This is a genomic window from Collinsella sp. CLA-AP-H1, assembly GCF_040092945.1.
Lineage (GTDB): Bacteria > Actinomycetota > Coriobacteriia > Coriobacteriales > Coriobacteriaceae > Collinsella.
The window spans coordinates 1-55250 of record NZ_JBBNKO010000005.1; the positions used below are offsets into that span (position 1 = coordinate 1).

The 55250-nt window shown below is 62.2% G+C and carries 59 protein-coding genes and 1 tRNA gene (1 of these 60 running past the window's edge); 21 read left to right on the forward strand and 39 right to left on the reverse strand.

All coding sequences use genetic code 11. The features are described 5' to 3' along the window. The 23 genes from AAAV44_RS03900 to AAAV44_RS04010 form a co-directional block, all read right to left on the reverse strand. Positions 1–794 (reverse strand): hypothetical protein (locus AAAV44_RS03900; protein ID WP_349114660.1); only part of this gene is annotated, 794 nt, incomplete at its 3' end. Positions 795–897: 103 nt separating this feature from the next. Next, complete coding sequence (locus AAAV44_RS03905) at positions 898–1032, reverse strand: hypothetical protein (RefSeq protein ID WP_264297873.1); 135 nt, start codon at positions 1030–1032, stop codon at positions 898–900. Beyond that, positions 1029–1250 (reverse strand): hypothetical protein, encoded by a 222-nt coding sequence (locus AAAV44_RS03910; protein ID WP_349114661.1) that lies wholly within the window; start codon positions 1248–1250, stop codon positions 1029–1031. Before AAAV44_RS03910 ends, AAAV44_RS03905 begins: the two co-directional genes overlap by 4 nt. Then, positions 1247–1432: a hypothetical protein gene (locus AAAV44_RS03915; RefSeq protein ID WP_349114662.1), complete on the reverse strand. Its 186-nt coding sequence runs from the start codon at positions 1430–1432 to the stop codon at positions 1247–1249. Before AAAV44_RS03915 ends, AAAV44_RS03910 begins: the two co-directional genes overlap by 4 nt. 2 nt (positions 1433–1434) lie before the next feature. After that, positions 1435–1950: a hypothetical protein gene (locus AAAV44_RS03920; RefSeq protein ID WP_349114664.1), complete on the reverse strand. Its 516-nt coding sequence runs from the start codon at positions 1948–1950 to the stop codon at positions 1435–1437. A gap of 2 nt (positions 1951–1952) precedes the next feature. Continuing rightward, positions 1953–2144, reverse strand: a complete 192-nt coding sequence (locus tag AAAV44_RS03925; protein WP_117637866.1) for a hypothetical protein — start codon at positions 2142–2144, stop codon at positions 1953–1955. Continuing rightward, positions 2141–2350 (reverse strand): hypothetical protein, encoded by a 210-nt coding sequence (locus AAAV44_RS03930; protein ID WP_152067355.1) that lies wholly within the window; start codon positions 2348–2350, stop codon positions 2141–2143. Before AAAV44_RS03930 ends, AAAV44_RS03925 begins: the two co-directional genes overlap by 4 nt. 256 nt (positions 2351–2606) lie before the next feature. Continuing rightward, positions 2607–3002, reverse strand: coding sequence for a hypothetical protein (locus AAAV44_RS03935; RefSeq protein WP_118349165.1), 396 nt, complete (start codon positions 3000–3002; stop codon positions 2607–2609). Next, positions 2989–3717: an ATP-binding protein gene (locus AAAV44_RS03940; RefSeq protein ID WP_117637863.1), complete on the reverse strand. Its 729-nt coding sequence runs from the start codon at positions 3715–3717 to the stop codon at positions 2989–2991. The genes AAAV44_RS03935 and AAAV44_RS03940 overlap by 14 nt, the downstream gene beginning before the upstream one ends. Beyond that, on the reverse strand, positions 3701–4402 hold the full coding sequence (locus tag AAAV44_RS03945) for a conserved phage C-terminal domain-containing protein (protein WP_349114666.1): 702 nt from the start codon (positions 4400–4402) through the stop codon (positions 3701–3703). The genes AAAV44_RS03940 and AAAV44_RS03945 overlap by 17 nt, the downstream gene beginning before the upstream one ends. 19 nt (positions 4403–4421) lie before the next feature. Then, positions 4422–5012, reverse strand: coding sequence for a single-stranded DNA-binding protein (locus AAAV44_RS03950; protein ID WP_349114667.1), 591 nt, complete (start codon positions 5010–5012; stop codon positions 4422–4424). Further along, positions 5009–5362, reverse strand: coding sequence for a hypothetical protein (locus AAAV44_RS03955; RefSeq protein WP_117637860.1), 354 nt, complete (start codon positions 5360–5362; stop codon positions 5009–5011). The genes AAAV44_RS03950 and AAAV44_RS03955 overlap by 4 nt, the downstream gene beginning before the upstream one ends. Then, complete coding sequence (locus AAAV44_RS03960) at positions 5363–5935, reverse strand: ERF family protein (protein ID WP_199410671.1); 573 nt, start codon at positions 5933–5935, stop codon at positions 5363–5365. It abuts the gene before it with no gap. A 1-nt stretch (position 5936) separates the two neighbouring features. After that, a complete protein-coding gene (locus tag AAAV44_RS03965; protein WP_349114669.1) occupies positions 5937–6947 on the reverse strand; it encodes a DUF1351 domain-containing protein in 1011 nt (336 codons plus the stop codon). Next, on the reverse strand, positions 6948–8231 hold the full coding sequence (locus tag AAAV44_RS03970) for a ParB N-terminal domain-containing protein (protein WP_349114670.1): 1284 nt from the start codon (positions 8229–8231) through the stop codon (positions 6948–6950). It abuts the gene before it with no gap. Further along, positions 8219–8515 carry a hypothetical protein gene (locus AAAV44_RS03975; protein WP_117765307.1) on the reverse strand — a complete coding sequence of 99 codons (297 nt, stop codon included), beginning with the start codon at positions 8513–8515 and terminating at the stop codon, positions 8219–8221. The genes AAAV44_RS03970 and AAAV44_RS03975 overlap by 13 nt, the downstream gene beginning before the upstream one ends. 42 nt (positions 8516–8557) lie before the next feature. Beyond that, positions 8558–9115: a hypothetical protein gene (locus AAAV44_RS03980; protein WP_117765305.1), complete on the reverse strand. Its 558-nt coding sequence runs from the start codon at positions 9113–9115 to the stop codon at positions 8558–8560. After that, positions 9112–9477, reverse strand: coding sequence for a RusA family crossover junction endodeoxyribonuclease (locus AAAV44_RS03985; protein WP_158551309.1), 366 nt, complete (start codon positions 9475–9477; stop codon positions 9112–9114). The genes AAAV44_RS03980 and AAAV44_RS03985 overlap by 4 nt, the downstream gene beginning before the upstream one ends. Continuing rightward, the gene (locus tag AAAV44_RS03990) at positions 9474–9872 is read right to left on the reverse strand and encodes a hypothetical protein (protein WP_271736807.1); all 399 of its coding nucleotides are present in this window, start codon (positions 9870–9872) and stop codon (positions 9474–9476) included. The genes AAAV44_RS03985 and AAAV44_RS03990 overlap by 4 nt, the downstream gene beginning before the upstream one ends. Beyond that, positions 9860–10060, reverse strand: a complete 201-nt coding sequence (locus AAAV44_RS03995) for a hypothetical protein (RefSeq protein WP_271736806.1) — start codon at positions 10058–10060, stop codon at positions 9860–9862. Before AAAV44_RS03995 ends, AAAV44_RS03990 begins: the two co-directional genes overlap by 13 nt. An 88-nt stretch (positions 10061–10148) precedes the next feature. Next, positions 10149–10349 carry a hypothetical protein gene (locus tag AAAV44_RS04000; protein ID WP_117637853.1) on the reverse strand — a complete coding sequence of 67 codons (201 nt, stop codon included), beginning with the start codon at positions 10347–10349 and terminating at the stop codon, positions 10149–10151. Positions 10350–10398: 49 nt separating this feature from the next. Continuing rightward, a complete protein-coding gene (locus AAAV44_RS04005) occupies positions 10399–10737 on the reverse strand; it encodes a hypothetical protein (RefSeq protein ID WP_271736802.1) in 339 nt (112 codons plus the stop codon). Between the two features lie 22 nt (positions 10738–10759). Next, a complete protein-coding gene (locus AAAV44_RS04010) occupies positions 10760–10954 on the reverse strand; it encodes a helix-turn-helix transcriptional regulator (protein ID WP_114513521.1) in 195 nt (64 codons plus the stop codon). A 115-nt stretch (positions 10955–11069) separates the two neighbouring features. On the opposite strand from AAAV44_RS04010, the gene AAAV44_RS04015 reads away from it, so the two are divergent. From AAAV44_RS04015 to AAAV44_RS04060, 10 genes are all read left to right on the forward strand, one after another. Next, positions 11070–11714: an XRE family transcriptional regulator gene (locus AAAV44_RS04015; RefSeq protein ID WP_271736798.1), complete on the forward strand. Its 645-nt coding sequence runs from the start codon at positions 11070–11072 to the stop codon at positions 11712–11714. Positions 11715–11716: 2 nt separating this feature from the next. Next, a complete protein-coding gene (locus AAAV44_RS04020; protein ID WP_349114672.1) occupies positions 11717–12445 on the forward strand; it encodes a hypothetical protein in 729 nt (242 codons plus the stop codon). Positions 12446–12447: 2 nt separating this feature from the next. Beyond that, positions 12448–14004 carry a recombinase family protein gene (locus AAAV44_RS04025; RefSeq protein WP_349114673.1) on the forward strand — a complete coding sequence of 519 codons (1557 nt, stop codon included), beginning with the start codon at positions 12448–12450 and terminating at the stop codon, positions 14002–14004. Between the two features lie 584 nt (positions 14005–14588). Next, positions 14589–15467, forward strand: a complete 879-nt coding sequence (locus AAAV44_RS04030; RefSeq protein WP_349114674.1) for a patatin family protein — start codon at positions 14589–14591, stop codon at positions 15465–15467. Between the two features lie 194 nt (positions 15468–15661). Then, complete coding sequence (rplM, locus tag AAAV44_RS04035; RefSeq protein ID WP_022094635.1) at positions 15662–16105, forward strand: 50S ribosomal protein L13; 444 nt, start codon at positions 15662–15664, stop codon at positions 16103–16105. Positions 16106–16107: 2 nt separating this feature from the next. Continuing rightward, on the forward strand, positions 16108–16503 hold the full coding sequence (gene rpsI / locus AAAV44_RS04040; protein WP_022094634.1) for a 30S ribosomal protein S9: 396 nt from the start codon (positions 16108–16110) through the stop codon (positions 16501–16503). A gap of 123 nt (positions 16504–16626) precedes the next feature. Beyond that, positions 16627–17964: a phosphoglucosamine mutase gene (glmM, locus tag AAAV44_RS04045; RefSeq protein WP_349114676.1), complete on the forward strand. Its 1338-nt coding sequence runs from the start codon at positions 16627–16629 to the stop codon at positions 17962–17964. A 101-nt stretch (positions 17965–18065) separates the two neighbouring features. Beyond that, positions 18066–18533: a PTS glucose transporter subunit IIA gene (locus AAAV44_RS04050; RefSeq protein ID WP_349114678.1), complete on the forward strand. Its 468-nt coding sequence runs from the start codon at positions 18066–18068 to the stop codon at positions 18531–18533. Positions 18534–18804: 271 nt separating this feature from the next. Further along, positions 18805–19533 carry a glucosamine-6-phosphate deaminase gene (gene nagB, locus AAAV44_RS04055; RefSeq protein WP_195443890.1) on the forward strand — a complete coding sequence of 243 codons (729 nt, stop codon included), beginning with the start codon at positions 18805–18807 and terminating at the stop codon, positions 19531–19533. Between the two features lie 448 nt (positions 19534–19981). Next, the gene (locus AAAV44_RS04060; protein WP_349114679.1) at positions 19982–22981 is read left to right on the forward strand and encodes a BTAD domain-containing putative transcriptional regulator; all 3000 of its coding nucleotides are present in this window, start codon (positions 19982–19984) and stop codon (positions 22979–22981) included. A 69-nt stretch (positions 22982–23050) separates the two neighbouring features. Here the strand turns inward: AAAV44_RS04060 and AAAV44_RS04065 are convergent, their stop codons facing one another. The 6 genes from AAAV44_RS04065 to AAAV44_RS04090 form a co-directional block, all read right to left on the reverse strand. Then, positions 23051–23350 (reverse strand): YhbY family RNA-binding protein, encoded by a 300-nt coding sequence (locus AAAV44_RS04065; RefSeq protein ID WP_006234690.1) that lies wholly within the window; start codon positions 23348–23350, stop codon positions 23051–23053. A gap of 158 nt (positions 23351–23508) precedes the next feature. After that, a complete protein-coding gene (locus tag AAAV44_RS04070) occupies positions 23509–24396 on the reverse strand; it encodes a methyltransferase domain-containing protein (RefSeq protein WP_349114680.1) in 888 nt (295 codons plus the stop codon). 317 nt (positions 24397–24713) lie between these two features. After that, the gene (locus tag AAAV44_RS04075) at positions 24714–26078 is read right to left on the reverse strand and encodes a PFL family protein (protein ID WP_349114681.1); all 1365 of its coding nucleotides are present in this window, start codon (positions 26076–26078) and stop codon (positions 24714–24716) included. A 108-nt stretch (positions 26079–26186) separates the two neighbouring features. Then, on the reverse strand, positions 26187–28745 hold the full coding sequence (locus AAAV44_RS04080) for a homocysteine S-methyltransferase family protein (RefSeq protein ID WP_349114682.1): 2559 nt from the start codon (positions 28743–28745) through the stop codon (positions 26187–26189). A 9-nt stretch (positions 28746–28754) separates the two neighbouring features. Continuing rightward, positions 28755–29543, reverse strand: a complete 789-nt coding sequence (locus tag AAAV44_RS04085) for a hypothetical protein (RefSeq protein WP_349114683.1) — start codon at positions 29541–29543, stop codon at positions 28755–28757. Then, on the reverse strand, positions 29543–30415 hold the full coding sequence (locus tag AAAV44_RS04090; RefSeq protein WP_349114685.1) for a methylenetetrahydrofolate reductase: 873 nt from the start codon (positions 30413–30415) through the stop codon (positions 29543–29545). The genes AAAV44_RS04085 and AAAV44_RS04090 overlap by 1 nt, the downstream gene beginning before the upstream one ends. Before the next feature lie 426 nt (positions 30416–30841). Here AAAV44_RS04090 and AAAV44_RS04095 point away from each other — a divergent pair, with 426 nt between their 5' ends. Continuing rightward, complete coding sequence (locus AAAV44_RS04095) at positions 30842–32929, forward strand: glutamine synthetase III (protein WP_349114686.1); 2088 nt, start codon at positions 30842–30844, stop codon at positions 32927–32929. A gap of 446 nt (positions 32930–33375) precedes the next feature. Here AAAV44_RS04095 and AAAV44_RS04100 read toward each other — a convergent pair. The 4 genes from AAAV44_RS04100 to AAAV44_RS04115 all read right to left on the reverse strand — a co-directional run bounded on the left by AAAV44_RS04100 (position 33376) and on the right by AAAV44_RS04115 (position 37895). Further along, a tRNA-Glu gene (locus AAAV44_RS04100) sits at positions 33376–33452 on the reverse strand. 100 nt (positions 33453–33552) lie between these two features. Next, positions 33553–35730: a MurT ligase domain-containing protein gene (locus tag AAAV44_RS04105; protein ID WP_349114687.1), complete on the reverse strand. Its 2178-nt coding sequence runs from the start codon at positions 35728–35730 to the stop codon at positions 33553–33555. A gap of 45 nt (positions 35731–35775) precedes the next feature. Beyond that, positions 35776–36819, reverse strand: a complete 1044-nt coding sequence (locus AAAV44_RS04110) for a hypothetical protein (RefSeq protein WP_349114688.1) — start codon at positions 36817–36819, stop codon at positions 35776–35778. Beyond that, positions 36819–37895: a hypothetical protein gene (locus tag AAAV44_RS04115; protein WP_349114689.1), complete on the reverse strand. Its 1077-nt coding sequence runs from the start codon at positions 37893–37895 to the stop codon at positions 36819–36821. Before AAAV44_RS04115 ends, AAAV44_RS04110 begins: the two co-directional genes overlap by 1 nt. Positions 37896–38395: 500 nt before the next feature. Here AAAV44_RS04115 and AAAV44_RS04120 point away from each other — a divergent pair, with 500 nt between their 5' ends. The 4 genes from AAAV44_RS04120 (at position 38396) to AAAV44_RS04135 (ending at position 42823) form a co-directional block, all read left to right on the forward strand. Further along, a complete protein-coding gene (locus AAAV44_RS04120; RefSeq protein WP_006234677.1) occupies positions 38396–39619 on the forward strand; it encodes an iron-containing alcohol dehydrogenase in 1224 nt (407 codons plus the stop codon). 78 nt (positions 39620–39697) lie between these two features. Further along, positions 39698–40798 carry a glycerol dehydrogenase gene (locus AAAV44_RS04125; RefSeq protein WP_117563611.1) on the forward strand — a complete coding sequence of 367 codons (1101 nt, stop codon included), beginning with the start codon at positions 39698–39700 and terminating at the stop codon, positions 40796–40798. A 125-nt stretch (positions 40799–40923) separates the two neighbouring features. Next, positions 40924–41418: an iron-containing alcohol dehydrogenase gene (locus AAAV44_RS04130; RefSeq protein WP_349114787.1), complete on the forward strand. Its 495-nt coding sequence runs from the start codon at positions 40924–40926 to the stop codon at positions 41416–41418. Between the two features lie 151 nt (positions 41419–41569). Continuing rightward, positions 41570–42823, forward strand: coding sequence for a 4Fe-4S binding protein (locus AAAV44_RS04135; protein WP_349114690.1), 1254 nt, complete (start codon positions 41570–41572; stop codon positions 42821–42823). Positions 42824–42954: 131 nt separating this feature from the next. On the opposite strand, the gene AAAV44_RS04140 is transcribed toward AAAV44_RS04135, so the two are convergent. Together AAAV44_RS04140 and AAAV44_RS04145 are read right to left on the reverse strand one after the other, a co-directional pair. Next, positions 42955–43710 (reverse strand): GntR family transcriptional regulator, encoded by a 756-nt coding sequence (locus tag AAAV44_RS04140; RefSeq protein ID WP_349114691.1) that lies wholly within the window; start codon positions 43708–43710, stop codon positions 42955–42957. A 65-nt stretch (positions 43711–43775) separates the two neighbouring features. Further along, complete coding sequence (locus tag AAAV44_RS04145) at positions 43776–44801, reverse strand: zinc-dependent alcohol dehydrogenase family protein (RefSeq protein WP_217750999.1); 1026 nt, start codon at positions 44799–44801, stop codon at positions 43776–43778. A 357-nt stretch (positions 44802–45158) separates the two neighbouring features. Between AAAV44_RS04145 and AAAV44_RS04150 the strand changes: the two genes are divergently transcribed. From AAAV44_RS04150 to AAAV44_RS04165, 4 genes are all read left to right on the forward strand, one after another. After that, on the forward strand, positions 45159–46769 hold the full coding sequence (locus AAAV44_RS04150; protein WP_349114692.1) for an alpha-glucoside-specific PTS transporter subunit IIBC: 1611 nt from the start codon (positions 45159–45161) through the stop codon (positions 46767–46769). Between the two features lie 155 nt (positions 46770–46924). Then, positions 46925–48268 (forward strand): 6-phospho-alpha-glucosidase, encoded by a 1344-nt coding sequence (locus tag AAAV44_RS04155; protein ID WP_195520637.1) that lies wholly within the window; start codon positions 46925–46927, stop codon positions 48266–48268. A 127-nt stretch (positions 48269–48395) separates the two neighbouring features. Continuing rightward, the gene (gene ychF / locus AAAV44_RS04160; RefSeq protein ID WP_035136922.1) at positions 48396–49472 is read left to right on the forward strand and encodes a redox-regulated ATPase YchF; all 1077 of its coding nucleotides are present in this window, start codon (positions 48396–48398) and stop codon (positions 49470–49472) included. Between the two features lie 11 nt (positions 49473–49483). Beyond that, positions 49484–49867 (forward strand): DUF1648 domain-containing protein, encoded by a 384-nt coding sequence (locus AAAV44_RS04165; RefSeq protein WP_117640119.1) that lies wholly within the window; start codon positions 49484–49486, stop codon positions 49865–49867. Between the two features lie 9 nt (positions 49868–49876). Here AAAV44_RS04165 and AAAV44_RS04170 read toward each other — a convergent pair whose 3' ends face one another. Further along, positions 49877–50266, reverse strand: a complete 390-nt coding sequence (locus AAAV44_RS04170) for a hypothetical protein (RefSeq protein ID WP_349114695.1) — start codon at positions 50264–50266, stop codon at positions 49877–49879. A gap of 76 nt (positions 50267–50342) precedes the next feature. Between AAAV44_RS04170 and AAAV44_RS04175 the strand changes: the two genes are divergently transcribed. Next, the gene (locus AAAV44_RS04175; protein WP_035136926.1) at positions 50343–50561 is read left to right on the forward strand and encodes a helix-turn-helix transcriptional regulator; all 219 of its coding nucleotides are present in this window, start codon (positions 50343–50345) and stop codon (positions 50559–50561) included. 22 nt (positions 50562–50583) lie between these two features. On the opposite strand, the gene AAAV44_RS04180 is transcribed toward AAAV44_RS04175, so the two are convergent. Further along, positions 50584–51597 carry an asparaginase gene (locus tag AAAV44_RS04180; RefSeq protein ID WP_349114697.1) on the reverse strand — a complete coding sequence of 338 codons (1014 nt, stop codon included), beginning with the start codon at positions 51595–51597 and terminating at the stop codon, positions 50584–50586. Between the two features lie 268 nt (positions 51598–51865). On the opposite strand from AAAV44_RS04180, the gene guaA reads away from it, so the two are divergent. Then, positions 51866–53464 carry a glutamine-hydrolyzing GMP synthase gene (gene guaA, locus AAAV44_RS04185; protein ID WP_349114698.1) on the forward strand — a complete coding sequence of 533 codons (1599 nt, stop codon included), beginning with the start codon at positions 51866–51868 and terminating at the stop codon, positions 53462–53464. 253 nt (positions 53465–53717) lie between these two features. On the opposite strand, the gene AAAV44_RS04190 is transcribed toward guaA, so the two are convergent. Next, positions 53718–55115 carry a HAMP domain-containing sensor histidine kinase gene (locus AAAV44_RS04190; protein WP_349114700.1) on the reverse strand — a complete coding sequence of 466 codons (1398 nt, stop codon included), beginning with the start codon at positions 55113–55115 and terminating at the stop codon, positions 53718–53720. 26 nt (positions 55116–55141) lie between these two features. After that, positions 55142–55250, reverse strand: partial view of a response regulator transcription factor gene (locus AAAV44_RS04195; protein ID WP_349114702.1) — the 3' portion only. Its footprint extends 554 nt past the window's final position; the window shows 109 of its 663 coding nt (coding positions 555–663); its start codon lies beyond the right edge, outside the window; the stop codon is at positions 55142–55144.

Genomic DNA, 55250 nt, shown 5'->3' on the forward strand with positions numbered 1-55250 from the left:
CGCTCTGCGGCTGCACGCTCTGCGGCTGCACGCTCTGCGGCTGCACGCTCTGCGGCTGCACGCTCTGCGGCTGCACGCTCTGCGGCTGCACGCTCTGCGGCTGCACGCTCTGCGGCTGCACGCTCTGCGGCTGCACGCTCTGATATGAGGTAGCCGCTGCCGCATATCGCCTTGCCCTGGCCGCGCTGCGCGTCGAGCGCCCTCGTGAAGCTGCACTCCTGCGGGCCTACGCGGAAGTCGATGCCGTACTTGGAGTAGCGCGCCAGCATGGGCGCGGTCAGCACCTCGTCGGGGTACTCGTACTTCGGCAGCGCCTTGGCCTTCTCGCGGCGCAGGCGCTCTATCTCGACATCCAGCTCGGCGCGCAGGTCGGGCGCGCTTCTCGCCTGGGCGGGGTCGAGGTTGGTCACGAACGAGGTGTTGACGTTCGCGCCGTTGGCGTATATCACGCCGACGCCCGTCACGACCTTGCAGCAGTTGCGGATGCCCATGCACGTCAGGGTAGGGGCGAACAGGAAGAAGCCCACGCCGCGCTCCTGGTAGTGCTTGACGATTTTGCTCAGGATGGAGAACGGCGGGTTGTCCACGACGGTGCAGCCCTCCGGGTACTCCTCGCGCTCGTAGTCGCCGCCCGGGTAGAACGGGCGCGCCACCTTCGCCAGGTCGAACCCGTACTCCCGGCGCGCCCACCGCAGCACGCAGTCGTACACCTCGGGCGGGGTGTAGCAGTCGTCCGTCGTCCTCTTCGGCTCGAACTTGGCCGTGAACTCCTCGTATGTCTCGCCTCTCGCCATGCGTCTCCTATCTCTCGGCCCATATGGTCGCAAGCGTGTCGCCGGGCACGGAAAAGGCCGCCCCGAAGGACGGCCCTCTGCCTGTTTCCGTATTCGGTTGCCCCTATCCGCACGCCGCCACGGCCATGGCCATGAGCCCGAGCGCCAGCGCCCTTATGGCGTAGATGGCCGCCGCGTCTATGGCGATTGCCGCCGCTATGAACAGCAGGCACCCCCAGTTGCATCCCGGGCGGTTCATTCGTCCTCCCACTCGACGGTGCCGTCGTCGTACTCGGCCTTGAGCCATTCCAGGTAGTCGGCCTCCTCGCAGAAGCTGGCCAGCAGCCGCTTGCTGGTAGTGCAGCTGCTCATGCGGCTCGTCTCATACACGGCGATGAAGAAGGGCCACGAGTGGAACTCCACCTCCGTGTGGATGGCCCGCTCGGGCGCGCCGAAAAGGTGCTCCCAGTTCGTCATCGCGCCCCCTCCTTCGCGCTCGGCCCGACCTTGCGGTAGGTGTAGTCCTCGAACAGGTGACCGCACCAGCGGCAGCGGTCGCCGCCCTTGGGCAGGTGGTGCCAGATCTCGCGCATGCCGCACTTCGGGCAGCGCACCTCGATACTGGGTCGGCGCTTCGGCTTCTCGGTCTGCTGCTCCATGGCTACTCCACCGCCATCCGCATGGCCGGCTTCATGGCCTCGCGCAGGCTCTTGGCCAGCTCCTCGGCCGTTACCTCCACGTTCACGTCGGGCATCGCGAAACCGCGCGCCTCTTCGGCCTTGAGGCAAGGCATGGCGGCGTCCTGGGCCGCGCCGCCGAGCGTCGGTGCCGCCGTCTCCCTCGGCTCGCAGCGCCCCAGCCACATCTCGCACTCGTCCAGCTTCGTGAGCGCCAGGGCGCGCTCGCGGCTCACCTCGTAGACGGTCTCCACCTCGCGGCGCAGCCGCTTGCAGTCCGCCGACCCGTCGCTGCGCAGCCTCTGCCTGGCCTCGGCGAGCTTGCGCCCCATCTCGGCGAGGTCGCCTCGCAGGCGATCGTTCTCTCGGCGAAGGACTGCTACCGCGTGGCTCTGCTGCTCGTTCCAGCAGTCCTCGCACAGCGGCGCGTCCACGCAGCTCATGTTGTCCTGCCCCAGGGCGTCGATGTCGCGCCCGCAGCTCTCGCAGATGATTCCCATGGCTACTCCCTTCCTTCCGGCTTCACCGCGCCTGCGAGGAACCACGCCCGCAGGCTCTCGGCGCACTCCGGGCACAAGGCCCTTGCCTTGCCGTCGATTCGCGCGCTGTTCCTCAGCACCATCTTGGCGTAACCCGCCAGGGTCGCCGGCACCTCCTTGCCGCAGCGTTCGCATGCGCACATGTACAGCCTCATGCCTGTTCGCCTCCCTTCGGCAGAGCGTCGGCGATTCGGTCCCAGTCGGTGGCCGGCTTCTCGCTGGGGTACTCGTAGGCCCCCACGCACGGCACCGGCAGCACCGCCATGCCGTCGTGCTCGCCTGCGTACTCGTCTGCGTCCGATCTGCTCTCGAACGCCAGCACCACGTCGCTCTCCGTGGCCACCGCGTAGATCTTCTTCATCGTTTCGTCTCCTATTCGAACTCGAAGCACTCGCATGCCTCGCTTGTCTCGTCTACCGCCTCCACGTCGGGGCCGCCGCCCGTCATGGCGTCGCGGGCGCACACGGCCTCGCCGCCAGCGCCCTGCACGCGGCCGCAGAAGCGGCACTCCCGGCACGTGCGGCCCTCCCACGGGTCGGGCCGGTTCCACGGTGCCCTGGGGTCGGACTCGAAGCACCCGGGCGGGAGGTTCCACCCGCTTGAAGGCTCGTACCCGCTCACATGCACCGCCTGCCCCTCGGCAGCCGACCCCAGCCGTCCATGGCCAGGGCATCCGCGTACTTGGTCGGTTCCGGCAGCAGCAGGTACTCCCAGTGCCCCGAGCCCGGCGGGGCGGGGCGGTTGAACCTCTGCTCGGCCCTGACCCAGCGGAAGTGCAGCCGGTTGGCGTGCGCCAGCCCGTGGCAGCCGCTGCCGTTGCCGCTGCCGCACAGCATCACCGTGGGCTTGGGAACCTCGCGCCCGTCGCGGAACAGCTTGCCCGCCCCGCGCCTCACGATGTGGTGGCGGTTGAGCGGCCACGGCGCGCCGCACACGGCGCACCTGGGCGTCTCGATGCTCGGCCCCTCCATGAGGGGGCGCAGGATCTCGGGCAGCGTGTCAACGTTTGCCATTCGATAGCCTCCTGTCCTTGCCTTGCAGCTCGTACTTGTCGCACATCTCCGACAGGCGGCTCACGATGGCCACCGCCGTCTCCTCGTCGCCGTTCTTGGCCAGGCGGCGTATGAGGTCGCCCTTGCCGTACTGCGTGGTCACGACCACGGGCCTCATGTTCTCGTACCTGTCGTTCACGACGCGGAACACCTGCCCCAGCGTCCAGTCGGTGGGGGACTCCTTGCCCAGGTCGTCCAGCACCAGGCACCCCACGCGGGAGAGCCTGGACAGCACGCCGTCCTCGGTGCCGTCGCCGCCGTAGGTGCCCTTGATGGCGGCCAGCACGCCCAGCATGTCGGTCACCCTCACGCTGGTGCCGCCGTCCACCAGGAGCCGCGCCACGGCGCTCGCTAGGTGGGTCTTGCCGGTTCCCACGGGGCCGCAGATGTACGCTCCGCGCCCTTGCTCAACCTTCGCGGCAATGCCCTCGGCCATGGGGGAGGCGGCCGTCATGAAGCGTGGCTTGATTCCGGCCCGCTCGTAGGCCCGGCGGCGTTTGGCTGCGGCCTCCTCGGCCTTGGCCCTGGCCTCAAGGCGCGAACGCTCGTCGCGCTCCGCCACGGCACCCGGGCAGCCGCACGGCTTCCAGCCGCAGAAGGTGCGGCGGCCAGCCAGCACCACGTAGCGGACCTCCAGCTGCGCCCCGCAGTGGGGGCACTCAGTCGTACTCGGCATAGCCGTCGGCCTCCTTCCGGGTCCTCGGGCCGCGGTTCACGTAGTCCTCGAACTTCGGCGAGAACAGCGTGGAGGGCCGCAGGTACTTGGCCATCTTCGGGTCGCCCGCCCACTCGGCTGCCATCGTGTCGATGACGGCCAGGAAGTCGGGGAGGCGGTAGCCCTCGGCCCAGCGGGCGTGTATCAGCCTGCGGGTCTTGGCGCTGCTTGAGCGGTAGCGGGTGCCGGCTGCCTCGTTGAGCGCATGCACGATTTCGTCAAAGGGGATTAAGGGGTTATCTATATACTCAACCTCAACCTCAACCTCTGCATTGTCGCAACTCGATGCGCCTGCATGTGCATCCGCATCTGCTTGCGCATGTGCGACTGCATCTGTATCCGCATATGCTCCCGCATGTGCTTGCGCATCGGCTTGCGCCCGTGCCGCCGCATCGTCCACCGCGTCTTCCTTCCCCGGCCTGTTGCCCCAGCGGGCGTTGGCCGCCTTCCTTGCGCGCTCGCTCTTCTCGTCGCCCATGTCGAGCCTGCCCTTGAGCACCAGGAAGGTAGGCAGCCACGCGGGGCTGCCCTGCGGCTCCTTGCCCGTGAACCGGTACTCGACGATGGCGTAGATGAACGGCGCGCGCTGCTTCTCGGGCATGGCCTGCGCGGCCGCCCAGAAGTCGTCGTGTATAACCATGCCCATAGTGTCGCCGTCGCCTTCCCTAAAACGGGATATCCTCGTCGTACAGATCGGGCATGGCCTGCTGCTGCGGCATGGCCTGCTGCTGCGGCATGGCCTGCTGCTGCGGCGCGGGCTGCTGTGGCGCGTACGCCTGCTGAGTGGCCGGCTGCGGCGCGTAGGCGGGCTGCTGCGGCGCAGGTGCCGGGGCGGGGCGTCCCTGGCCGTACGTGCGGGCCTGCGGCGCTTGCGGGGCCGCCTGGGGCGCGTACTGCTGCGGCGCGTAGCCCTGCTGCTGTTGCTGGCCGCTCATGAACTCCAGCTCGTCCACCACGACCTCCAGCGCGCTGCGCTTCTGGCCGGTCTGCTGGTCGTTCCAGCTGCGGTAGCGCAGCTTGCCCTCGATGGCCACCTTGCTGCCTTTGGCGAGGTACTGCGCCAGCTTCTCGCCGCGGGTGCCGAACAGCGTGCAGTCCACGAAGTTCGGGTAGTCCTCCCACTGCCCGGTCTGCTGGTTCTTGCGGCGGTCGTTGACGGCCACGCCCATGGACAGCACGGACATGCCGCCAGACGTGGAGCGCAGCACGGGGTCGCGGGTCAGGTTGCCGGATATGCACACGCGGTTGATGCTCATAGATACCCTCCTTGGGTTACGTCCCCGCTGTTCCAGATGCGGGTGATCTGCGCGTCTACCATGCGGATACGCAGCTTGATTACGTTGATGGCCTCCTGCGAGGCCTTGTAGATGGCCTCGGAGCAGTCGCGGCGGCGCTTGGCCTCCGCTATCTGCTCCTGGCCCCGGCACACGTCGCCGATGATGGTGACGGGCGTGCCCTTCTGGCGCTCGTTCAGGATGGCGATGCGCAGGGCCTTGCGGTACTCGGCCTCGTTCTCGGCGTACTGGCAGCCCGACTCCTTGCAGGTCTTCAGCTCGGCCTCCAGCCTGTCGGTCAGCTCGTCCAGCTCCTCGGTGAGCGCCTGCATCTACTCCACCTGCCAGTCGGGGCGCGGGCAGCACGGGCTGTTGGCCACGAACTCCATGTACTGCGGCATGCTGGCGAACTGGTAGCGCGCCCCGCAGCTGCGGCAGTGGGCCGTGAAGGGGCCGTCTGCGGGCGGCTGCTTCTCCTCGGGCGCGGGCTGCTCCTCCATGGCGTCGGGATCGCTCTGCCCGTCGATGGCGAACGCGCCGCACAGCGCGTACTTGCGGGCGTAGCTCGACGCCATGCCGGTCACCTGGGCGTCGTCCGAGCCCTTCTTGTGCTCGTCCTCGCGGGCGTAGGCGCTCACCTGCAGCAGGCCCTCGCCGCCCTCGGCGGGGAACACGCACGCCGTGGACTTCACGTAGTAGCGGTCGCCTATCTGCACCAGCTCGTCGGTCATGAAGAACGCCAGGCCCTCCTTGGCGCACGGCTCCTTCAGCGCGGCCACTATGTCCTCGTAGCTGCGGTAGCTGAACTTGCCGAAAGCGTTGTACTTGGCCTTGGGCACCACCACGGCGCGCTGCACGCGGGCAACGGCCGCCATGAGGTCGATGGACTGCTGTTCCTGGGTCATGCTAGTAGCCTCCGTTCATCCGCTCGTAAACCTGGCCCACCGTGCCGTGCATGATGGTGCCCACGACGCCCTGCGCCTTGAGGGCCGCCGCGACGCCCTGCATCTGCTCGCGCGTGGCGCACGGCACCACGACCGTCCACGGGTCGCCCGCCATGGCCACGGGTGCCGGTGCGGGCGGCGCTGGCGGCACCGGGGCGGGCATGGGCGCGGGCTGCGGCTCGGGCATCTGCTCAAGCGGCTGCGGGAACTCTGCGGGCTGGCATTCCGCGGGCTCGGGCACCGCTTCGGGCTCGGGCTTGGGCTCTTCCACGGGTTCCGGCTCCATGGCCGCTTTCAGCTCGGCGATGCGCCGGCGCTCCTCCTCGGCCTTGTGCGCCGCCGTTATGGCCGCGCCCAGGTCCAGGGTGGCGAACAGCTCGCGCTCGGCCTCGTCGTAGAACGGCTCGCCCTGGAACTGCGCCTTGAGGGTTTCCCAGTCCTGGGCCAGGCGCTCCACCTTGGCCTCCAGGGCCTTGAATGCCTTCACCTCGCCGAAGGTCTTGTTGGTCCACTGCTTCTCGTGGAAACGCTCATAGGGCACGACGGGGGCCAGCAGCCCGGCGAACTCCTCGTAGTGCTCCCGCAGCTTGGCGTACGCGCGCAGCTGGCGCTCCTCCTCGGCCTCGTCCAGCTGCGCCTTGATGCCGTCGGCTGCCTGCTTCGCGATGCCCGCCACGGCCTTGCACCTGTCCTCGAACGCGGCCAGGGGCTTCGTATACTCGCGGCTCACGGCCTTGCGGCGCTCGTCTATCTCCTTGGCGATGCCGTTGAGGTAGGCGCGGTCGCGCTTGGCGGCCTTCACGTTCTCGTCCTTGCCCATGTCGTAGGTCGCGCCCTCGTAGTCGGCCACCAGCCTGCGCACGTGCGCCTCCAGGGCGTCGAAGTTGGCCTCGATCACGGCGGGGGAGTACGCCACGGTCAGCTCTGACGCCTCCTCGGGCTCGATGATCTCGGCCTCAACTGCTTCGCTCATTTACTCCTCGCTTCCCAGGCGCGCCATGCACGCCTCGTAGGTTTCCGTCTCGGCCGCGTTCGGCTCGTAGCCGTCGGCCTTCATGGCCTCGTAGATGATGGTCACGTTCTCGGCCGTCGCTCGGTTGAGGTACACGGAGCTGCCGCCTTCCATGAGGTTCCAGGCCGTCCAGCCGCTCATGTTCCACGCTGCCCGCCAGCCCATGGCCACGGCCAGCTCGGTGGGCGTGCGGTCGATGGGTCGGCCCAGCAGCTCCTCGAACGATTCCACGGCCTCGGCCTCCATGGAGAACGCGGTCAGCGCCAGAGCCGTGCGGCGCATCGACTTGAGGTCGCCCGCGTGGGCGGCAAGCCACTCGCGGCGGGCCTTCGCGCCGTCCTCGTAGGCGGCCTGGAAGTCGGCCTTGCGCTGGGCTGCGGCCTGTGCGGCCTCGTCGGCCCCCTCGGCCACCGGCGCCAGCAGGGTCACGCCGAACGACGTCTCCTCGGCCAGAAGCCCCGCGCCCGCGTTGTCGACCACGTAGGCGTCCAGCGCCGCCAGGTCGGGGCGGTAGTCGGAAAACGTGCGGCATGCGGCGAAGCCCTCGGGGCATTCGTCGACGAACTCGACGCCCGCGTCGGCAAGCACCGCCACCACCTCGGCGCGGTTGCGCCTCTGCTCGGCCTTGGCCTTCAGGCCCGCGTACACGCGCTGCCATTCGGACTGCTTGCAGTCGCGCAGCTCGGCCACGGCCTCGTCGTCGCCCTCGAACTCGGCGATGGCGGCCAGGCGGTCGAGCGTCATGTCGTAGGCGGCGTCCTGCACCCTGCGGGCGGCGCGGCGCGCCTTGGCCACGGTGCCCGCGTCGGTGCGGGCGGCCACGGCCACCTCCTCGTCGGGAATGTCGAGCGCCAGCATGGTCTGCACGCCGCGCGACTTCTCCTCGGCGGTCAGCCCCAGCTTGGCGTCGGTCTCCACCATGGCCTTGGCGGCCTCCACGCGCGCCAGCTCGGCGTCGTCCAGGTCGTCGTAGACCTCGGCGAGGAAACGCTCGGTGCCGATGGCCCTCATGGCGCGCACGCGGCACTCGCCGTCGATGATCCAGTAGATGCCGCCCTCCTTGTACAGGATGGGCTTCATGACGGGCTGGCCGGGGTTGAGGCGGTTGGCCTTGAACTGCGCGGCCAGCCCTGCGATGTGCTCGGCGCTCTCCCTGGTGGTGAAGTCGCGCGGGTTCATCGGCTCGCCGTCGGCGCGCTCGTAGGGGTACACGTCGCAGATCGCGACCTCCTCTAGCGATTGCATGCGCGGGCCTCCTCGTCTACGACCACGCGGCACTCCATGCCCACCAGGCGGGCGCGGCACGCCACGCGGGCCACCTCGCCCATGAGCGCGATGCGCTTGGTGGGCACGGGGCCGTTCTTGATCTGCGCGGCCATGCAGGCGGCCCCCATGTTGAACGCCTGGCGCATGGCGGCGTCGAAGCCGCCGTCGCCCGGCTCGGGCACGGGGACGGCGCGCTCGATGCGCTTCAGGATGCTGTCCACCGTCTTGTCCGCGACGGTCTTGCTGATGATTTCCGTGAGCATTTGGGTCTCCTAACTGGGAAAACTAAAAGTGATAAAAACTTTTCAGGATTTCGGAACTTTTTTCTCTATGCGCTCCTTGCGCTTCTGCGCCGCCTTGACCCTGCGGTACAGGTAACGGCACAGCCATCGCTCCATGGCCTCGTCGTGCGCCTCTGCTGCCTTGTCGGCGGCGTAGCGGCTCATGCCCGAGGTGTCCGGGGCCTGCGGCATGGGGTCGGCGCGGCTCTCTCGGCCGCACTCGGTGCGCTCGTAGGTGCGGCGCTCCTCTGCGGTCAGCCTCGGCAGCAGCTCGGCTATGCGGGCCTCTATGGCCTCAAGCTGCTGCTGGCGTCTGCACGGTTCGCAGATGCCGTCCTTGCCGAGGGTCGCCCTGCGGCACCCGCACGACGGGCACAGCTCCAGGCGGTGGCGGTAGCAGCGCAGGGACACGTGGCCGCCGCTGGCGTTGATCACGCGCCGCGCGTTATCCAACTGGTTCTTGGACAGCCGCAGCTCGCGGCGAATCTCGCGGGCGGGCACCTTTCCCGCCAGCTCGGCTATGCGGTCGAGGTCGGCCTTGCGCCACGCCCTGTGTGGCCTGCCCTTGTCTCGGCGGGTCACTCGTCGCTCACCTCCACGACCACGCGGGGGCGCGCCCTGTCGGTGAGCACCCTGTCGGGGCACTGCTCCACGTACTTGCGGGAGTCGTCCTTGATTACGCCCGCCGCCACCAGGCCGTCGAGCACGAACTTGCGCGCGAAGCCCACGTTGTCGGCGTCGCGGCGCATGTCGGGCTCGTAGAACGTGGTGCGCACGGTCACCCGGCGCTCGAAGCGCGGCGCGCGCTGCTGCATGGCCGCCGCCCTCACGCGCGCCGTCTCGCGCTTCTTCATGGCCGCCGCCTTGTAGCGGTTGGCGCGCTCGGCGCTGATGTAGTCGTTCAGGCTCGGCATTCGGCCCTCGACCGTGACCGTGCACCTCATTGCGCGCCCCTGTCGTAGATGCCCTGCGCCTCGGTTAGCGTGGAGGCGGCGAAAACGGCTGGGCCCACGATGGCCTCCCACGTGCCCACCAGGTCCACGGAGTCCACCGGCGTGCGGCGGAAGCTCACGGCGGCCAGCATGGAGGGGCGCTGCAGCACCATGTAGCGGGACAGCACGCTCCACAGGTTGTGGTCGCGCTTGAACTCACTGGCCTCGCTCACGGTCATGCCGTTCTGGCACGCCAGGGTGTACACGTTGTCGCGCTGGATGACGTGGCCCTCCAGCATCAGGCGGTAGCAGATGCGGCGCAGCTTCGCCCATGTATCGGGGTTCGAGGCAACCCAGTCGCACGCCTTGGCCACGAGGGCCTGGGCCTTGGCGTCTACCTCGGCCATACTGTTGCCTCCAGCGCCCATGTGGCGGCGATGCACGCGCAGACGAACAGGGCGGCGAAAACGGCCTGCAGCCTCTCGCGGCGCTGCTCGGGTGTTACACTGGTCTCGGTTCGGAAGTGAACCGTTGCGGTGCGCGTCTTTCGCTTGCCGGCTGCGACGCGCACCCTCTTTCCCTCGATCTTTTCCATTCCTGGAACTTCCTCTCGTTCTCTGGGTCCTTGTAGAACTCGCGCATCATGGCGGCGCACTCGTCGCACATGGCGCGCTGTATCGGGGTCATTCGCCCGCGACGCCCGGCAGAAGCAGCGGGGCGTCCTCGTAGGCGACCTCACCGGTGTCCCTATCCACGAACATCACCTCCTGGTCGTCGTACACGTGGATGTTGAGCATCTGCCCCGTGAACTCCACCAGCTTGGGGATGAAGTCACGGAACTTCGGGTCCAGCTCAAACTGCAGCACGCACTTGCCGCTCTTCACGTTGAGGGCGGTGAACCCCCCCCCGTACGGTCACCTCGTTCAGCATGGCCTACTCCTTCTCGTCGTACGCGGTGTCGCGCGCGATGGTCTTGAAGTCGGTGCTCCAGCCCTTGCCGTTCACGCTGAACTGCACGGAGCTGTAGACGTTGAACTGCATGCCGCCGAGCTCGAACCAGGTCGTGCTCGCCTCCAGAAGCTCGATGCCGCTCGTCTGGAAGCCCCACATGGCCGCGATGCGGCGCTTGAGGCTGGCGTGCGTCTCCTCCATGCAGCCGTTCTCGGCCAGCTCGAAGCTGACGGCCACGCGCTTGCGGTCGTCGATGAGGTGGTCGAGCGTTTTGCCGATGATCTCGGCGACGAACTCGGGCTGGTGGCTCTTGGTGGTCATGGTGTGTCTCCTATCTATAGGTTTAACTATCGTTGCTGCCGAAAAAAATATCAGCCACACGCACGCCGAAAAGTTTTGCCAGTTTTTTGGCGTCCTCGATAGTCACGCTATCGGGGTTGCTTTCCATCTTTGCGTACGTGGGCCGCGAGATGCCGAGAAGGCCAGCCACGGCCTCCTGTGAGTACCGTGCCTTCTTGCGCGCATCAACCAATTCCATCGAATCACCTCCTTGCTTGGTATGCCTAAGACTATAACCAAACATATAGTGACTGTAAAGAAGATTTGTCATATTCTGTAAAAAGATTTTAACGGTCGCAGCGGAAGGAGGACATGTGAGCATAGCCGAGAACATCCGAAGGATTAGGACGCAGCACGACATGACGCAGGAGGAGTTCGGCAAAGTTGCCGCCGTCTCCGCTATGGCCGTATCTCAGTGGGAAAACGGGCGAGCAGTGCCTCGCATGGGCGCAGTTCAGCGTATTGCGGATTATTTCAATATCAGTAAAGGCGAGGTTATTGACGAGGGAACAGATGGCGTTGTCTTGCCTTTCGGTGCCATGCCCGTGGTGGCCAGCAGCGCCACCGTGCCGCTGCTCACGCTCGGGCGCGTGCACGCCGGCGCGCTCGCCGACGAGGAGGAGATAGCGCACCGCGTTGAGGTGCCCGCCTCGGTGTGCGCCGGACATCCGCGCGCGTTCGCCCTGGAGGTCGAGGGCGACTGCATGAACCGCGTCATACCCGAGGGCAGCCACGTGCTGGTCGACCCCGACCGCCAGCCCGCCAACGGGTCCATCGCCGTGGTGGAGACCGAGGACTACCGCGCGGTCATGCGCCGCTGGTACAAGGGCAGCACCAAGCTGATGCTGTCGGCGGATAGCTTCGAGGACTACGAGGACATGATTTTCGGCATGGACGACGGCCCCGTGCGCGTGATCGGCACGGTGGTGTGGTTCCAAGCCGCCAACGAGATGGAGTAGCCATGGGCTTGTTTGATTTCTTGCATGCGTCGAAAGCGGCGCGAGATGAAAAGCGCGCCATGCGCGAGTTCGCCGAGGAGAAACGAAAGGCGGAGCAAAAGCGCCGCGCAGAGGAAGAAGCCCAGCGCACCGAGGAAGCCCGCATCTTGCGTGAGCACGAGGTGCCGCCCGCCATGGCGTGTCCGGAATACGATTTGGGGCCGTTCCCGTTTGATAATAAGCCGTACCTATGCCATACGGTGGTCAAGTATGAGCGCGAGACCGGCCAGGTGTTTGCCGACGAACGCTCTTATTATGGCGATGCGGATGCGGTTGCGGCCGTGAAGGCGAACGTGGCGAAACTGGAACGCATGCTCACGCCCGCTGTCACAGGCGTGCCGTCGCTGCCAAGCCTCCGCACGAACTTCGCGCGGGTTGAAGCCGTTGATTCAGTTGTGACAGTCCCGGAAAACCGTGTGACGTTGAGCCTTCACCCGTTGACGAAGACGGGGAAAAACGCCAAGTACCCGGTGGAGGTCTGCTTCAACTCGTACGGCAAGAACGATAACGGCTCGCACGGCACCGTGTCGTACCTTCGCGACGGGTTGATGGGGAAGGCCGTTATCCATTACTGGCGCAACCATGTGTACTATGGCGCATATTTCAAGATTATCGACGGCGCTATAGCCTTAAACGTGCTGAATTACAGGGCAGCGCCCAACGATGACCTCGTAGAGCTGTACAGGGCGTAGCCATGGGTGGACGTGCGGCGATATACGCCCGCTTCTCGAGCCACAACCAGCGCGGCGAGTCCATAGAGATACAGGTGGAGAAGTCCCGCGCCTACTGCGCCGAGAACGACCTGCGCGTGGTGGCCACGTACTGCGACTTCGCGCAGACGGGCACCAACACCGACCGCGCCGAGTTCCAGCGCATGATGGCCGACGCCAAGCGAGGGCTGTTCGATTTCGTGGTCATATATAAAGTTACCCGAATCATGCGCAACCGCGACGAGATGGCCATGGCGCGCATCATGCTGCGCCGCTGCCGCGTCGAGATACTGTACGCGGGCGAGGACATTTCGGACGGCTCGGCGGGCGTGCTGCAGCTGGGCATGCTGGAGGTGCTGGCGGAGTACGAGAGCGCGCTCGACGGCGAGCGCATACGCGACGGCATACAGAAGAACGCCGAGCGGTGCATGGCCAACGGCTGCGTGCGCTACGGCTGGGACATAGTGGACGGGCGCTACGTGGTCAACGAGGAGGAGGCCGCCGCCATCCGCCTGGGCGTGCGCATGGTCTTGTCGGGCAAGTCGGTGGCCGACGTGGTGCGCGCCTGGGAGCCGTACCGCACCAAGCGCGGCGGCAAGTGGCGCTTCCAGACGGTGCGCCGCATACTGATGCGGCGGGAGAACGGCGGGGAGTACCGCTACGCGGGCGTGGTCGTGCCCGGCGGCATGCCCGCCATCGTTCCCATGGATGACGAGGAGAGGGTGATACGGATGCTTGAGGACTCGCACAGGCCCCGCGCCAAGACCGAAGCGTGGGACTTCCCGCTCACGGGCAAGCTCTACGACGGGCGCGACGGCGGGCTGATGACCGGCACCAGCGGAACGGGCAAGTCGGGCAGGCCCTATCACTACTACCGCTGCCGCAGCTGCGGGCGCACCGTGCGCCGCGATGTCGTGGAGAAGCGCGTGGCCGACGCCGTGCGCGAGGCCCTGGGCAGCGCCGACAGCCGCGAGCGCATCGCTCGCATGCTGGCCGACGCCGAGGAGGAGCGCGCCGACGAGAGGCCCTTGAGCGAGACCATAAAGGGCGAGCTGGCCAAGATCGAGACGGCGTTCTCCAACATATGGACGGCCATCGAGTCGGGCATTGCGCCGCCGGGCGGCAAGGAGCGCATAGACGCGCTGAAGCAGCGGCAGGCGCTCCTCAAGGACGAGCTGCGCACGGCCGAGGCCCTTGAGGCCGCCCGCCTTGACTACGACCGCGCGCTGTTCTGGCTTGAGGGCATGGCCGCCGCCGAGGTGGACGACGCGCAGCTCCTGCGCACGTTCGTAGCGCGCGTGGTGCTGGGCGGCCCCGACGATGACGACGGCCTGCGCGTGGCGTTCACGTTTGACGATTCTGCCGGCTTGGGCGATAATCCGTCGCTGCCTGGCGCTATAGGTCCAGGTGGCGAGGTGTTCGACCGAATGAACGCCAGCTCCACCATAAGTAACAGGCAGGTAGATACTTATATCTACCTGCCTTTTTATTTCTTGTCCGTATCGCGGAGAATCGAACTCTATGCAGGGCGCGAGCGTTAAACAAACGCGAAGCGTTTGTAGCGAGCGGGCGAGGACGCCGGCAGGCGGCCGAAGCCGGTGCGTATTTGCGAAGCAAATACGCGGATTCTCCGCGCAAACTATCAGCTCAATATGGATGCGATGTTCATCGAATCTCAGCCGGCCATGCGCCGCATCAACGGATCCCCCCCGTACCGCGGAGAATCGAACTCTATGCAGGGCGCGAGCGTAAAGAAAACGCCTTGGCAACGCAGGCCGGGACACGTTTTCCCAATGGCGGCCCAGGCGGAAAGTCCATCCCGGAATCCGCGCTCAGACTGGGACGTAGTTTCCGGATGGCACATCAAGTGGAAACCGCATCCCGGAATCCTCATTCGGAATGGGATGCAATTTCCAAATGAATGGCTAGCGGAAAGTTCATCCCGGAATCCGCGCTCAGAACGGGATGCGCTTTCCCAGCGGCGGTCCAAGCGGAAAGCGCATCCCAGAATCCCGCCTCAAACTGGGACACACTTTCCGCTTCGCCTGCCGCCTCAAAAAACCTGCGCTCACGCCATCCCAAAACTGGGTAGAAGAAAGCCAAAACGCAATCGCAGGAGGTCAATATGACTGCAGAAGATAAGGCAAAGAACGCTGGCAAGGTCGCGCTCGTCCTGGAGGGCGGCAGCTTCCGCGGGCAGTTTACCGCGGGCGTGCTCGACGTTCTCATGGAGGCCGGCGTCGAGATTCCGGCTGTCTACGGTGTATCGGCCGGTGCCCTCAACGGCGTGAACTACAAGTCGCACCAGATCGGCCGTGCCAACCGCATCAACCTGGCTTTCTGCAACGACAGCCGCTTCATGGGCGCCGCATCGTTTGCGTCCACGGGCTCTATTGTGGGCTACGACTTTATCTTCAACGACGTCCAAGACCGCCTGGATCCCTTTGACAACGAGACGTTCGACGCGAGCCCCATCGAGATGTACGCCGTCGCGACGGATATGCTCTTTGGAACCGCCACGTACCTCCCGGTCAAAAGCGCCGTGCTCGATCTCGACGCCGTGCGCGCATCGACCTCGTTGCCGCTGGTGACGCCGCCGGTCGAGATTGACGGGCACAAATACGTCGACGGCGGCGTAGCCGATTCGATCCCCATCGAGCACGTGCTGGAGGAGGCGGGCTTCGACCGTGCAGTCGTCATCGTCACGCAGGATCGTTCGTATGAGAAAAAGCCTTACGAGTTTATGCCTGCCGCGCGCGCCCGCTATGCCGACTACCCCTATCTGCTCGAGGGAATCGAGACGCGCCACGACCGCTACAACATACAACGCATGCACCTGTGGAAGTATGAGCGCGAGGGCCGCGCGTTGGTCGTTGCTCCGCAAAAGCCGGTCGAGGTCGGCCATGTCGAGCACGATTCGGCAAAGCTTTTGGACCTGTATATCCAGGGCCGTCAGGAGGCAAAGCGCCTGCTCGCGGAAATCCAAGAGTTCGTTGAGCGCTAACGACGGCGAACCCTCAAAAAATGACAACAGCTAAACAGCAGGAAAAATCACGGCTCGTGGATGACATGTGCAGAAACTCTGGTCGGAGCCAAAATACCTGTTGACTCGTACGGCGAGCGGGGTAATATGGACGGGTTACTTGCAGAGCCCCGTGAATCTCTGTAACAACACGTACTGTACATGGAGGAGTCTAAGTGATTTCGAAATCGACTCACTACGCCAAGCAGGGCGAGGTCCAGCGCAACTGGGTTCTCGTCGACGCCGATGGTGCTGTCCTGGGCCGTCTTGCCACCCAGATCGCAATGATCCTGCGCGGTAAGAACAAGCCCCAGTTCACGCCCAACAGCGACTGCGGCGACTTCGTTGTCGTCATCAACGCCGATAAGGTCCAGCTTACCGGTAACAAGGCTGACACGAAGACCTATTATCGCCACAGCGGCTACAACGGCGGCCTCAAGGCTGAGAGCTTCCGCCAGGCTATGGAGAAGCACCCGGAGAAGGTCATCGAGCGCGCCGTTCGCGGCATGCTGCCCAAGACCACCCTCGGCCGTGCCCAGATGACCAAGCTTAAGGTCTACGCTGGTGCCGAGCATCCGCATGCTGCCCAGAACCCCACGAAGATTGAGCTGGAGGCTTAAAGATGGCTGAGAACACCGTTGTCTACCAGGGTACCGGCCGTCGTAAGAACGCCGTCGCCCGCGTCCGTCTCGTCCCCGGCACCGGCAAGGTGACCATCAACAAGCGTGACGCCGAGCAGTATTTCGGCCGTCATCAGCTCGTTGAGAACGCCCTTGCTCCCTTCAAGGTGACCGACACCGCCGGTCAGTTCGACGTTATCGCTCTGTGCGATGGCGGCGGCATTTCCGGTCAGTCCGGCGCTCTGCGCCTGGGCATCGCTCGCGCTCTTCTGAACGCTGGCGACTACCGTGCTGACCTCAAGAAGGCCGGTTTCCTTACGCGCGATGCTCGCGTGGTCGAGCGCAAGAAGTACGGCCTCAAGAAGGCCCGCCGCGCTCCCCAGTTCTCCAAGCGCTAAGGTTTTATCTCCTTTCGAGATACAATGTACAAGCGGGGCCTGCCGATTCCTCGGCGGGTCCCGCTTTTCTTTTTCGACTAGGGTGGGCGGTTGCATATCGCCTGCTAGGGAAGGAGCGATCCTATGCCCCAGAACATCTTCGGTACCGACGGCGTCCGCGGCGTCGCCAACGCCGACCTCTCGTGCGACCTCGCGTTTCGCCTGGGCCGCGCGGCGACCAAGTTCCTTGGTCCGGACATCTGCATCGGCCGTGACACGCGCCTTTCGGGCACCATGCTCGAGAGCGCTCTGACCGCCGGCATCATGGCCGAGGGCGGCCGTCCGCACTGCTGCGGCGTCATCCCCACGCCTGCCGTGGCGCTGCTCACTGTTCAAAACGAGCTCGACGGCGGCATCGTCATCTCCGCTTCGCACAATCCGCCGGAGTTCAACGGCATCAAGTTCTTTAGCCGCAAAGGAATGAAGCTTCCCGATGCTGTCGAGGAAGAGATCAGCGCCTGGGTCATGTCCGAGGAAGCCATGGCTGCCGACACGCTGCCGAGCGGTGCCGGCGTGGGCCACATTATCAAGATGAAGGACGCCCGCAAGGCATATGTCGATCATGCCATCGATACGCTCGATGGCCTGAGGCTCGATGGCCTAGTCGTTGCCGTCGACTGCGGCCATGGCGCTTCTTGCCAGACCACGCCCGCCGCGCTGCAGCGCCTGGGTGCCACGGTCCATGCCATCAACACCGATTACTGCGGCACCGACATTAACGTTGAGTGCGGCTCTACGCACCTCGAGCCCCTGCGCGAGCTCGTGTTGCGCACCCATGCTGACATCGGTCTGGCCCACGATGGTGACGCCGACCGCGTACTGTTCGTGGACAGCGAGGGCAATGAGATCGACGGTGACTACATCCTGGCTATCTGCGGTTCTGACCTTGCCGCTCGTGGCAAGCTCGCCAACTCCGAGATCGTCTCGACCGTCATGTGCAACCTGGGCTTCTCCATCGCTATGAAGGAGCAGGGCTTCGAGATGGTCCAGACCGCCGTGGGCGACCGCTATGTTCTTGAGCGTATGCTCGAGGACGGTGCCGTCATCGGTGGCGAGCAGTCCGGCCACATCATCTTCCTGGAGCACAACACCACCGGTGACGGCCTGGTGACGGCTCTGCAGCTGCTGGCCGTGCTCAAGCGCACCGGTCGCACCCTCACCGATCTTGCCGGCATCATGAAGAAGTACCCGCAGGTACTCGTCAACGTGCATTCCGACAACAAGGCTGGTCTGGACGATTGCCAGCCCATTTGGGATGCCGTCGCTGCTGCCGAGAAGGAGCTTGACGGCCGCGGCCGCATTCTGGTGCGCCCGAGCGGTACCGAGCCGCTGGTCCGCGTGATGGCCGAGGCCGAGACGCACGAGCTGACCCAGCGCGTTGTCGACGACATCGTCGAGGTTGTCAAGCGCGAACTTCCCTAATGGTCAAAAACGGGTGCCAAGTGGTAAACTGTTAAGGTTATTTTGATTGATTGGTATGTCCGAGGGGGAGCATGTTCACTAAAGTCCTAAGGTCTTTGGGTATGCGTGGTCGAGTCCTTACGCTGGATGCTCCCATCTCGGGCGACGTCATTCCACTTTCCGAGGTAAGCGACCAGACGTTTGCTACCGGCCTTTTGGGCCAGGGCGTGGCGATTCAGCCCACCGGAACGCGTGTGATTGCACCAGCTGATGCCAAGGTCGAGGCTATTTTTCCCACGGGACACGCCGTTGCGCTTAACACGGTCGATGGCCTGGACGTGCTCATCCACGTTGGTTTGGACACTGTTCAGCTCGAGGGCAAGCACTTTACCGTACATGCGCAAGTGGGTGACATCGTCCATAAGGGCGATGTACTCATTGAGTTCGATCGCGAGGCAATTGCTGCCGAGGGCTACGATGTGACGGTTCCCATCTTGGTGTGCAACTCCGTTGAGTTCTCGAGCATCAAGGGCTCCGTTGGCGTGCATGTCGAAGAGATGGACCAGCTCATCGTTGCTCGCGAGCGCTAGCAAGTGCACGTGGCCATTAGCCTACAATTCAAACACGTTTACGGAGGGCGCCCTTGAAAGAGGACGCCCTCCGTGGCAAGATGGGATTTGTCCGAAGCTAAAAGGCTTTGGGTCACCGTGGACGGGCAGGGGCCTCGACGCGGTTAGACACGAGACACATACATTACGCGACCTCGCCCTGGTGGCCGCACACGTTGGTTGCGGCCGACGCGGGCCGCGGGCAAGTGCTTGTAAGGGAGCCTTGCCTCTCTTGTACGAGAAAGGACGCGTAATGAAGATCATTAAAGCTAAAGACTACGAGGATATGAGCCGCAAGGCCGCCAATATTATCTCGGCGCAGGTTATCCTCAAGCCCGACTGTGTGCTGGGTCTTGCCACCGGCTCCACCCCGATCGGTGCCTACAAGCAGCTTGCTGCTTGGTACAAGAAGGGTGACGTCGACTTTGCCGAGGTCAGCACCTACAACCTGGACGAGTATCGCGGCCTTTCGCACGACGATCCCCAGAGCTATCACTACTTCATGCGTGAGAACTTCTTCGATCACATCAACATCGACCTGAACAACACGCATGTGCCCGACGGTTCCAACCCCGACGCCGCCGCTGCCTGCTCTGAGTACGACAAGATTGTCGCCGACGCCGGTTATCCGGATCTGCAGCTGCTCGGCATTGGCAACAACGGCCACATTGGCTTCAACGAGCCCGATGACCACTTCTCCAAGGGCACGCACTGCGTCGATCTCACCGAGAGCACCATTCAGGCCAACAGCCGCCTGTTCGACAGCATCGACGATGTTCCCCGTCAGGCCTACACCATGGGTACCCAGACCATCATGTATGCCCGCATGATCCTGGTCGTCGCCAACGGCGAGGCCAAGGCTCAGGCCGTGCATGACATGTGCTATGGTCCGGTTACGCCCGAGTGCCCGGCTTCGATCCTACAGCTGCACACCAACTGCGTTGTCGTTGCCGACGAGGCCGCCCTTTCGCTCTGCGAGTAGCGCGAATCCTGCAGCTCGACATAGCCTTGCCTAAGGCCTCCGCTTTGCGGGGGCCTTTTTGCTATCCCTGTCCGCCCACTTGACCAAAATCTTGCCGCAAGCTTGACGAACGCCGGACGCCCAACAGTTTGATTCATTCTATATCAGATTCTATGCAAAAATGCCACTAAAAGGTCGTAGACGGTAGCGGGTGCTAGGCGAGTTGAATGACATAGTTGAACCTTGTTCATTTGCGTTACACTGCCGCTTAGATGGGACAAGCTGACAAGCTCATTTACCTGCTTAAAGACCGATTAGTCGGGGGATTAATAACAATCGGCCCTCGCTGTACAAAAACTTGCCGCTTGCGTACCAAAAGACAACCTAAAACACAAGGTCGCTCTATTCATAGCGCGGCTTGTATGGTCTTGCGGCTACAGTGTCCATACGGTCGAGTTGAGGAGCGGGCATGGTAAACGATTTGAGCGGTATAGACGACCTCGAGCTGATGCCGTTAGGCGGAGGCTATATGGTGCGACGCGAACGCTTGATGAATGAGCTTATCGCCAAGGGCCGAAAGGCCGGCATCGTGGTTCTTTATGCGCCCGACGGGTTTGGGAAGACTTCGGTGTTGCTGCAGTACACCCATGAGGTTAAATGCGACCCGACGCGAGGCCCCGTGCGGATTATCGAGGCCGATCGCGCCATTGGGCGCGAGGTGTTTATGCAGCTCGAGGTGGTTACCGAAGAACTCAAAGACAAACCGCACTCCCTTATCGCGATTGATAATGTGCCAAACCTCGATCAGCACGATACCGAAGACCTCATCGACAGGATTCGCGGCCTGCGCGCTATGGGGATAGGGGTCTTTATCTCCTGCCGTCCTTCAAATCGTCAGCTGATTCATGGGCTGGGCGATTCGGTTAAGATCAATGCGCAGATGCTCAAGGTGCATGCCTATGAGTATTCGGCGTGGGCATCGGCGTTTTCGATCAGCACATCGCTCGACTTTTATCAGCTCACGCAGGGCGTGCCCGAGCTCGTTTCGGCATTGCAGACTGGTCTGTATGGCCAAGGCGACGTAGCCGGTCTGCTCGAAAACGAGATTGTCAACGTATATGGCGCGGCACTTGTCGATCTGGCTTCGCTCGACAATAATGCGCTGTTTTGCGTGGCATGTCTCATGGTTTTGATGGGCGAGGGCAATATCTCGGAACTCGAGGCTTGCGGGGTGAGGCTGTCGATGGTCGACCAGTCCTACTTTGTACGCGACTACCCGATCTTTGGCTTAGACCCCGCCGAGCGGAGTTTTACGTGTCTGGGCACGGAGGATAACGGACGCTTGCGTTTGCGTAAGTTGGTGGCCGAGGTTCGCCCCGAACTTGTTCCGAGGGCGGCCCGGATTTTGCTTAAGGCGGGCCGATGCGATGCGGCGATGGGCCTGGCGGACGCCTTTTTGGATCGTGAGGCGGTTCTTGAACTTGCTGGTCAGTATGGGGTCGATCTTGCTCTGACGGGGCACGGGGCCGATATCTGCCGAGCAGCGCTGGGCACGATTGATGCCGACGATCCGGCTCCAGAGCCAACGCCTGCCGAGGCGCTCGGCGTATATCTGGCAGCGGTCAGCGTGTCCAATACAAAGCTCGCTCGCTATATGGCATCGGTCATCGAGCGCGGGGGCGAACGGGCGGCCTGCGAAATAGACCCTGTTTCATGGAGGGTGGCCCAGACACTGACGGCTGTTTGCTATGGGGACAACGGGCTTGGGCTTCCTACGAATCTGGCCGTGCCAGAAATCGAGACATCCCATACCGCACTTAATATGTTGTCTGCGCATATCGAGGTCAAGCACTGCCTGACCGAGCGGGGAGATGACGGCGGCGTTCTACAGCAGCTCAAAACGAGCAAGGCCTACGACTGCGAGCTCGACATCGCGGGGATTGTTATACGGGCCGACAGCATGCTGGTGGAGCTCTTTGACGGGTCGTTTGTAGGAACCGACGAGCGCGACGACGAGATGACGGTGGTGCGGGAGGCGCTCGACGTACGTGGACTTAAGGCGATGGCTATCTGGGTGCGCATGGTGTTGGCGGCACGGCGGCTCCTTTCCGGCTTGCCGGTAACCGACGACGCGGCGTTCAACGAGCTCGATCGTTTTGCCGTGCGCATGCGCGACAACCAGATTCAGCTGTTTGGCCTGTTGTTAGAAGGCTGGCAGTCGCTGGCAGAGGGACGGCCGGTTAATGCAAAGTTCCGTGCGGTCCAAGTGCTCAAACTTGCCGAGGAGTCGATTGCGTACATGCGCGATAACGCATTGCTGCTGGAGCGCGCGGCATATCTGCGAAATACATCGATGGTTTCGGTGCGCGAGGAAGCGGAGTTGCTCGATATAAGCCAGACGCAGGTTGGTGGCGCAGAAGCCTGGATGGTGGCGCTGCATTTGGCCTGTGCGGGCCGAGACAGCGACCTTGCGGCCTGGATGTCCATGAATCGTGCGGGGATTCTAGAGCCATCGTATCGGCTCTTTGCGCGCCTTGCCATGCATTGTCTGGGCGAGCCGGCGGCCAGGATACGCAAGAAGCTTCCCGTGCGCGAACTGTCGCGGTACTCGCTGCGCGACGATTTGGAAGGGGAGGGCGAGCGCCTGTTCCAGGCCGGCGAGGTTGAAGCCGTTGATACCATCGACCATATCGAGATTCGCATGTTTGGTGCGTTTCGCGCCGAGCGCGACGGGTTTCCCATCACGGACAAAATGTGGCGTCGCAAGAAGGCGGCGACACTTGCCGAGCGGCTTGCGCTGGGCATGGATGCGCTCGTCGATCGTGAGACGCTGGCCATGGAGCTGTGGCCCCATGCCGAGTTCAATAGCGCCCGCAATAACCTGTACTCGACGATATCGCGCTTGCGGTCGGCTTTGGGGCCGACGCCGGATGGCAAGTCGTGTGTGCTCATCCAAAATGAATGCATCGGACTCAACGGCGACTACGTTAAGACCGATGTACGGCTGTTTGACCAGATAAGCCGTGAGGTTTTGGGAAATCGCACGGGTGCGCGCGGGCCCCATTTAGTTGAGCTGTGCCTTAAAATTGAGCAGCTTTATGCCGGACCGCTGTATGTTCCCAATGGCTGTAATCCCACCTACTTTTTGCGTATGCGACGCATTATGCAGTCAAAGTACATCGATTGCATGATTAAGGGAGCAGATGCCGCTCTAGAAGAAAACGATCTGCAGTCGGCGATTTGGCTGGCGGAGTCGGGGCTTCGGCAGGAAACGGCGCGTGAGGATATGGTGCGCTGCGCCATGCGTGTCTACAGTGCGGCGGGGCGGCGGCGCGATATCGTCGAGCTATACAGTGGGCATATGCACCATCTGAGGGAGCAGGTCAATGGCGTGCCCGAGCCCGAGACGCGGCGTCTATACGAGCGCTTGGTGGAGGGGCGGCTCAATCGCGTGCTGGTCGAGCGATAAAAAACGGGCGCCCGAAGTACTTGGGCACCCGTAAGCTTGCTATGTGTTGGTTCGCCGGATCATTGGCTCTTAGACGAGCTTGATCTTCTCGATGTCCTTGCGCGAGGACTCGCGATACAGTGAGAACTTGCGGCCGATAACCTGGACGACCTCGGCGTGGCAGCGCTCGGCGAGCTCTTCGGCGGCCTCGCGGGCGGAAAGACTGGAGCCATCGAGCACGGAGCACTTAACGAGCTCGTGCTTCTCCAGGTAGGCGACCGTCTGCTCGACGGTGCCCTCGTTGACATCGGACTTGCCGATGATGATGGCGGGGTTGAGGTGATGGGCCATGCTGCGAAGCTGCTTGACCTGTGCTCCTGTCAGTGCCATGGGTTCTCGCTTTCTATGTATGGGGCGCCCCGCGACGGGGCCTTAATCTACGTGAGCTGTCCCACGATAGCGCAGGAACGGCGCGGTGTGGAGCGCATTTGCCCAGTTCAAAAAGAATGCGGATGCCGGGCGGGTGGACGGTGCGGGCTGCGAACAGGCTATGAGCTGAGCGCAGAGACCGGCTCCCATGCAATAAACGCCCAACGAACCTTGCGGACATGATCGAGCATATAGCGCCCCTGCGGCACGCCCTTGGAGCCCGGCTCACCGGCATGAGGGTTCTCAATCATGTGCTGGGCGATATAGTCGCGCAGGCGGTCGATCTTATCCTCGTTGCCATGTTCGAGCATGCGAGAAAAGTCTGCCACGCCCGCCTCGAGACTATCGAAGGTGTCGCGGCGGGGCGATTCAAAGTATGTAACCTGTGGCAGCGCACCCATCTGAATAAGGATGTTAAAGGCATACACAAAACCATTACTGCAGGTAACCGAGGCACCGATAGCGTTCATCAAGTGCAGATCATAGCGCGGGCTGGAGTTGGCGACCATCGTGACAGCACAACGCCGACGAGCCGTACGGTCAAGCTTGGCAAGCGCACCTTTTAGATTGGTCGTCGTAACCGACCGACTGGCAAAGGCAACATCCACCGCTTTCGCGACCGGTCCAACTAAATTCCAATCATCATCCCAAGCAAGCTCAAGCGGCGTTATGCGCCCCTCGAGCCCGTAATACTCAATGCCGGCATCAAGGGTGCCCAACATAGCGGGGGAGAAGTCGGCTGCAATCAAAGGATGCCCAGCCTGAGCAAGCGGAATAGCAATCGACCCAGCCCCACATCCCATATCCAGCACCGACTCACCAGGCTCAAGCGCCAACAGCTTTATAAAATCCCGGGCATACGGAGCAGTCTCAAGCGGCCGAAAATGCCGAGCCCTTTTATCCCACTCAAAAGAATCATCAGCCCGCCGCCGACCAGCCTGCAGGCGCATCCATTCGCCATTCCAATCAGCAGAAAGAAGCTCAGAACGAATCAAATCATCAGCCACGGGCCATCCCCCTCACAACAAAAAAGCGACTCCCCCAAAAAGAAGAGCCGCAACCAGCATATATCAGAAAAAGAACCGTTCCAACGCCAAACCGCCGCACCAGCAAAGTAGGGCAGAAGCGAAGCGACTGCCAAAGGGATAGAACCCAACCGAGGTCCCGTTGTGCGGGAGCCCCGGGGAGGGCAAATATATAAGGTCGATCGCGAGTTCCGCACGAGCCGGAGAGCACTTAATGTGCTCTCCGTGCGAGTCAGGACTGTCCGAGCAGGCGACCTTATATATTTGCCCTCCCCGGGGCTCCTCGCCAGTCCCCTCAGCTAGTTCTTCAACGAGTTCAGCGGCGCCGGGAAGCGTCCACCGCGGTGGGCAAGCACGGTGCCGGCGTTGGGGTTCACCGGCATGATGGGCGCACGGCCAAACAGGCCGCCGTACTCGACGCAGTCGCCCACGCCCTTGCCGATGGCGGGAATCACGCGGACGGCCGTGGTCTTGTTGTTGATGACGCCGATGGCCATCTCGTCGGCGATGATGCCGGCGACGGTCTCGACCGGAGTGTCGCCGGGGATGGCGATCATGTCCAGGCCAACGGAGCACACGCAGGTCATGGCCTCGAGCTTCTCGAGCGAAAGCGCACCGGCCTCGACGGCGGCGATCATGCCGGCATCCTCGGACACGGGGATAAAGGCGCCGGAGAGACCGCCCACGCTGGAGCTGGCCATGACGCCGCCCTTCTTGACGGCATCGTTGAGCATGGCGAGCGCGCAGGTCGTGCCGGGGCCACCGCAGGTGCCCACGCCGATGATCTCGAGGATGCGGGCAACGGAGTCGCCGATGGCAGGCGTGGGAGCCAGTGACAGGTCGACAATGCCTTTCTCGACACCCAGACGGCGGGCTGCCTCACGGCTCATGAGCTCGCCGGCGCGGGTGATCTTAAAGGCGGTCTGCTTGATTTTCTCGGCAACCTCCATCATCGAGGCGGAGTCGGGGAGCGTCTCCAAGGCAGCAGCCATAACGCCGGGGCCCGAGACGCCAACGTTGATGACGGCGTCGGCCTCGCCACCGCCGTGGACGGCGCCCGCCATAAACGGGGAGTCCTCGACCATGTTGGCAAAGCAGACAAACTTGGAGGCGCCAACGGAATCCTGGTCGGCCGTGAGCTTGGCGGCATCGATGATGGTCTGGGCGGCCATGAGCACGGCATCCATGTTGATACCGGCGCGCAGGCTGGCGACGTTGACGCTGGAGCAGACGCGGCTCGTGGTGGCGAGCGCCTGGGGGATGGACTGGATGACGCGGCGGTCGGCGTCGCCGATGCCCTTCTGGACGAGTGCGGAGAAGCCGCCCAGGTAGTCGATGCCGAGCGTTTCGGCCGCGCGGTCGAGGGCATGCGCGATGGGGGTGAGGTCCTCATCCTTGCAGCATGCGGCGATCTGCGCCACCGGGGTGACGGAAACGCGCTTGTTGACGATAGGGATACCGTACTCGCGCTCGAGGTTCTCGGCGGTCTCGACCAGGTGCTCAGCCGTGTGCGTCACGTGGTCGTAGATCTTCGTGCACATGCGGTCGAGGTTCTCGTCACCGCAACCCATGAGCGAAACGCCCATGGTGATGGTTCTGATGTCGAGGTTCTGCTCCTCAACCATGCCGCGGGTTTCCGCGATTTCTGCGGGCGTGATCGCCATCCTTGCGCTCCTATCTGCCAAAACGAGCATAGTCTTATCTATTTTAACGTGCCGCACGTGCCAAGTGGCGCATGCGGCACGTTTTGGTGCTCGGTTGTTTCCGTTGTGTTACTGCCCAAAGACCTCTTCGGCGATACGAGCGCTTTCGGCGGCGTCCTTGGCGTAGTAGTCCGCACCGATCTGCTTGGCGTATTCGGGGGTGAGTACGGCGCCGCCTACGATGATCTTGACGCCCGGCACCTCGGCATGAAGCAGCTTGATGGTCTCTTCCATGGCGACGACCGTGGTAGTCATAAGCGCCGAGAGGCCGACGAGTTTGATGTCGCGCTCCTTGACGGTCTTGAGTACCTCCTGCGGATCGACGTCGCGGCCCAGGTCAAAGACGGTGTAGCCGTAGTTGTCGAGCAGCATTTTGACGATGTTCTTGCCAATATCGTGGATGTCGCCCTTGACGGTGGCCACGCAGATCTTGCCCTTGTCGGCAATCTCGCCGGCGGGCATCAGGCGCTTGATGGTGTCGAAGCCCACGCGTGCCGCCTCGGCCGAGGCCATAAGCTGCGGCAAGAAGAACTTGCCCTGGTCAAAGAGGACGCCTACCTCGTCGAGGGCGGGGATAAAGTGATTGTTGATGAGGTCCATGGCGTCGTGGTCTGCCAGTAGACGCTCGGTCTCGGCAGCGATCTCGCCTTTGCGGCCCGAGACGACCATGCGACGAATCGGGTCGTCGTTGCCGTCGGTGCCGGCGGTGCCAGCGGCGGGCACGGTGTCGGTCGATGCGGCCTGAGCTGCTGCCGGGTTTGCGGCGATCTTATACGGATCGGTCCAGCCGGCGTAGCGCTCGATGTATCCGGTCGAGCCCTCGTCCTCAACGCTCAGGACGCGATAGCTGTAGACGGTATCCATAAAGCGCTTGGAGCCCGGGTTCATGATGGGGGCGTCCAGGCCCGCGCCGAAGGCGGCGGCCAAAAAGACCGAACCCAGCAGCGGGCGGGCAGGCAGGCCAAAGCTGATGTTCGACACGCCGAGCGCGCATTTGACGCCCAGACGCTCCTTGCACAGGGACATGGCGCGTAGGATCTGCTCGGCCTGGCGTTGATTGGTCGAGGCGGTCATGACCAGACAGTCGATGAGGATGCGGTCCGGTCCGATGCCGTAACGGGCAGCCTCGGCCACGATGCGTTCGGCGATGGCAAAGCGGGCCTCGGCGGTATCGGGGATGCCGCCTTCATCGAGCGTAAGTCCGACAACGTTGGTGCCGTAGTGGGCGACCAGCGGAAAGATCTCATCCATGATCTGCTGCTTGCCATTGACCGAGTTGATGATGGGCTTGCCGGCGTAGCGGCGCACGGCGGCCTCGATGGCTGCGGGGTCGGTGGAGTCGATCTGCAGCGGCAGCAGCGTGGAGCCCTGGAGCTGCTCGGTCGCCTGTTGGATGATCTTGACCTCGTCGATCTCGGGTAGGCCCACGTTGACGTCCAGGATGTCGGCGCCCTGTTCCTGCTGGCTGATGCCCTGGCTCACGACGTAGTCCAGGTCGCCGTCGCGCAAGGCCTGTTGCAGGCGCTTTTTGCCGGTGGGATTGATGCGCTCGCCGATGACAGCGATCTTGTGGCCGTCGCAAGGAAGGTCCACGACCGTTTGGGCGCTCGTGACCGACATGCTGGGCTTGCGGCGGCGCGGGCTGGGCGTGTGGTTGTCGATAAGCGTGCGCAAGGCCGCCATGTGCGCCGGCGTGGTGCCGCAGCAACCGCCCACGACGCTCACGCCGTCGGCGATCATGCCGGCGACGGCCTCGGCGTATTCGGGGGCCTGGATGTCAAAGACGGTGTTGCCGTCGTCGTCCACGTGGGGGAGTCCCGCATTGGCCTGCACCATAACGGGCTTGTCCGTTACGGTGAGCATGCGCGCGGCGAGCCCTCGTAGCTCGGCCGGTCCTTGGCTGCAGTTGATGCCCAAAACGTCGGCGCCGATGGCATCGAGCGTGATGGCGGCGACCTCGGGACTCGTTCCCAGGAAGGTGCGGCCGTCTTCCTCGAAGGTCATGGTGGCAAAGACGGGCAGGTCGGAGTTCTCGCGGCAGGCGAGGACCGCCGCCTTGATCTCGGCAAGGTCAGTCATGGTCTCGATAATAAAGAGGTCCACGCCCGCATCGACGCCGGCACGCACTTCCTCGGCAAAGAGGTTGTAGGCCTCGTCGAAGCTGAGGGTACCCAAGGGGCGAAGCAGCGCGCCGATGGGGCCGATGTCACCGGCGACGTAGCGGGCGCCGGCCTCGCGGGCGCAGGTGACGGCCGCGGCAAAGACGTCTGCCACGGTGGCGGCACCGTCGAGCTTGTGGGCATTGGCGCCAAAGGTGTTGGCGGTAATCACGTCACAGCCAGCCTCGACGTACTGACGCTGGATATCGGTGATGACCTGAGGCTCCTCAAAGTTGAGCAGCTCGGGCAGGGCGCCGGCCTTCATGCCGGCCGCCTGCAGCATGGTACCCATGCCGCCGTCGAACAGCAGGTGCCCCGTGCCCTCGATGGCGGCGCGCAGGCGATCGTCCTTAATGCGCAGATCGTCGATCGTGCGCGTCTTGTATGCAGCGCCATTGCGGCGTGCGGCGTCAACAGGCGCCGCCAGCGCGGCGCCGTCCAGATCATGAGTGATAAGCGGAGTAAACATCGAGGGCTCCTAATGGCTGGAATAGCAGGTGGTGTGGGCGGCGCGGAAGCGGCAGTGCTCGCGCATGCGGCAGATATTGCAGGTAGGGCGGCTCTGGGCGTCGTGGACTTCGCCTTCGAACAGACCGATCACCGCGGTCACGCTTTTGGTGGGCATGAGCAGGCTGGTGGGCGTGACGGTAAGCCCGATGAGCCGCGTGGCGTTGAGCGCATTGACGATCGAGCGCTGGGCCGAGAGTGGGCAGTCGCCGTAGCCGGGACTAAAGCGCCAGTTGCCGGCGAGTCCATGAACGGCGGCGTCCGTCTTGACCTGCTGGTCCATTTGCTCAACGGCGGCTTCCACGTAAGCGGAGCACGCGGCGTCGAGCACGGCGCCCTCCAGGGGATGTTGGGCTCCCGTGGTGCGCAGGCGACGCTCGGCGTCCATGCCGAGGGTGCATGCCATGAGTGCGGCAAAGCGGGCGTCCTTAAGATGACGATAGATATCGCGACCGCGCAGCTCAACGTTGGTGCCGACCAGGCGGATGCAAGGCTCGCCCTGTTCGTCGACGCCCGTGGCATCGATGGCAAATACGCGGCGCACGCCACGGGGCTCAATGTCTAACTCCAGGCGCTCAACGACAAGCTCAATACGCTGCGACAGCTCGGGTTCAATCTGCTGGCCGCCGTAGCCCAGGTATCGCAACATCTCGGCACGATCGACGCGGGGATGGTGGGCATCATCGATACGGTAAAGCGCCGGCGACGCAAGGTCGGCCGGCACTTCAGCAACGGTTATATCGGCGTGCGGTTTTTCCATTACCCCAGGCGCTCCATAATGGTCGCGGCGATTGCAGGACGGTTCATAGTGTACAGGTGCAGACCGTCGGCGCCGTGCTCCTTAAGGTCGCAAAGCTGACGAGCAGCATAATCTACACCGGCCGCTTGCAGGCTCTCGGGGTCGTTCTCGTACTTGGCGAGGATCTTGATGACGGGGGAGGGCAGCGACGCGCCGCACATAAAGACCATGCGGCTGATCTGCGACTTGCCCATAAACGGCATGATGCCCGCGGTAATGGGCACGGTGATGCCGGCCTTGTCGGCAAGCTCGCGAAAACGGTAGAAGCACTCGTTATCAAAGAAGAGCTGCGTCACAAAGAAGCTCGCGCCGGCGTCCTGTTTTTGCTTGAGGTGTTCGACCGAGACGTTGAGGTCCTCGCAGGCAATGTGGCCCTCGGGGTAGGCTGCGGCACCCACACAAAAGCCGGCGTCGACGAGCTCGGGGATGAGGTCGCGGGCGTAGGCGTAGTCCGAGGCGGGCTTGTCGTCCTCAGTCGCGCCAGCGGGAAGATCACCACGCAGGGCCAGGATGTTTTCAACGCCGGCGGTGCGATACTCGTCGATCTTGGCGGCGATATCGGCGTGCGACCGGCCCACGCAGGTAAGGTGTGCCACCGAGGGCGTGTCGAATTCGCTCGTAATCATATGCGCGATGGGGGCGGTGGCGGCACCGTTGCCCGAGCCGCCGGCCGAGCAGGTGACCGAGACAAAGCTCGGCGAAAGCTTGCACAGATTGCCTGCCACTTCGCGAGCCGTGTCGAGGGTCAGCTCGCCCTTGGGCGGGAACATCTCAAACGAAATGGGCGCGGTGCCCTGGGATGCTGCCTGCTTAAAAACCTCGTCGACGCGCATATCGTGCTCCTCTAGATACGTAATAGTGTGATGTGTTGTAAGGATTCTACAGCACCACTGTGCCACGGTGGAGTTTCACTCGCTATTTGAGGATACCAATCAAAGATGCCTTGCTATCGGCTTTCTCTATAACAGAGCGGCTAATCTAGGCACGGACTATAAAGACTGGTATCTGATGCGAAATACCAGTTAATAAAGCCCCGTCCCAAATTGACTACCCTTAAACCATGGGGAGAGGTCTGCAATTTATGCAGTTGATTGGCTGTTGAGGGTGGCAACGCCGCCTCGATAGGGTAACCTCAATGATTGGTTTCGCGACGGCAACATAACGGTAATGTCGCGGAAACACGGCGAGTCTAAGCTATGACTCGTTCGTTAGTAATCAACACCGCTTCTCACGCGGTGCCGATACGAAGGGAGTTCCGTATGGCCGAACTTACTGACCGCTTCGGGACCATGGTGTTCTCTGAGGAAGTCATGAAGGACTACCTCCCCAAGGACATTTGGAAGCGCCTTGCTGCAACCCTCGAGGGCGGTGAGCCGCTCGACCTGGACGTGGCCAACGCCGTCGCCCATGCCATGAAGGTCTGGGCCATCTCCAAGGGCGCGACGCACTACGCGCACTGGTTCCAGCCGCTTTCGGGCATTACTTCCGAGAAGCACGACAGCTTCCTGGAGCCCAACCACGACGGCACCGCCATTACCAAGTTTACGGGCAAGAACCTCATCCAGGGCGAGCCCGATGCTTCCAGCTTCCCCAACGGCGGCCTGCGCGCCACCTTCGAGGCCCGTGGCTACACCGCTTGGGACCCCACTAGCCCCGCCTTTATCAAGGACGATGTCCTGTGCATCCCCACGGCTTTCTGCTCCTACACGGGCGAGGCCCTGGACAAGAAGACCCCGCTGCTGCGCTCCATGACCGCGCTCTCGCGTGAGTCTAAGCGCGTTTTGGCGCTGTTCGGTAAGACCCCCAAGAAGGTCGTTCCTTCCGTGGGCGACGAGCAGGAGTACTTCCTGATCAAGAAGGACGCTTACCGCAAGCGCAAGGACCTGGTCATCACCGGCCGCACCCTCTTTGGTGCTGCTCCATGCAAGGGCCAGGAGCTCGAGGAGCACTACTTTGGCGCTATCCGCCCCACCGTCTCGGCCTATATGAAGGACCTGGACGATGAACTGTGGGCGCTTGGCATTCCCGCCAAGACCAAGCACAACGAGGTTGCTCCCTGCCAGCATGAGCTCGCCCCTGTCTATGGCGAGGTCAACGAGGCCATCGACCAGAATCTGGTCATGATGGAGAAGATGAAGCTCATCGCCTCCCGCCACGACTTGGTCTGCCTGCTGCACGAGAAGCCCTTTGAGGGCATCAATGGTTCGGGCAAGCACAACAACTGGTCGCTTGGCACCGAGTCCGAGAACCTGCTCGATCCGGGCGACACCCCGCTCGACAACCTGCAGTTCATCGTCTTCCTCACCGCGGTGATCGAGGCCGTCGATAACTATCAGGAGCTCCTGCGTGCCTCTGTTGCCTCGGCCGGCAACGATCATCGTCTGGGCGCCAATGAGGCTCCTCCGGCGATTATGTCCATCTTCCTGGGCGACCAGCTTACCGAGGTCGTCGAGAAGATCATCGATGGCAAGGCTTCTGTCCATGCCACGCGCGGCGTGCTCGACCTGGGCGCCGATACTCTGCCCAAACTGATGCAGGACAACACCGACCGCAACCGTACCTCCCCGTTCGCCTTCACCGGCAACAAGTTCGAGTTCCGTGCCTGCGGCTCCGAGCAGAACGTCTCCGACTCCAACCTGGTGCTCGATGCCGCCGTGGCCAAGTCGCTCAAGTCCTTCGCCGATGCGCTTGAGGGTACGCCCGAGGATAAGTTCCAGGACGCTGCGCTCGAATACTGCAAGAAGGTGCTGACCGATCACCAGCGCATCCTGTTCTCCGGTGACGGCTACTCCGATGAGTGGCCCGTCGAGGCCAAGAAGCGCGGCCTTGCCAACAACAAGACCACGGCCGATGCCCTGCCCGCCTTTGTTTCCGATAAGGCTATCGCGCTCTTTGAGGAGACGGGTGTCCTGACCAAGGCCGAGGCTCAGTGCCGCTACGACTGCAAGCTCGAGAAGTACAACAAGCTCATGAACATCGAGGCTACCACGATGGTTCGCGAGGCGCGTCGTACCTATCGCCCGGTCATTACCGCCTATGCCACCAAGGTCGCTAAGGGCCTTGAGACTATTCGTGCCGCCGGCGCCGAGGCCGCCATGCAGTGTGAGCAGAACACGCTCAACAAGCTCTGCAACGGCATCACCACCATCAACGACTCCATCAAGGCGCTCGACGCCGTGCATCAGAAGGCCGAGGGCCTCGATGGTCAGGAGCAGGCCAACGTGTACGCGCACGAGGTCGTTCCCGCTATGGATACGCTGCGCGCCGCCGTGGATGCCATGGAGGAGATCGTGGCTGCCGACTACTGGCCGGTCCCGACCTACGACGACATCCTGTTCTACGTGTAGAGCGTAACTGACATATCGTCACGGTATTGAGCCGGGGTCCGCATCGTGCGGGCCCCGGTTTTTGTTTGCGAAGGACGCTTTGAAGCCCGTTTTGCCGCCGACTTGCCTAGGTATAAAGGGTTGTGGACAAAAAACGTCAAATATGAGTACTGTCACAAGTCCTGTAGCATTATCTATTTACAAAATATGGGTTGTTACGCAACATATGTCCAAGTACATAGCTGATAAACGCCTGCAATTCTTCCGCCGTAGGACCCCTGGCGTCTAAATCGCCTTCTGATGGCATGAAATCGCTGTTACTAAATTGGTAACAGTACTCATATTTGCTATTTTTTGCCCACAGGCCCTTGGACGACAGTGTGATTTAATGCCCTCGGGGTTCGAATCCCGGCGCATGGGTAGCAAAAAGCCCGCTACCGCGAGGGTAACGGGCTCTTCAATTCAAATGGTGCCCCCAGCGGGATTCGAACCCGCGATATCCACCTTGAAAGGGTGGCGTCCTTGGCCGCTAGACGATGGGGACAGCGGGAAAGAGTATAGCAGACTTTTTTGTCGGCGCGTATATCGTTGGCAAACTGGAAAACCACCACAAAGGTGCCTGTCCCCTTTGTGGTGGTGGGGTGCTAGGGGAGGAGCTTCATGGCTGCGTCGTGGGCGGCGCGCTCGTAGGTGTCGTCGAGGGGCTTGAGCGGCAGCAGGGCTGTGGCCTGCGCGTCGCCACGGCGCTCGAGGGCGTGGGTAATGAGCCAGTCGGCGAGTTCGGGGTTCTTGGGCAGTGCCGGTCCGTGCAGGTACGTGCCGATGACGCCCTTGTAGATGAGGCCCTCAAGACCATCATCGCCGTTGTTGCCGGTGCCCGTGACGACGGACGTTCCGAGCGGCGTGGCATCGGCGTCCAAAAGCGTGCGGCCGCCATGGTTCTCAAATCCCACAAAGGGCTCGGGTGCCAGATCGGTTTTGACGGCTACGTTGCCGATCAGGCGGTCGGAGCCGCGTACGGTTTCGGCGGCAATGACCCCCAGACCCTCAATGCGATCCTCGCCCATATAGTACGAACGGCCGAGCAGCTGATAGCTGCCACAGATGGCGAGCAGCGAGCCGCCGTCCTCAACATAGGATGCGACCTTGTCTTTTTGGGCGAGCAGTTCATGTGCGACCGCCAGCTGGTCGCGGTCGGAGCCGCCACCCATCATGACGATATCGGCATCGGTGAGATCGAGTGACTCGCCCATACGGACCTCGTCCACGCGCACGGGAATGCCACGCCAGGCGCAGCGGCGCTCGAGGGCGATGACGTTGCCGCCGTCGCCGTAGAGGTTAAGGGCATCGGGATACAGGTAGACGATGCGCAGCGGGCGCGAAAGCTCGACTGGCGCGATACCGACAGGAAGAGCGCTGCCGTCGGCACGGGCTACGGCGCGCCCAGCAACAGCGTCGGCGGTGGCGCCTTTCAGCCCGTCGAGCTCCTTGACCAGCGGCGGGAAGGCCGTGTAGTTGGCGACGGCGTAGAAGGTGTCATCGGCGGCCTCGTCTGCCACGGCGCCAATTGCCTGCGCGACGTCCGAGATAATCGCGGCATCGATGCCGGCGTACTTGAGGCGCACCTGCATGTCGTGCGCGCGCGTGCCTCCGGCAAAGGCGACAAGACCCGGCGTGTCGGCGATGCGCTCAAAGTCGACGTCGTAGATCCACGATACATCGTGGCCGTCGGCATCGTTATCGTTGAGGAAGAAAGCGCAGAGTCTGCCGCCTGCCGTCTTGATGGACTGGATTTGTCGATCGAAGCCTACGGGATTCTTAGCCAGGTTGGCCTCGACGGTGCGGCCGGCGATATCCCAGCGGCCCATGCGTCCGCCGGCGGGGACGTAGGCATCGAGCGTGGGCTGCAGGTGCGCCGTATCCACGCCTAACTCATGTGCGGCAAAGAATGCAGCGGCAACGTTGTAGACCATGTACAGGCCGTTGTAGCGCGTGGCGATGTGTACGGCAGCTGCGTCGGACGCAGATCCAAAGACCAGGTCAAAGCCGTAGCCGTCGCAGCCGAGCTCCACGCCCGTCACACGGCGGACCAGTGCGGGGCGTGCCCAACCGCACGAGGGGCAATGGTAGGCGCCGAGTTGACCATACTGCACATAGTCGTACTCCAACGGCGCGTTGCACTGCGAGCAAAAACGCGAGTCGCTAATGCGATCGGACTCGGTGCCCGTGGCGCCGTCGATGCCAAAAGCGATGCTCGTGTTAGGGACGCGCGCGGCAATCGAGGCGCACAGCGGATCGTCGGCGTTATAGATGAGTGTCGTTGCCGGCGAAAGCTCCAGCGCGTGGGCGATGACGTCCTGGGTGTGGTCGATCTCGCCGTAGCGGTCCAGCTGGTCGCGGAACAGGTTGAGCAGCACAAAGTAGGTCGGCTTGAGCTTGGGCAGGACGCGCACCGTGTAGAGCTCGTCGCACTCAAAGACGCCCACGCGCTCGCCGCCGCCGGTTCGCTTGAGGCCGCTGCGGGCCTCGAGCAACGCGCCCACCACGCCCGGCTCCATGTTGTTTCCGGCACGGTTGCATACCACGGTGGCGCCGCTGGCGGCAACGGCGTCGGCGATGAGGTTGGAGGTGGTGGTCTTGCCGTTGGTGCCGGTGATTACCACGCTGCGGTCGACAAGACCCGCGAGGTCGCGTAGCAGCTCGGGGTTGATCTTCATGGCGATGCGGCCGGGGAGTACGCCGCCCTGGCGCTTAAGGACGGAGCGCAGCCCCCAGCGGGCGATATCGCTCGAGGTGCAGGCGAGAGATGAGCGGAAGTTCATGAAGTCGTTCCTAACGTGAATGACATGGTCGTGGCGATTGTGTCGTTAAAAGCCATAACGGCGCGCAAATTCCTGGGCAAGTTGCGATACGTCTTCGCAAGCGTTGGCCCAGGGGGCAAAGTCGGGGGTATCCGAGATGATGCCGTCGGCTTCCCAAACCGCCTGGTGCGAGAGGTCCCAGGGGTCGCGCGGCTCGGGTCGGCAGGGAAGGTACGGCGTCTGGTACATGGGGTTCAGCAAGAAGAACGCGCCGCCCTCGCAGCGGTTGGCAAACTCACGCAGCGCGCGTGTCGCCGGGCGCATCTTGTTCGTTTTGAACAGCAAGATCGTGCGGGCGAGCAGGTACCAGGGGGAGTTCTCGAGGGTATCGGCCCCCATCTGCTCCTCGAGCTGGTGGGCCAGGGCAAAAAAGCCGTCCTCGTCTTCCAAGCGAGCGAGGGCGAGTAGCACGGTGCCTGCGGCTCGGGTGGGGTAGCCTTCCGCCTTAAGGACGCGGCGGGCGTAGTTGGCGGCAGCACGGTAGCGAGCGCTCGCCATGCACAGCTGCGAGATGGCCTCGAGTGTGTGAAGCCACCCGATAAGAGCCGGCTCGCTCACGGTAAGTTCTGCTGCGGTGACACCGTCGGCCAAAACATTATTGGCCCAGTAGTGTGGGGCTTCCATGTCGAACCCGGGCACGCTTTGCTGCAGGTAATCGGCCGTGGTCGCCTCGAGCTTCATCAGGTCGCCCAGGCAGGCGTCGACGGGCGTGTCCGCCAAAATGATGGCGAGCAGCTGGGCATCGAGGACATACGCATCGATGCGGACGATCTTGAGCAGCTCATCGCGCATGTCGTCGAACAGGCGGTTGCGCGTCTGCTCAAACTCCTCGTCGCTGCCCATGTCCTCGATGCGATGGAGCTCGTCGAGCAGGTGGCGATGAACACCGGCGTAGGACAGCAGCGCCTGGGCATGCTCGGACTGCGCATACTTATGAGGGTTGACGTTCACGTCGTTATGGACAAGCTCGCGTGCTGCATCGGTGAGCTCGGGGTGCGACGCAACGTAGGCGCGCTCCAGGTAGGCGGGGATGTAGACGCTCGGATCCATTAGAGGTCTCCTCCCTTAAACGGCAAACCCTGCTCGGCCGCCCGCAGTATGCGCTCATCGATTTGGGAACGCACGATATCGTTGGTGGCGACCCAGGCGGCAAAGCTGGCGTTGTCGGGGGCGCCCAGGCCCTCCTGCAGTACCGGCGTCGCCTCGGATAGCGCAAGGACAAGCTCGTCGGTGGAGCCCGCACCCACGTTGACGCGGGCATAGACGCCATCGGGAAACTCGGTTTGGAAGTAGAGCGCCTCGGCCGCGTGCGGGCACGAGCGTGCGAGGATGCGCAAATAGTGTTCGGCGCCCTCGTAGTCCAGCTCGCGCCAGGCAGCGCTCATCAGCGCGATGAGCGTCCACGGGTCCAAGTCACGCTCCGCGTCCTTGGGGCGGCGGCGCAGCGGGGTATTCGCGAGGTACGGCACGGAGTGAGCGGAACGAAAGCGCTTGAGCTCCTCGGCGGGGTATTCGAGCTTTGCCATGGCGAGCATCGCGGTGTGGCGGACACCAGCGGGGTCGTTGGGGACAAAGTCGAGGCTGCGGTTTGCGGCTTCGAGCGACATGCGATAGCGGCCGCTAATGAGGGCGCGCGATGCCAAGGCGGCAAGCCAGCGCAGGTAGGGGCGGCGCATAAGGTCGCCAGCGGCCTCGCGCTCGTAGGAGTCCTGGGCCGAGGCGATCTTGAGCGCCAGGTCGTGCTCGACCTCATCGCACTTGGACACCAGGTACTGTACGTATTCCTCGTTGGATTCGGCGGTGAGTGCCGTCAGCATGCGCTGGGCATCCCAGTTGGCCGGATCGAGTGCGGCCGCCTCGCGGAGCATGTTCTCGGCAGCTGCCTCTTCCTGCTCTGCCTGGGCATCGTCAGGGATAAAGGGAATGCGGTAGTCGACGGCCTCGACTACCTTGGCAATCAGATGCCCGGCGCGGTCGCGGTCGTGCACGATGAGCGGTGCGGGGTTGCGGGTGAATTGCTCCATCAGACGCTCTACGGCGGCACCGTCGGTGAGCGGGATATTGTCGCGGCGCAAGGCCTCAAGAACGAGGCGATGGCAATCCTCTTGAATGGGATCGAATGCCATGGGGCCTCCTTTGCTGCGGTTAGGGTTCAGATGTTTCTATATAAAGTTCTAGTTTACCCGCATGTGGCACACCGGGGGTGCCGCACTTGGACTTGCACCTTTGCACCACGAAGTCGGATGTCGCACAAATGTCGGCACCATGGACGGCCGAGTGGTATCACGGTGCCGCAAACGGTCGATTTTTGGCGGCGAACGGTGCATATTTTGGAGGGGCACAGTCCTGCCCGGGATATGTAGTCAACCTTGATAAAACGTTTGCCCAGCTTGGGAGTATGAATGCCGCACAAGGGTCTTCAGGGATAGAAAAAACGTTTCATCATTGGCGGCTTTAGGTGAATAACTGACCAACCAGAACGGTAAAATAGTGTTTGTCTGAGCGTTGAGACGTTTAGACATCGCGCATTGTCATCGCCGGCAACGCGCAAACCGGTCCTAACGGAGCCAATTGGGTGCTCCGTTATATACGCAAGTCTAAGAGGGGCTTGTTTAGGAGGCACAGTATGGGACGTTTTACCAATCCTCGCGATCTGTACTTTGGTGAGGGCGCTCGCCACGAGGTGAAGAACCTCAAGGGCAAGAAGGCCATCATCGTTTCTGGCGGCAGCTCTATGCGCCGCGGCGGGTTCCTGCAGGACGTCGAGAACGACCTTAAGGAAGGCGGCTTCGAGGTCAAGCTGTTCGAGGGCGTCGAGTCCGACCCGTCCATCGAGACGGTCATGAAGGGCGCCGAGGCCATGCGCGAGTTCGAGCCCGACTGGATTATCGCCATCGGCGGCGGCTCGCCCATCGATGCCGCTAAGGCCATGTGGGTCTTCTACGAGTATCCCGAGGAGTCCTTCGATAACATCATCCAGCCGTTCAGCTTCCCCGAGCTGCGTCAGAAGGCTCATTTCTGCGCCATCTCCTCTACCTCCGGCACCGCTACCGAGGTCACCGCGTTCTCCGTCATTACCGACTACGCTAAGGGCATCAAGTATCCGCTGGCCGACTTCAACATTACCCCTGATGTCGCCATCGTCGACCCCGAGCTCACCTACACCATGCCCGCCAAGCTGTGCGCTCACACCGGCATGGATGCTCTGACCCACTGCATGGAGGCCTACGTTTCCACCTGCGCCTCTATGTTCACCGACGCCAACGCTCTGCACGGCATCCGCGAGATCGTCGAGTGGCTGCCCAAGTCCTATGCTGGCGACCATGAGGCCCGTCAGCACATGCACGAGGCTCAGTGCATCGCCGGTATCGCCTTCTCCTCGGGCCTGCTCGGCATCGTTCACTCCATGGCTCACAAGACCGGTGCTGCCTTCGAGAACGGCCACATCATCCACGGTGCCGCTAACGCCATGTACCTGGGCAAGGTCATCCAGTGGAACTCCAAGGATCCCCGTGCTGCCGAGCGTTACGCTTACGTGGCCAAGGAGATCCTGCACCTTCCCGGCGAGACCAACGAGGAGCTCATCGCCGCGCTCGTCCAGAAGATTCGCGACCTCAACGACCAGCTCAACATTCCGCAGTCCATCAAGGATTACGCGAATGGTGGCGTGAAGGTCGACGCCGAGAACCCGCAGATGGTTTCCGAGGAGGAGTTCCTCGCCAAGCTGCCCGAGATCGCCGCGAACGCCGAGCAGGACGCCTGCACGCCCGAGAACCCGCGTGAGACCAAGGCTGCCGACTTCGAGAAGATCCTCAAGGCCTGCTACTACGACACCGACATCGATTTCTAATCGACTCTTGTTATCGTAACGAGGGGCTCCGCACGTATCTGTACGGAGCCCCTTTCTTTTTTAGAGAATGGGATAGTTATGGCTGCAATTTTCAATAGCCCCAGCAAGTACATCCAGGGTCCGGACGAGCTCGCCAAGCTCGGCTCCTATGTCGAGCCGCTCGGCGCTAAGGCCCTCGTCATCGTGACGCCTTCGGGCAAGAAGCGCGTCGGTGCCAAGATCGAGGGCGGCTTTGCCGAGGCTAAGGCCGAGCTGCTGTTTGAGGACTTTAACGGCGAGTGCTCTAAGGGCGAGGTCGATCGCCTGGTTGCGCTCGCTCGCGACAACGGTTGCGACATCATCGTCGGCGTCGGTGGCGGCAAGATCCTCGACACCGCGAAGGCCGTCGCCTACTACCTGGAGTCCCCGGTCATCATTTGCCCCACCATTGCTTCGACCGATGCCCCGTGCTCGGCGCTTTCGGTGCTTTATACCGATGACGGCCAGTTCGACAAGTATCTCTTCCTTAAGGCAAACCCCAATATCGTCCTTATGGATACGACGGTTATCGCGGCGAGCCCGGTGCGCCTGACGGTTTCCGGTATGGGCGATGCGCTCGCAACCTATTTCGAGGCCCAGGCGACGCACGATGCCGACGGCGGCACCTGCGCTGGCGGCAAGGGCGGCATGGCCGGCCTGGCGCTCGCCAAGCTCTGCTATGAGACGCTCATGGCCGATGGCGTCAAGGCCAAGGTCGCGCTGGAGAAGGGTGCGCTCACGCCTGCCGTCGAGCATATCATCGAGGCCAATACGCTGCTTTCGGGCATTGGCTTTGAGAGCTCGGGCCTTGCTGCTGCTCATGCCATCCACAATGGCCTGACGATGCTGCCCGAGTGCCACGGCATGTATCACGGCGAGAAGGTCGCCTTTGGCACTATCGTCCAGCTGGTACTCGAGGATGCCCCGACTGAGAAACTCGAGGAAGTCTTGGGCTTCTGCATTGAGCTTGGCCTGCCGGTCACGATGAAGGAACTTGGCGTTGCCGAGCTTACGCGCGAGCAAGCCATGATTGTTGCCGAGGCCGCCTGCGCGCCCGATGACACCATGTGCAACATGCCGTTTGAGGTGACGCCCGAGATGGTCGCAAACGCCATCCTGGGCGCCGACGCGCTGGGCCACTACTATCTCATGGATGAGTAAATCAAGCTAAGGAAGGGGCAAAGCCGACAGATGGCTTTGCCCCTTTTTGCTATGGTGCAAAGGGGCAAGGTTACTTTGCACCAATCGTTGTTTGATGAAGGGCGGATTCTCGTATGGCGCTTCCTATGGTTTACGGCGGTCCCGGCCGGTATGTTCAGGGGCCGGGCGAACTGTCGCGTCAAGGCAGGTATTTGTCATGGTTGGGCTGCGCTGCCTATGTCTTGTTTGACCAGGGCACCGAGGATCGGCTGTGCAGGCAGATCGTCGATGGATTTCTGGACGAAGATCTAAGCGAGCCGTTCTTTAAGATTTATGACGGTCCGTGTACGGACGAGGCCGTTGTCGAAATGGCTAAGGAAGCCCAGGCCGAGTATTGCGACATGGTAGTGGGTATTGGCGGCGGCAAGATGCTCGATATCGCCAAGGCCGTTGCGTTTTATGCCGAGTTGCCGTTGTGCGTATGCCCCACGGCGGCTTCGATGGACGGTCCGTGCAGCGAGATTTCCGATGCCGATTTGCAGGGTGTTGCAAATGCGGTCTTTAGAAACGGGCGCAATATGGCCAACGAGCAGGCCAAGGTGACCAAACAAAAGCTCGTGCAGCTCATGCGCGAGGCATAGCTTGGCGCTTGATTGATCTTGTGCAATCGAGGCGGCGATAGGCCATAGGCTATTTGCCGCAAAGATGCGCCGCATGTAATTTGCCCAAGGCGTGGGCCGATAGCGTATCATTATCTCTTGCTTGTTTGCACTGCTCAGGGAGGGGCCGCGCATGGCGCAGGAACACGATCTGTTTGATGACATTATCGAGATCAGCAAGGGTTTCGACTTTCTTAAAAACCCGCTTGGCGGTGTGACCGATGCACTCGATCCGTCGGCGCCGCAGTGGAATCCTGCCGACTACAAGGAGCGTCCGCGCGGTAACACCATTCCGTGCCTGACCTGCAAAAACGAAAAGAGCGGCTGCACCGCGTGCATGGACGTATGCCCGGTCAACGCTATCGAGGTCGAGGAAGACGCCATCGAGATCCTCGACTCCTGCCGCAAGTGCGGCCTGTGCGCCGCTGCCTGTCCGACCGAGGCGATCATCTCGCCGCGTCTGGCGCCCAAAAACCTGTATGACGATATCGTCTCTGCTGCTACGAGCCACGAGACCGCCTACGTCACCTGCACGCGCGCCCTCAAGCGCATGCCGCGCGAAAACGAGGTCGTCGTTGCCTGTGTGGGCGACATTACGGCCGAGACCTGGTTTTCGGTACTGGCCGACTATCCCAACGTGAGTGTGTACCTGCCGTTGGGCGTGTGCGATAAATGCCGCAACACCGGCGGTGAGGATATTCTGGGCGAGGCGATTGCGAAGGCCGAGGAGTGGTCCGGCACGGGTATGGGCCTGGAGGTCGACCCCAAGAGCCTCAAGTGCCATAAGCGCCGCGAGTACGAGCGCAAGGAGTACATGGAAAAGATCGCCCGCACCACGGGCCTGACGGTGACCAAGCTCAATCCGGCGACGGCGGCGCTGGCCTCGGTGACGCAAAAGCTCAAGGCCCATCGCCATCAGATTACCCAGCTGGAGCGCACGCTCAACACCATGTGCGGCACCACGACGACCAAGCGTCGCCGTTCGCTCACGCACGGGCGCCAACTGGTGCTCTCGACGTTGCAAAACCACCCCGAGCTTGCCCAGAACATGCAGGTGAGCACGCCGGAGTGCGATTTTGACAAGTGTACGTCGTGCGGCGAGTGCGTCAACGTGTGCCCCACGTTTGCCTGCGATCTGGTGGGAAGCGGCCGCTTTGCGTTGGAGTCCACGTATTGTTTAGGCTGCGGCGCCTGTGTCAAGGTTTGTCCCGAGCATGCGCTCAAGCTTGTTGAGCACGACGCGTCCAATCTGGTCGTCGTCGATCCCGAAGCCGAGGAAAAGGCCGCCCAGAAGGCGAAGGCTCACGAAGAAGCTGAGAAGGTCAAGGCCGAGGCAAAGGCCAAGCTGGACAAGATGCTCGACCAGGTGGAAAAGCTCGCGGACTAGTTAAAAGAGCGTAAATGATGGCCGGCGGGGCAGGTACTGCCCCGCCGGCCAAAAAAGTTGCGGTGGGATAGTTCCTGTTTTGCCCTTAAGCTGGCAATTCTAGGAACTATCCCACCGCAACTAATAGATGGTTAGTTCATGCTGCTTTGGTGGCCGGTTCGACCGGTACCGTTGCGCGTCACGGTTTCGTGGAGCAAAAAGAACCCGGGGACCTGTTTGGTCTCGGTGTATTCCATAAGGATGCCGTCGGCGTTGTAGGTCTGCCCGCGTATAACGGCGAGTGCGTTAAAGTCGTCGAGATCGAGCACGCGCGTATCCTCGGGCGTAGGATGCTCGATCGTTACATCGCGTTTGCCCGTGGCAATCTTAATGCCAAGATCTTCTTCGAGGTAACGATAGATCGAGTCGTTGACAATCTCGGGTGTCAGCCCCGGTACTTGTGAACTTAGGTAATAGGAGTCGTCGGAGCACACGGCTTGTCCGTCTGCATAACGGATGCGTTTGGCGCGTGTGAGCTCACAGCCTTCGGGAAACCCGGTAATCTTGGAGAGCGCCTTGCTGCAGATGAGGAGCTCAAAGACGGTGGTGACAGTCTTGAGCTCAAAGCCTCGGTTGACCGCGATTTCCTTAAAGGTCTCGAGTCCGCCGCCGCCACGACTCGTTTCGTCACTGATGTTGCGAATGACGCGCATGCCTTTGCCTTGCTGGGGGGGCACGTAACCATCTGCCGCAAGCATCGAGATGGCGCGACGGACCGTCATGCGCGAACAGTCAAACAGCTGCGTGAGCTCAGTCTCCGAAGGCAGATAACTCTGATAGGCGTATGTGCCGTCGTCAATCGACTGCTTCACGTTGTCATAAATAGTTTGGAAGATGGCTCGCGCCATGACGGTCTCCTAGAGCTGGGCGCGTGAACGACGGATGAGGGCCGCCCGCGCAGGTGTCAATCGATTTACTTGCTGGGGTCGATTATATATTTGCCCATGGCACGCAGGGCCGGGTCTGACAGGATAGCGCCGAGTTCGTCGAGGGAGGCTACCTTTGCGACCATCGAGGATACGTCGAGCCTGCCGGAGTCGATGAGTTCGAGCGCGCGACGCTGTGTATAAGGGTTGATGTAGGACGAGGTGAGCACGAGCTCCTTCTGGAAGACCTCGAAGGGCTTGACGGTGATTGTCTCATCGGGCTTGGTGAGGCCGAACATCATGACCGTAGCCTTGTGGCCGGCGATCTGGATGGCCTGCTCGATGGTGACGGGCTTGCCAACACACTCGATAACGACATCGACGTTGCCGACGCCCTCCTGCTTCAGGCGGGCCGGGACGTCCTCGTGGATGGAATCAATTGCCAGGTCGGCGCCGAGTTTGAGCGCAACCTCGCGCTTGCCTTCGACAGGCTCGAGCAAGACAACCTTGGTGGCGCCGGCGTTTTTAGCAAGCTGCATCATGAGCAGACCGATCATGCCACCGCCGATAACGACAACTGTGCTGCCGGGCTTGATGTTGCACATATCGATGCCGTGCAGGCAGCAGGCGACGGGCTCGGTCATGGCGCCCTGCTCGAAGCTGGTGTGATCGCCCAACTTGTAGACTTGCTGCATATCGACGGAGCAGTACTCGGCAAAGCCGCCGTTAACGGTGGTGCCGTAACCGGTCATATGCTCGCAGTAGTGGTTGATTCCGTCGCGGCAGGGTTCGCAGCAGCCGCAGGGATGGTTTGGGTCGATGCACACGCGATCGCCCGGTTTAAAGCCGGTGACATCGCTGCCCACGGCCTCGACAACGCCCGCAAACTCATGACCAAGGATCGTGGGCGGGGTAACGTCGGCCGCACCCTTGTCGCCTTCATAGATATGCACGTCGGTGCCGCAGACGCCGCAAGCTTTGACGTTGATCAGAACGTCGCGCCTGCCCACGGCCGGCTTTGCCGATTCCTCGACTCTGAGGTCGTGCTTTCCATAGAAGACCGCGCTTTTCATGGTGACTCCTTAACGTAGCGGTGAATGTTGTAATGAAGTATAGGCATGTCTATAGATATAGACAAGCACATCTAGACAAGTAGAAAAGAAAAATGAAATGCAGCCATCAACTATGTCAGATTTAACAGGCGAAATACTGGACATATACCGTTTACGGCCAATAATCAACCGTTTACCGACCGTTGTATTTATGCTAACTTGTCTAGATAAGTGATATGATAAAAATAGAAGCGCAAGAAGTCAGGGAAGCGGGCCCACCCGTCCTATTGCACGAGGTACACGCAAACGGCGCGTCTGCGGTCTCGAGTGAAGCCAAAACCGCAGTCGCTCCGAATGAAGAGAGGGGGATTCCCCGTCATGATGCAAAAGATACAACGTTTCGGCGGTGCAATGTACACGCCTGCAATTCTTTTCGCATTTTCCGGAATCGTCGTCGGCCTGGGTACGTTGTTTACCACCGAGGCGATCTTTGGCGAGATGGCCACTGCGGGCCATCTTTGGTTTGATTGCTGGAATGTGCTGCTCCAGGGTGGTTGGACGCTCTTTAACCAGATGCCGTTGCTGTTTTGCGTAGCGTTGCCAATCTCGCTCGCGAACAAGCAGAACGCTCGCTGCTGCATGGAGGCTTTGGCCATCTACCTTACCTTCAACTACTTTGTTAGCACAATCTTGGGGCAGTGGGGCCCTGTCTTTGGGGTCGACTACTCTGTCGAGGCGGGCAGCGGTACTGGTCTTGCCACTATCGCAAGCATCAAAACGCTTGATATGGGCATCATGGGCGCGCTCATTATCTCTGGTATCGCCACGATGCTGCATAACAAGTTCTTCGACACCGAACTTCCTGAGTGGCTGGGCGTGTTCTCGGGCTCCGTGTTCATCTATATGATCGGTTTCTTCGTTATGGTTCCGGTCGCTCTTATCGCCTGCCTGGTGTGGCCGCATGTTCAGGCTGCTATCTCCGCCTTCCAGGGATTCATCCTTTCCGCCGGTACGTTTGGCGTGGGTGTCTTTGCTTTCTTCGAGCGCGTGCTGATCCCTACAGGCCTGCACCACTTTATCAATACGCCGTTCTATTACGACAACGCGGCGGTCAACGGCGGCATCTTTGCTGCTTGGGCCAACATCCTGCCCCAACTGGCTGCCGATCCGAGCATTGCTCTTAAGGATGCCGCACCCTGGGCTGCCTATACCTGCCCTGGTTGGACTAAGGTCTTCGGCTCGCTTGGCGTCGCCATTGCGTTTTATATGACCGCCAAACCCGAGCGCAAGCAGCGCGTCAAGGCTCTGCTGATCCCGGTCACCCTTACCGCTATGCTTTGCGGTATCACCGAGCCGCTTGACTTCACCTTCCTGTTCATCGCGCCCGGCCTGTTCGTCGTCCACTGCGTGCTCGGAGCGCTTGGCTGCATGGCTCAAAACCTCCTTGGCGTCGTGGGTATCTTCGACGGCGGCATCATCTCGATGCTCTCGTGGGACTGGCTGCCCCTTTGGGCCGCACACGGTCTGCAGTACGCCATCTCCATCCTTGTCGGTCTGTGCTTTACCGCTCTTTGGGTTGTGGTCTTCCGTTTCCTGATCGTCAAGTTCGACTTTAAGACCCCCGGTCGCGAGGATGACGATGTTGAGGTCGAGCTCAAGTCCAAGGCCGACTACAAGCAAAAGCAGAGCGGTGCTGCTGCTGGCAAATCGGTCGCCCAGAGTAAAGATGATGAGCGCTTGGTGCTTGCCGAGAACATCCTCGATCTGCTCGGTGGCACGGATAACATCATCGATGTAACTAACTGCGCTACCCGTCTGCGCGTTAACGTCAAGGACAAGAGCGTCGTTGCACCCGAGGCTTCCTTCAAGGCGATCGGTACGCATGGCTTGGTGGTCCAAGGTCAGTCAATCCAGGTCATCGTCGGCCTTAGCGTCCCGCAGGTTCGCGAGAAGTTCGAGAGTCTTCTGAAGTTCGAGAGTCTTCTGTAAACCATCGTCCATCGAAACAATCGGCCTTGCAGAGCCGGTATGCACCGCAAGGCCGATTCTAGAGATAAAAAACTCCACTTCTAGGTAACAATTCCAAACCGTGCAGGCCGCGTACGGGGATGGATTGAGCAAGCGGCCAGAATGAGGAGGACATCATGTCCAAGAAAAACTATGCCGTGACCATTGCCGGCGGTGGCTCTACCTTCACCCCGGGCATCGCTCTGATGCTGCTTGAGGAGCGTGACCGCTTCCCGGTCAACAAGGTGACCTTCTACGACAACAACGCCGAGCGCCAGGAGATCGTGGCAAAGGCCTGCGAGATCTATTTCCACGAGAACGCCCCCGAGGTTGAGTTTAGCTACACCACCGACCCCGAGACCGCATTCACCGGGACCGACTTCGTGCTTGCTCACATCCGCGTCGGCCTGTACGCCATGCGTGAGCTCGACGAGAAGATTCCTCTCAAGTACGGCTGCGTTGGCCAAGAGACCTGCGGTGCCGGCGGTATCGCCTACGGCATGCGCTCCATCGGTGGTGTCATCGAGATCCTCGACTACATGGAGAAGTACAGCCCCAACGCCTGGATGCTCAACTACTCCAACCCCGCGGCCATCGTCGCCGAGGCCTGCCGCGTGCTGCGCCCCAACAGCCGCATCATCAACATCTGCGACATGCCTATCGACCTTATGGATAAGATGAGCCGTATGTGCGGCATCAAGGATCGTCGCGAGCTGCAGTATAGCTACTACGGCCTCAACCACTTTGGTTGGTGGAGCAAAATCTACGACAAGGACGGCAACGACCTCATGCCGCAGATTAAGGAGCACATGGCTAAGAACGGCTACCTGGACGGCATCGAGCACGAGGCCGGTAAGGAGCAGCATGTCGAGGAGAGCTGGATTCACACCTTCGGCAAGGCCAAGGATGTCTATGCTGTCGATCCCGAGACGATTCCCAATACCTACCTCAAGTATTACCTGTACCCGGACTATGTCGTCGAGACGTCTGACCCCAACTACACTCGCGCCAATGAGGTTATGGACGGCCGCGAGAAGAAGGTCTTTGGCGCTTGCCGCGACATCATCGCCAAGGGTACGGCCAAGGACGGCGGCTTTGAGCCGGATGTACATGCCAACTACATCGTCGACCTTGCCTGCGCACTGGCCGAGAATACGCTCGAGCGCTTCCTGCTGATCGTCCCCAACGATGGCGCTGTGCCCAACTTCGACCCGACGGCCATGGTCGAGGTGCCTTGCATCGTCGGCTCCAACGGCTTTGAGAAGATCTGCCAGGGCCCGATTCCGCAGTTCCAAAAGGGCCTGATGGAGCAGCAGGTTTCCGTCGAGAAGCTCGTTGTCCAGGCTTGGGTCGAGGGCAGCTACCAGAAGCTCTGGCAGGCACTCACGCTCTCCAAGACCATTCCTTCGGCAAGTGTTGCTAAGCAGATCCTGGACGAGCTCATCGAGGCCAACAAGGATTTCTGGCCCGAGCTTAAGTAAGGACTACTGTCTCGAACTCTTACGCATCTCTGCTTCATTTGCGCCGCCGCGGTGTCCGGATTCGCCCGGATGCTGCGGCGGCGCTATACTTATGAAGTTTGAAGTACCTGTACCAAAAGGAGCTGTCGTGTCCCTTTCCATCGGTATCGTGGGCCTGCCCAACGTGGGCAAGTCGACGCTGTTCACCGCGCTTACCAAAAAGACCGGCCTTGCCGCCAACTACCCGTTTGCCACGATCGACCCCAACGTGGGTATCGTCGATGTGCCCGATAGCCGCCTGCAAAAGCTTGCCGACATCGTCAACCCCGGTCGCATTGTGCCGGCGACGGTCGAGTTTGTCGACATTGCAGGTCTGGTGAAGGGCGCTAACGAGGGCGAGGGCCTGGGCAACCAGTTCTTGGCAAACATCCGCGAGACCGATGCCATCTGCGAGGTCGTGCGCTACTTTAAGGACCCCAACGTCATGCGTGAGGTGGGCCGCACGGGCGAGTTCGTCGATCCCGCCGGCGATGCCGACACCATCATGACCGAGCTCATCCTGGCCGACATGGGCACGCTCGAGAAGCAGCTGCCCAAGCTCGAGAAGGAGGCCAAGCGCGACAAGGAGCTCATGCCCAAGTTCGAGGTCGCTAAGCGCCTGCTTGCCTGGCTCAACGAGGGCAAGCGCGCCGCATCCATGGAGATGACCGATGAGGAGCGTGCCGCCGCCAAGGGCCTGTTCCTGCTCACCATGAAGCCCATCCTGTATGTGGCCAACGTGGACGAGGATATGCTCAACGACGATCTGGCGCCCATCGATGGTGTTAAGCCGCTGCCCATCTGCGCCAAGATCGAGGCCGAGCTTTCCGAGCTCGATCCCGAGGACGCTGCCGACTACCTGGAGAGCCTGGGCCTGGAGCAGCCCGGTCTGGACGTGCTCGCTCAGGCTGCCTACAAGCTGCTCGGCCTGCAGTCGTTCTTTACGGCCGGCGAGATGGAGGTCAAGGCCTGGACGGTTCGTCAGGGCGCGACCGCTCCGCAGGCCGCCGGCGTCATCCACACCGACTTTGAGCGCGGCTTTATTAAGGCCGAGGTCATTGGCTATGACGACTACATCGAGCTCGGCGGTGAGCAGGGCGCCAAGGCCGCCGGCAAGCTGCGTATTGAGGGCAAGGACTATGTCATGGCCGATGGCGACGTCGTGCACTTCCGCTTTAACGTGTAAGGACGACGTGCATGTTTAAATATGGTAAAAAAGCCGGCTATATGGGTATTGCGCTGCTCGTGCTTGCGGTGATTCCGCTGGTGGTCGCAGCGTGTGTTATCCCCAACATTGGTCCCGAGGTGGCAACAAAGTTTAATGCCGCCGGCGAGGCGACACGCTGGGGCAAGAGTTACGAGTTGCTGGCACTGCCGGTGCTCAACCTGCTGCTGAGCGTGGCGACGTACTTTACGGCAGGACGCCAGGCTAAAAACAATGATGACTCCGCCGCTATGGCGCGCATCGTGTGCGAACGCTACCTGCGCAACGGTTGCATTACGGGTGTGTTCCTCAACGTGGTCAACGTTTACTTTATGTACTCGGCGATTACCGGAACGGGCTTTGGCCTTGGTTTCTAGCTTGTCCTTTTAAGCAACGAGCCTGCACATATATTCAATGGCTGCTGCGAGGCCGCCGCTCGATCGTGGTTGAAAGACTACATCGGCGGCGGCCTCGTTTTCGTATCCGGCACCGCGAAGGGCGAGTGCGATGCCGGCTTCCAGGAGAAGGGGCAGACCGCGTTGGCTGGTTGCGATTACGGCAGCCTGATTGAGCGAGCAGCTGTGCGCTTGGCATTGGATGGCAAGTTCACCTTGCGCCGGGCAAGGGACCAGAACAGCGGCGACGCGACTTGATAGCAATGCAAATGCTGTGCGCTCATCGGGCGAAAGGCATTCTGCTTCAACGACGACGAGCTTGGGCGGCGCGCTGTTTGTGCGAGGCGTGGCTCGGTACATGCGGACCGAAGAACCCGACATAGAAAACTCCTGTGTATTCGGCAAAACGTAAACTATAGTTTACGTTTATGTTCGGCTCCATTTCAAACTCGGCTGCATGGACGAACGTGCGAAACAGATTCTTGGCAGGCGGGTCGAAGAGACGCGCAGGGACCTTGGTATCTCCAAGGTTGATTTTTGTGTGGCGACAGGAATCAGCCGACCCTACCTCGACCGAATCGAAGATGGGACGGCAAATTTCACGCTCAAGGTTCTATTTAAGATCGCACCCGCACTCGGCATGACGGTGTCAGAGCTTCTCGAGGGCATCGAATAGGGGATACCCGTCGACAACTGAATTACGCCATCGGGATGCGGTCGTGGTTGACTTGGCTGTAGAACAGGCGCTGAATCTCGGCCGCATCACGTGACTGGCCGAGTGCCCACATGGTTTTGGCCACGAGCGTCTCGGTGGTCATGTCGTCGCCGCGCAGAATGCCCGGATGATCGGCGTAAGCACGGCCGACCTCATAAACGCCCAGATCGAGGCCCTCTTCGGGGACCTGTGTGGTCATAACGACGGTGCGACCCGAATCGACCCAGCGGAAAATTGCCTCTTGGAACGACTCGCCCGACTCGCCAAACTCGGGGATACCGCCAATGCCAAAGGTCTCCAGAATCACGGCGTCGTAGCTGTCGGCAAGGGCGTCGAGGATGCCCGGGTTCACGCCGGGCGTAAGCTTGAGTACAAATACGCGCGGGTCGATGCTGTCGTAGAAACGCACCGGGTTTTCGCCCTGATGCGTGCCGTGAAGCCCGTTGCGCACAATGCGGTCGTTGCGGATATAGGCGATGGGCGGATAGTTGACGCTAATGAATGCGTTAAAGCTCATGGTGCGCTGCTTGCGGGCGCGCGTGCCGGCAATGGCGACGCCGCCAAACACAATTGACACATCGTGCGAATGCTCGTCGAGCGCGTAGAGCAGGCTCTGATACAGGTTGAGCTTGGCATCGGTAAAGGGGTTGCCCATGGGCTTTTGCGAGCCGGTGAGCACGATGGGCTTGGGGCTGTCCTGAATCAGGTAGGAAAGCGCCGCCGCGGTGTAGCTCATGGTGTCGGTGCCGTGTAGAATCACGAAGCCGTCGTGGTCGGCATAACCCTCGACGATGACGTCGCGGATACGCATCCAGTCGCTCGGGCGCATATTGGTACTGTCGATGTTCATGGGCTGTACCACGTCGAGCTCGCAGAGGTCCGAGATCTCGGGGACGCTCTGGGCGAGCTCCTCACCGGTCAGGGCGGGGGAGAGGCCGTTGCCGTCCTCGGTCGATGCGATGGTGCCGCCCGTGGCGATGAGAAGGATGCGCTTCATGCTGGTATTCCTATCGTATTTGCCGCCGCAAGGGCGGAGTCGTTCGGCAGTATTGTGGCACAGGGCGTCCAATGTTCAAACGTATTACATCATCTGTAACGTTTGAAAACACTTCAATTGCCGTCAAATAGGGGCCCAGGTCGTGCGTTTGCCGTGCGCTGATGGCTGCGAGGGGCGAGAAACCCCATATAACGTGTACACTATGGAAGTTATTTTCGTTCATTCATGCGGGTGGGCACCGGCTCCCCGCCAACAAGAGGGGGAAACCATGGATCAAAAGGCTTCCGCAAAGGTCCTCGTACTCGACTTTGGTGCGCAGTACGGTCAGCTCATTGCCCGTCGCGTCCGCGACCTCAACGTGTATTCCGAGATTGTCCCCTGCGACATCTCGGCCGATGAGATTCGCGAGATGAACGCCTCTGCGCTCATCCTTTCCGGCGGTCCGGCTTCCGTGTATGCCGAGGACGCTCCGTCTATCGATCCCGCCATCTTTGACCTGGGCCTTCCCATCCTGGGCTTCTGCTACGGCCATCAGATCACGGCCGTGACGCTCGGCGGCAAGGTCGGCCACTCCGAGGTGGGCGAGTACGGCCGCGCCACCATCACGCGCACGGCCGGCGCCAAGCTCTTTAACTCCACGCCTATGGAGCAGACCGTGTGGATGAGCCACCGCGACGCCGTGTCCGAGGTGCCCGAGGGCTTTACCGTTACCGCCAGCACCGACGTGTGCCCGGTTGCCGCCATGGAGTGCGTCGAGCGCAAGATCTTCACCACGCAGTTCCACCCCGAGGTCAAGCACTCCGAGTACGGTCAGCAGCTGCTGAGCAACTTCCTGTTTGAGATCTGTGGCCTGGAGCCCAACTGGAGCATGGACAACCTGGTCGAGACCATGACGGCCGAGTTTCGCGAGAAGGTCGGCGACGACCGCGTGATTCTGGCCCTGTCCGGTGGCGTCGACTCCTCCGTCGTGGCTGCGCTGGGCGCCCGCGCCGTGGGCAAGCAGATGACCTGCGTGTTCATCAACCACGGCCTGCTGCGCAAGGGCGAGCCCGAGCAGGTGGAGGAGGTCTTCACCAAGCAGTTTGACGTCGACTTTATCCACGTCCACGCCGAGGACCGTTATGCCGAGCTTCTGGCCGGTGTGACCGAGCCCGAGGAGAAGCGCCGCATCATCGGTACGCAGTTCTGGAAAGAGTTCTTTGCCGTGGCGCAGCAGCTCGAGACCGATGGCAAGCCGGTCAAGTACCTGGCTCAGGGCACCATCTATCCCGACATCATCGAGTCCGGCGCTCGCAAGACGGGCGGCAAGACGGCCACCATCAAGAGCCACCACAACCTGATCCCGTTCCCCAAGGGCGTGCACTTCGACCTCATTGAGCCGCTCGATCATTTCTTTAAGGACGAGGTCCGCGCGCTTGGTCTGGCGCTCGGCCTGCCGGGTCACATCGTGTTCCGCCAGCCCTTCCCGGGCCCGGGTCTGGCCATCCGCATCATCGGTGCGGTCGATAAGGAGAAGCTCGAAATCCTCAAGAATGCCGACGCTATCGTGCGCGAGGAGCTCGACGCTTACAACCAGCGTCTGTTTGAGCAGACCGGCGAGCGCAACTCCGAGCACAGCTGCTGGCAGTATTTCGCGGTCCTGCCTGACATTAAGTCCGTGGGCGTCATGGGCGACGAGCGCACCTATCAGCGCCCGATCATCCTGCGTGCCGTCGAGTCCAGCGATGCCATGACCGCCGACTGGGCCAAGCTGCCCTACGACGTACTGGCCCGCATCTCCGGCCGCATCGTGGCCGAGGTTCCCGGCGCCAACCGCGTGTGCTATGACATCACGTCTAAGCCGCCCGCGACGATCGAATGGGAGTAGGCTGACAGGGTTCTGACCTGCACTTTTGAGTGCCGCACTGTGCTCCTGAGTTTCGTTTCGTACGAGAGTTACGGCAAAACCACCAGCGACATTGGTGAGTAAACTCGATTATCGAGCCTCCGTTCCCATGTTGGAACGGAGGCTTTTTCTTTGCCTTTTTACTCTCTTTCACCTGCGATTTCGCGATTTACTCCCCGTGTTTCAAGATGGAAGCGTTTGGTTGCGAGCCACGCCGCTGTGAGGGCCTGAGTCGTCAGGCCCCGCACAGGGGGACCGCGATGGTGGCCACCGCGCCGCCCGAGGGGCTGTTGGCGAGCGAGACGGAGCCCCCGTGGGCGCTCGCGGCCTCGGAGGCGGCGTGGAGGCCGAGCCCGTAGTGGCGGCCTCCGTCGCGCGAGGAGCGGGAGGAGTCGTCTGTGAAGAGGCGCTCGCAGCCGCGTTCGAGGGCGGCGGGAGAGAAGCCCGGTCCGTCGTCGGCCACCTCGATGACGAGGTGGCCGCCCTCGACGTCGCAGGAGACCGCCACGCGCGAGCGCGCGTGCTCGGCGGCGTTGGCCACGAGGTTCGCGGCGGCTCGCGCCAGGGCGGTTCGGTCGAGCGGGGCCTCGGGCGCGCCCGCGACAGCAGGGCCCGTGGTCGCGTCGAGCGTCACGCCTCGCGCCCGGGTGATCTGGGCGGCCTCGGCGAGGACCTGCTCGCAGAGCTCGGCCGGCCGCATGGGGGTCCTCTCCGCCCCGCCGGACCCGCGCGAGGCCTCGATGAGCAGGCGCACGTAGCCGTCGAGCCTTTCGACACTGCCGGCTATGTCGCGCGCGGCGGCCGCGAGGTCGGCGTCTTTCTCGTCTTCCAGCTCCTCCGCCACGAAGTCGGCGTTGGCGCGCAGCACGGTGAGCGGCGTCTTGAGGTCGTGGGCGAGCGACGCCACCTGCTCGCGCTGCCCCCGCTCCGCGGCCCAGCGGGCCTCGAGCGACTCGGCGAGGGAGGTCCGCATGGCGTCCATCGCGGCGAGGACGTCGTTCACCTCGCGCACGTTAGTGCTGCCGACCGCGAAGTCGAGATCCCCCGCGCCGACGCGCCCCGCTGCCTCCGCGAGCGGCGCCATCTTGCGCGAGATCACGCGGCTCGCACGGCGCGCCACGAGCGCGAGCGCGAGCGCGCTTCCCGCAGCGGCGCCGACGAGCATGAGGTTCTGCGGGTTGGGAAGCAGGCCGGCGAGGTCGCGCGAGACCCACTGCGGCAGGTACTCGCTGACGAGTGCGCAGGCCCCGCCGCCCTTGAGCGGGAACGCGGCGTAGGTGAGGCCCGAGCCTCCGCCCTCGATCTCCACTGTGCCCGGATCCGCGGCGAGTGCCGCACGGGCCATTTCCGTCGCGTCCTCGAGCCGCGTGCCCTCGAGGTCTGTCATCAGCACGTATCCGTCCTTATTCAGGATGAGGTAGCGGTACGCCGTCGGCACGTCCTGCTGCCCGCAGACGCCGTCGCGTGCCAGGCCCTCCGCGACCTCGCGCGCATTGGCCGGCCCCCAGCTTGCCTCGTAGACGAAGCCCGCGTTGATCGCCGCGGAGAGCGCCATGAACGCGGCGAGCCACGCCGTGGCGACCGCCGCGAACGCGTAGGCGAAGTAGCGCGCGATGACGAAGGAGAGCGGCATGCCCCCGCGACCTCGCGCCCCGGTCCTCAGAGCTGCCACTTGTACCCCATCCCCCAGACGGTCGCGATCGGATCGGCGCCGGCCTCGGAGAGTTTCCTCCGGGCGCGGCTGACCTGCATGGATATGGCCGCGTCG

Coding starts and splice junctions, on each gene's coding strand:
- AAAV44_RS04180 (WP_349114697.1), bottom strand. CDS start 51,597: ATGAAGCGCATCCTTCTCATCGCCACGGGCGGCACCATCGCATCGACC.
- AAAV44_RS04025 (WP_349114673.1), top strand. CDS start 12,448: ATGGGTGGACGTGCGGCGATATACGCCCGCTTCTCGAGCCACAACCAG.
- AAAV44_RS03915 (WP_349114662.1), bottom strand. CDS start 1,432: ATGGAGCAGCAGACCGAGAAGCCGAAGCGCCGACCCAGTATCGAGGTG.
- AAAV44_RS04115 (WP_349114689.1), bottom strand. CDS start 37,895: ATGGCATTCGATCCCATTCAAGAGGATTGCCATCGCCTCGTTCTTGAG.
- AAAV44_RS04135 (WP_349114690.1), top strand. CDS start 41,570: ATGGCGCAGGAACACGATCTGTTTGATGACATTATCGAGATCAGCAAG.
- AAAV44_RS03960 (WP_199410671.1), bottom strand. CDS start 5,935: ATGACCCAGGAACAGCAGTCCATCGACCTCATGGCGGCCGTTGCCCGC.
- AAAV44_RS04120 (WP_006234677.1), top strand. CDS start 38,396: ATGGGACGTTTTACCAATCCTCGCGATCTGTACTTTGGTGAGGGCGCT.
- AAAV44_RS04110 (WP_349114688.1), bottom strand. CDS start 36,819: ATGGATCCGAGCGTCTACATCCCCGCCTACCTGGAGCGCGCCTACGTT.
- AAAV44_RS03965 (WP_349114669.1), bottom strand. CDS start 6,947: ATGAGCGAAGCAGTTGAGGCCGAGATCATCGAGCCCGAGGAGGCGTCA.
- AAAV44_RS03940 (WP_117637863.1), bottom strand. CDS start 3,717: ATGCCGAGTACGACTGAGTGCCCCCACTGCGGGGCGCAGCTGGAGGTC.
- AAAV44_RS03935 (WP_118349165.1), bottom strand. CDS start 3,002: ATGGCAAACGTTGACACGCTGCCCGAGATCCTGCGCCCCCTCATGGAG.
- guaA (WP_349114698.1), top strand. CDS start 51,866: ATGGATCAAAAGGCTTCCGCAAAGGTCCTCGTACTCGACTTTGGTGCG.
- AAAV44_RS04020 (WP_349114672.1), top strand. CDS start 11,717: ATGGGCTTGTTTGATTTCTTGCATGCGTCGAAAGCGGCGCGAGATGAA.
- AAAV44_RS04155 (WP_195520637.1), top strand. CDS start 46,925: ATGTCCAAGAAAAACTATGCCGTGACCATTGCCGGCGGTGGCTCTACC.
- AAAV44_RS03985 (WP_158551309.1), bottom strand. CDS start 9,477: ATGAGGTGCACGGTCACGGTCGAGGGCCGAATGCCGAGCCTGAACGAC.
- AAAV44_RS04090 (WP_349114685.1), bottom strand. CDS start 30,415: ATGCGCGTCGACGAGGTTTTTAAGCAGGCAGCATCCCAGGGCACCGCG.
- AAAV44_RS04005 (WP_271736802.1), bottom strand. CDS start 10,737: ATGACCACCAAGAGCCACCAGCCCGAGTTCGTCGCCGAGATCATCGGC.
- glmM (WP_349114676.1), top strand. CDS start 16,627: ATGCCCCAGAACATCTTCGGTACCGACGGCGTCCGCGGCGTCGCCAAC.
- AAAV44_RS04125 (WP_117563611.1), top strand. CDS start 39,698: ATGGCTGCAATTTTCAATAGCCCCAGCAAGTACATCCAGGGTCCGGAC.
- AAAV44_RS03910 (WP_349114661.1), bottom strand. CDS start 1,250: ATGACGAACTGGGAGCACCTTTTCGGCGCGCCCGAGCGGGCCATCCAC.
- AAAV44_RS04190 (WP_349114700.1), bottom strand. CDS start 55,115: ATGCCGCTCTCCTTCGTCATCGCGCGCTACTTCGCCTACGCGTTCGCG.
- AAAV44_RS03970 (WP_349114670.1), bottom strand. CDS start 8,231: ATGCAATCGCTAGAGGAGGTCGCGATCTGCGACGTGTACCCCTACGAG.
- AAAV44_RS04050 (WP_349114678.1), top strand. CDS start 18,066: ATGCGTGGTCGAGTCCTTACGCTGGATGCTCCCATCTCGGGCGACGTC.
- AAAV44_RS04170 (WP_349114695.1), bottom strand. CDS start 50,266: ATGTCGGGTTCTTCGGTCCGCATGTACCGAGCCACGCCTCGCACAAAC.
- AAAV44_RS04150 (WP_349114692.1), top strand. CDS start 45,159: ATGATGCAAAAGATACAACGTTTCGGCGGTGCAATGTACACGCCTGCA.
- AAAV44_RS03930 (WP_152067355.1), bottom strand. CDS start 2,350: ATGAAGAAGATCTACGCGGTGGCCACGGAGAGCGACGTGGTGCTGGCG.
- AAAV44_RS04060 (WP_349114679.1), top strand. CDS start 19,982: ATGGTAAACGATTTGAGCGGTATAGACGACCTCGAGCTGATGCCGTTA.
- AAAV44_RS04175 (WP_035136926.1), top strand. CDS start 50,343: ATGGACGAACGTGCGAAACAGATTCTTGGCAGGCGGGTCGAAGAGACG.
- AAAV44_RS04130 (WP_349114787.1), top strand. CDS start 40,924: ATGGTTTACGGCGGTCCCGGCCGGTATGTTCAGGGGCCGGGCGAACTG.
- AAAV44_RS04095 (WP_349114686.1), top strand. CDS start 30,842: ATGGCCGAACTTACTGACCGCTTCGGGACCATGGTGTTCTCTGAGGAA.
- AAAV44_RS03945 (WP_349114666.1), bottom strand. CDS start 4,402: ATGGGCATGGTTATACACGACGACTTCTGGGCGGCCGCGCAGGCCATG.
- AAAV44_RS03955 (WP_117637860.1), bottom strand. CDS start 5,362: ATGCAGGCGCTCACCGAGGAGCTGGACGAGCTGACCGACAGGCTGGAG.
- AAAV44_RS03975 (WP_117765307.1), bottom strand. CDS start 8,515: ATGCTCACGGAAATCATCAGCAAGACCGTCGCGGACAAGACGGTGGAC.
- AAAV44_RS04010 (WP_114513521.1), bottom strand. CDS start 10,954: ATGGAATTGGTTGATGCGCGCAAGAAGGCACGGTACTCACAGGAGGCC.
- AAAV44_RS03950 (WP_349114667.1), bottom strand. CDS start 5,012: ATGAGCATCAACCGCGTGTGCATATCCGGCAACCTGACCCGCGACCCC.
- AAAV44_RS04085 (WP_349114683.1), bottom strand. CDS start 29,543: ATGGAAAAACCGCACGCCGATATAACCGTTGCTGAAGTGCCGGCCGAC.
- nagB (WP_195443890.1), top strand. CDS start 18,805: ATGAAGATCATTAAAGCTAAAGACTACGAGGATATGAGCCGCAAGGCC.
- AAAV44_RS04165 (WP_117640119.1), top strand. CDS start 49,484: ATGTTTAAATATGGTAAAAAAGCCGGCTATATGGGTATTGCGCTGCTC.
- AAAV44_RS04140 (WP_349114691.1), bottom strand. CDS start 43,710: ATGGCGCGAGCCATCTTCCAAACTATTTATGACAACGTGAAGCAGTCG.
- AAAV44_RS04030 (WP_349114674.1), top strand. CDS start 14,589: ATGACTGCAGAAGATAAGGCAAAGAACGCTGGCAAGGTCGCGCTCGTC.
- AAAV44_RS03995 (WP_271736806.1), bottom strand. CDS start 10,060: ATGGAAAAGATCGAGGGAAAGAGGGTGCGCGTCGCAGCCGGCAAGCGA.
- AAAV44_RS04105 (WP_349114687.1), bottom strand. CDS start 35,730: ATGAACTTCCGCTCATCTCTCGCCTGCACCTCGAGCGATATCGCCCGC.
- AAAV44_RS03905 (WP_264297873.1), bottom strand. CDS start 1,032: ATGAACCGCCCGGGATGCAACTGGGGGTGCCTGCTGTTCATAGCGGCG.
- AAAV44_RS03990 (WP_271736807.1), bottom strand. CDS start 9,872: ATGGCCGAGGTAGACGCCAAGGCCCAGGCCCTCGTGGCCAAGGCGTGC.
- rpsI (WP_022094634.1), top strand. CDS start 16,108: ATGGCTGAGAACACCGTTGTCTACCAGGGTACCGGCCGTCGTAAGAAC.
- AAAV44_RS04080 (WP_349114682.1), bottom strand. CDS start 28,745: ATGTTTACTCCGCTTATCACTCATGATCTGGACGGCGCCGCGCTGGCG.
- AAAV44_RS04145 (WP_217750999.1), bottom strand. CDS start 44,801: ATGAAAAGCGCGGTCTTCTATGGAAAGCACGACCTCAGAGTCGAGGAA.
- AAAV44_RS04075 (WP_349114681.1), bottom strand. CDS start 26,078: ATGGCGATCACGCCCGCAGAAATCGCGGAAACCCGCGGCATGGTTGAG.
- AAAV44_RS04065 (WP_006234690.1), bottom strand. CDS start 23,350: ATGGCACTGACAGGAGCACAGGTCAAGCAGCTTCGCAGCATGGCCCAT.
- AAAV44_RS03920 (WP_349114664.1), bottom strand. CDS start 1,950: ATGGGAATCATCTGCGAGAGCTGCGGGCGCGACATCGACGCCCTGGGG.
- AAAV44_RS03925 (WP_117637866.1), bottom strand. CDS start 2,144: ATGAGGCTGTACATGTGCGCATGCGAACGCTGCGGCAAGGAGGTGCCG.